48 protein-coding genes and 2 pseudogenes (1 of these 50 cut by a window edge) are annotated in these 57,671 nt (G+C 66.9%); 23 read left to right on the forward strand and 27 right to left on the reverse strand.

The features are described 5' to 3' along the window. Positions 1-70: 70 nt before the first annotated feature. Positions 71-835, reverse strand: coding sequence for a DedA family protein (locus ABD134_RS11445; protein ID WP_344229569.1), 765 nt, complete (start codon positions 833-835; stop codon positions 71-73). A gap of 72 nt (positions 836-907) precedes the next feature. On the opposite strand from ABD134_RS11445, the gene ABD134_RS11450 reads away from it, so the two are divergent. After that, a complete protein-coding gene (locus ABD134_RS11450) occupies positions 908-2,569 on the forward strand; it encodes an alpha/beta-hydrolase family protein (RefSeq protein WP_344229571.1) in 1,662 nt (553 codons plus the stop codon). A 116-nt stretch (positions 2,570-2,685) separates the two neighbouring features. Next, positions 2,686-3,240 carry a VOC family protein gene (locus ABD134_RS11455; protein ID WP_344229573.1) on the forward strand — a complete coding sequence of 185 codons (555 nt, stop codon included), beginning with the start codon at positions 2,686-2,688 and terminating at the stop codon, positions 3,238-3,240. 23 nt (positions 3,241-3,263) lie between these two features. Here the strand turns inward: ABD134_RS11455 and ABD134_RS11460 are convergent, their stop codons facing one another. After that, positions 3,264-3,884: a class I SAM-dependent methyltransferase gene (locus ABD134_RS11460; protein ID WP_344229575.1), complete on the reverse strand. Its 621-nt coding sequence runs from the start codon at positions 3,882-3,884 to the stop codon at positions 3,264-3,266. A 154-nt stretch (positions 3,885-4,038) separates the two neighbouring features. Between ABD134_RS11460 and ABD134_RS11465 the strand changes: the two genes are divergently transcribed. Then, positions 4,039-4,665, forward strand: a complete 627-nt coding sequence (locus tag ABD134_RS11465; RefSeq protein WP_344229577.1) for a hypothetical protein — start codon at positions 4,039-4,041, stop codon at positions 4,663-4,665. A 164-nt stretch (positions 4,666-4,829) separates the two neighbouring features. Here the strand turns inward: ABD134_RS11465 and ABD134_RS11470 are convergent, their stop codons facing one another. After that, positions 4,830-6,800: a glycoside hydrolase family 15 protein gene (locus ABD134_RS11470; protein ID WP_344229579.1), complete on the reverse strand. Its 1,971-nt coding sequence runs from the start codon at positions 6,798-6,800 to the stop codon at positions 4,830-4,832. A 60-nt stretch (positions 6,801-6,860) separates the two neighbouring features. Here ABD134_RS11470 and ABD134_RS11475 point away from each other — a divergent pair, with 60 nt between their 5' ends. Then, positions 6,861-8,351 (forward strand): glucose-6-phosphate dehydrogenase, encoded by a 1,491-nt coding sequence (locus ABD134_RS11475; RefSeq protein WP_344229580.1) that lies wholly within the window; start codon positions 6,861-6,863, stop codon positions 8,349-8,351. A 70-nt stretch (positions 8,352-8,421) separates the two neighbouring features. Here the strand turns inward: ABD134_RS11475 and ABD134_RS11480 are convergent, their stop codons facing one another. Next, positions 8,422-9,081, reverse strand: a complete 660-nt coding sequence (locus ABD134_RS11480) for a sugar O-acetyltransferase (RefSeq protein WP_344229581.1) — start codon at positions 9,079-9,081, stop codon at positions 8,422-8,424. A gap of 34 nt (positions 9,082-9,115) precedes the next feature. Here ABD134_RS11480 and ABD134_RS11485 point away from each other — a divergent pair, with 34 nt between their 5' ends. Further along, complete coding sequence (locus tag ABD134_RS11485; protein ID WP_344229583.1) at positions 9,116-9,646, forward strand: SRPBCC domain-containing protein; 531 nt, start codon at positions 9,116-9,118, stop codon at positions 9,644-9,646. Between the two features lie 82 nt (positions 9,647-9,728). Here ABD134_RS11485 and ABD134_RS11490 read toward each other — a convergent pair whose 3' ends face one another. From ABD134_RS11490 to ABD134_RS11510, 5 genes are all read right to left on the reverse strand, one after another. Then, entirely contained in the window at positions 9,729-10,514 is a 786-nt protein-coding gene (locus tag ABD134_RS11490; RefSeq protein ID WP_344229585.1) for an amino acid ABC transporter ATP-binding protein, read from the reverse strand. 9 nt (positions 10,515-10,523) lie between these two features. Beyond that, on the reverse strand, positions 10,524-11,309 hold the full coding sequence (locus ABD134_RS11495) for an amino acid ABC transporter permease (RefSeq protein WP_344230868.1): 786 nt from the start codon (positions 11,307-11,309) through the stop codon (positions 10,524-10,526). Between the two features lie 74 nt (positions 11,310-11,383). Beyond that, entirely contained in the window at positions 11,384-12,208 is an 825-nt protein-coding gene (locus ABD134_RS11500) for an ABC transporter substrate-binding protein (RefSeq protein WP_344229586.1), read from the reverse strand. Positions 12,209-12,386: 178 nt separating this feature from the next. Continuing rightward, the gene (locus tag ABD134_RS11505) at positions 12,387-12,749 is read right to left on the reverse strand and encodes a cupin domain-containing protein (protein WP_344229587.1); all 363 of its coding nucleotides are present in this window, start codon (positions 12,747-12,749) and stop codon (positions 12,387-12,389) included. A gap of 24 nt (positions 12,750-12,773) precedes the next feature. Next, positions 12,774-13,268, reverse strand: coding sequence for a small multi-drug export protein (locus ABD134_RS11510; protein WP_344229589.1), 495 nt, complete (start codon positions 13,266-13,268; stop codon positions 12,774-12,776). A gap of 181 nt (positions 13,269-13,449) precedes the next feature. Here ABD134_RS11510 and ABD134_RS11515 point away from each other — a divergent pair, with 181 nt between their 5' ends. Next, positions 13,450-14,808, forward strand: coding sequence for an ATP-binding protein (locus tag ABD134_RS11515; RefSeq protein WP_344229591.1), 1,359 nt, complete (start codon positions 13,450-13,452; stop codon positions 14,806-14,808). Continuing rightward, complete coding sequence (locus ABD134_RS11520) at positions 14,805-15,407, forward strand: response regulator transcription factor (RefSeq protein WP_344229593.1); 603 nt, start codon at positions 14,805-14,807, stop codon at positions 15,405-15,407. Before ABD134_RS11515 ends, ABD134_RS11520 begins: the two co-directional genes overlap by 4 nt. On the opposite strand, the gene ABD134_RS11525 is transcribed toward ABD134_RS11520, so the two are convergent. Then, complete coding sequence (locus ABD134_RS11525; protein ID WP_344229595.1) at positions 15,404-16,552, reverse strand: YihY/virulence factor BrkB family protein; 1,149 nt, start codon at positions 16,550-16,552, stop codon at positions 15,404-15,406. The genes ABD134_RS11520 and ABD134_RS11525 overlap by 4 nt on opposite strands. Positions 16,553-16,805: 253 nt before the next feature. Between ABD134_RS11525 and clpB the strand changes: the two genes are divergently transcribed. Continuing rightward, entirely contained in the window at positions 16,806-19,442 is a 2,637-nt protein-coding gene (clpB, locus tag ABD134_RS11530) for an ATP-dependent chaperone ClpB (RefSeq protein ID WP_344229597.1), read from the forward strand. Here the strand turns inward: clpB and ABD134_RS11535 are convergent. Further along, positions 19,439-20,167 carry a hypothetical protein gene (locus ABD134_RS11535; RefSeq protein WP_344229599.1) on the reverse strand — a complete coding sequence of 243 codons (729 nt, stop codon included), beginning with the start codon at positions 20,165-20,167 and terminating at the stop codon, positions 19,439-19,441. The genes clpB and ABD134_RS11535 overlap by 4 nt on opposite strands. 160 nt (positions 20,168-20,327) lie before the next feature. Here ABD134_RS11535 and ABD134_RS11540 point away from each other — a divergent pair, with 160 nt between their 5' ends. Both ABD134_RS11540 and ABD134_RS11545 read left to right on the forward strand, forming a co-directional pair. Then, complete coding sequence (locus tag ABD134_RS11540) at positions 20,328-20,540, forward strand: DUF3073 domain-containing protein (RefSeq protein WP_344229601.1); 213 nt, start codon at positions 20,328-20,330, stop codon at positions 20,538-20,540. A gap of 77 nt (positions 20,541-20,617) precedes the next feature. Further along, positions 20,618-21,574 (forward strand): Sir2 family NAD-dependent protein deacetylase, encoded by a 957-nt coding sequence (locus ABD134_RS11545; protein WP_344229603.1) that lies wholly within the window; start codon positions 20,618-20,620, stop codon positions 21,572-21,574. Positions 21,575-21,597: 23 nt separating this feature from the next. Here the strand turns inward: ABD134_RS11545 and purM are convergent, their stop codons facing one another. The 3 genes from purM to ABD134_RS11560 are packed head-to-tail and all read right to left on the reverse strand — an operon-like array spanning position 21,598 to position 24,936. Beyond that, complete coding sequence (purM, locus tag ABD134_RS11550; RefSeq protein WP_344230870.1) at positions 21,598-22,764, reverse strand: phosphoribosylformylglycinamidine cyclo-ligase; 1,167 nt, start codon at positions 22,762-22,764, stop codon at positions 21,598-21,600. 53 nt (positions 22,765-22,817) lie between these two features. After that, entirely contained in the window at positions 22,818-24,425 is a 1,608-nt protein-coding gene (gene purF / locus ABD134_RS11555) for an amidophosphoribosyltransferase (RefSeq protein ID WP_344230871.1), read from the reverse strand. Continuing rightward, positions 24,415-24,936: a hypothetical protein gene (locus ABD134_RS11560; RefSeq protein ID WP_344229605.1), complete on the reverse strand. Its 522-nt coding sequence runs from the start codon at positions 24,934-24,936 to the stop codon at positions 24,415-24,417. The genes purF and ABD134_RS11560 overlap by 11 nt, the downstream gene beginning before the upstream one ends. A gap of 214 nt (positions 24,937-25,150) precedes the next feature. Between ABD134_RS11560 and ABD134_RS11565 the strand changes: the two genes are divergently transcribed. The 7 genes from ABD134_RS11565 to ABD134_RS11595 all read left to right on the forward strand — a co-directional run bounded on the left by ABD134_RS11565 (position 25,151) and on the right by ABD134_RS11595 (position 36,566). Then, a complete protein-coding gene (locus tag ABD134_RS11565; protein ID WP_344229607.1) occupies positions 25,151-25,732 on the forward strand; it encodes a potassium channel family protein in 582 nt (193 codons plus the stop codon). Between the two features lie 1,556 nt (positions 25,733-27,288). Then, positions 27,289-28,827 carry an MFS transporter gene (locus tag ABD134_RS11570; RefSeq protein ID WP_344229609.1) on the forward strand — a complete coding sequence of 513 codons (1,539 nt, stop codon included), beginning with the start codon at positions 27,289-27,291 and terminating at the stop codon, positions 28,825-28,827. Further along, complete coding sequence (locus ABD134_RS11575; RefSeq protein ID WP_344229611.1) at positions 28,814-29,428, forward strand: TetR/AcrR family transcriptional regulator; 615 nt, start codon at positions 28,814-28,816, stop codon at positions 29,426-29,428. Before ABD134_RS11570 ends, ABD134_RS11575 begins: the two co-directional genes overlap by 14 nt. 43 nt (positions 29,429-29,471) lie before the next feature. Next, positions 29,472-30,011, forward strand: a complete 540-nt coding sequence (locus ABD134_RS11580; RefSeq protein WP_344229613.1) for a hypothetical protein — start codon at positions 29,472-29,474, stop codon at positions 30,009-30,011. 308 nt (positions 30,012-30,319) lie between these two features. Next, positions 30,320-32,632: an ATP-binding cassette domain-containing protein gene (locus ABD134_RS11585; protein WP_344229615.1), complete on the forward strand. Its 2,313-nt coding sequence runs from the start codon at positions 30,320-30,322 to the stop codon at positions 32,630-32,632. A 1,057-nt stretch (positions 32,633-33,689) separates the two neighbouring features. Then, complete coding sequence (locus ABD134_RS11590; protein ID WP_344229617.1) at positions 33,690-35,207, forward strand: MFS transporter; 1,518 nt, start codon at positions 33,690-33,692, stop codon at positions 35,205-35,207. A gap of 504 nt (positions 35,208-35,711) precedes the next feature. After that, positions 35,712-36,566 (forward strand): LuxR C-terminal-related transcriptional regulator, encoded by an 855-nt coding sequence (locus ABD134_RS11595; protein ID WP_344229619.1) that lies wholly within the window; start codon positions 35,712-35,714, stop codon positions 36,564-36,566. Positions 36,567-36,628: 62 nt separating this feature from the next. On the opposite strand, the gene ABD134_RS11600 is transcribed toward ABD134_RS11595, so the two are convergent. Beyond that, positions 36,629-36,961, reverse strand: coding sequence for an ATP-binding cassette domain-containing protein (locus ABD134_RS11600; protein WP_344230873.1), 333 nt, complete (start codon positions 36,959-36,961; stop codon positions 36,629-36,631). A gap of 67 nt (positions 36,962-37,028) precedes the next feature. Between ABD134_RS11600 and ABD134_RS11605 the strand changes: the two genes are divergently transcribed. The 3 genes from ABD134_RS11605 to ABD134_RS11615 all read left to right on the forward strand — a co-directional run bounded on the left by ABD134_RS11605 (position 37,029) and on the right by ABD134_RS11615 (position 41,597). After that, positions 37,029-38,639, forward strand: coding sequence for an AMP-binding protein (locus ABD134_RS11605; RefSeq protein ID WP_344229621.1), 1,611 nt, complete (start codon positions 37,029-37,031; stop codon positions 38,637-38,639). An 87-nt stretch (positions 38,640-38,726) separates the two neighbouring features. After that, a complete protein-coding gene (locus ABD134_RS11610) occupies positions 38,727-39,770 on the forward strand; it encodes a phosphotriesterase family protein (protein ID WP_344229622.1) in 1,044 nt (347 codons plus the stop codon). A 15-nt stretch (positions 39,771-39,785) separates the two neighbouring features. Then, on the forward strand, positions 39,786-41,597 hold the full coding sequence (locus ABD134_RS11615) for a CocE/NonD family hydrolase (RefSeq protein ID WP_344229623.1): 1,812 nt from the start codon (positions 39,786-39,788) through the stop codon (positions 41,595-41,597). Positions 41,598-41,677: 80 nt separating this feature from the next. Here the strand turns inward: ABD134_RS11615 and ABD134_RS11620 are convergent. Further along, positions 41,678-41,947, reverse strand: a pseudogene (locus ABD134_RS11620) (helix-turn-helix domain-containing protein); the annotation flags it as partial. Between the two features lie 277 nt (positions 41,948-42,224). Between ABD134_RS11620 and ABD134_RS11625 the strand changes: the two are divergent. Further along, a pseudogene (locus ABD134_RS11625) lies at positions 42,225-42,647 on the forward strand (transposase domain-containing protein); the annotation flags it as partial. A 477-nt stretch (positions 42,648-43,124) separates the two neighbouring features. On the opposite strand, the gene ABD134_RS11630 reads toward ABD134_RS11625, so the two are convergent. The 6 genes from ABD134_RS11630 to ABD134_RS11655 form a co-directional block, all read right to left on the reverse strand. After that, positions 43,125-43,388: a phosphoribosyl-ATP diphosphatase gene (locus ABD134_RS11630; RefSeq protein ID WP_344229624.1), complete on the reverse strand. Its 264-nt coding sequence runs from the start codon at positions 43,386-43,388 to the stop codon at positions 43,125-43,127. Next, a complete protein-coding gene (locus tag ABD134_RS11635) occupies positions 43,385-44,197 on the reverse strand; it encodes an ABC transporter ATP-binding protein (RefSeq protein WP_344229626.1) in 813 nt (270 codons plus the stop codon). Before ABD134_RS11635 ends, ABD134_RS11630 begins: the two co-directional genes overlap by 4 nt. Then, positions 44,194-44,862 (reverse strand): FadR/GntR family transcriptional regulator, encoded by a 669-nt coding sequence (locus tag ABD134_RS11640; protein WP_344229628.1) that lies wholly within the window; start codon positions 44,860-44,862, stop codon positions 44,194-44,196. The genes ABD134_RS11635 and ABD134_RS11640 overlap by 4 nt, the downstream gene beginning before the upstream one ends. Before the next feature lie 774 nt (positions 44,863-45,636). Then, a complete protein-coding gene (locus tag ABD134_RS11645; protein WP_344229630.1) occupies positions 45,637-46,041 on the reverse strand; it encodes a sterol carrier family protein in 405 nt (134 codons plus the stop codon). A gap of 17 nt (positions 46,042-46,058) precedes the next feature. Further along, positions 46,059-47,138, reverse strand: a complete 1,080-nt coding sequence (locus ABD134_RS11650) for an asparaginase (RefSeq protein ID WP_344229632.1) — start codon at positions 47,136-47,138, stop codon at positions 46,059-46,061. A 153-nt stretch (positions 47,139-47,291) separates the two neighbouring features. Then, a complete protein-coding gene (locus tag ABD134_RS11655) occupies positions 47,292-47,648 on the reverse strand; it encodes a hypothetical protein (RefSeq protein ID WP_344229634.1) in 357 nt (118 codons plus the stop codon). An 84-nt stretch (positions 47,649-47,732) separates the two neighbouring features. On the opposite strand from ABD134_RS11655, the gene purD reads away from it, so the two are divergent. Continuing rightward, the gene (gene purD, locus ABD134_RS11660) at positions 47,733-49,022 is read left to right on the forward strand and encodes a phosphoribosylamine--glycine ligase (RefSeq protein WP_344229636.1); all 1,290 of its coding nucleotides are present in this window, start codon (positions 47,733-47,735) and stop codon (positions 49,020-49,022) included. Then, positions 49,022-49,933: a phosphoribosylaminoimidazolesuccinocarboxamide synthase gene (locus tag ABD134_RS11665; protein ID WP_344229638.1), complete on the forward strand. Its 912-nt coding sequence runs from the start codon at positions 49,022-49,024 to the stop codon at positions 49,931-49,933. The genes purD and ABD134_RS11665 overlap by 1 nt, the downstream gene beginning before the upstream one ends. Positions 49,934-49,985: 52 nt before the next feature. Here ABD134_RS11665 and ABD134_RS11670 read toward each other — a convergent pair whose 3' ends face one another. The 5 genes from ABD134_RS11670 to ABD134_RS11690 all read right to left on the reverse strand — a co-directional run. Beyond that, the gene (locus ABD134_RS11670) at positions 49,986-50,360 is read right to left on the reverse strand and encodes a nuclear transport factor 2 family protein (RefSeq protein ID WP_344229640.1); all 375 of its coding nucleotides are present in this window, start codon (positions 50,358-50,360) and stop codon (positions 49,986-49,988) included. Positions 50,361-50,447: 87 nt separating this feature from the next. Then, on the reverse strand, positions 50,448-52,355 hold the full coding sequence (locus ABD134_RS11675; protein ID WP_344229642.1) for an ABC transporter ATP-binding protein: 1,908 nt from the start codon (positions 52,353-52,355) through the stop codon (positions 50,448-50,450). Further along, on the reverse strand, positions 52,352-54,268 hold the full coding sequence (locus ABD134_RS11680; RefSeq protein WP_344229644.1) for an ABC transporter ATP-binding protein: 1,917 nt from the start codon (positions 54,266-54,268) through the stop codon (positions 52,352-52,354). Before ABD134_RS11680 ends, ABD134_RS11675 begins: the two co-directional genes overlap by 4 nt. Positions 54,269-54,490: 222 nt before the next feature. After that, the gene (locus tag ABD134_RS11685) at positions 54,491-55,378 is read right to left on the reverse strand and encodes a metallophosphoesterase (protein WP_344230875.1); all 888 of its coding nucleotides are present in this window, start codon (positions 55,376-55,378) and stop codon (positions 54,491-54,493) included. An 89-nt stretch (positions 55,379-55,467) separates the two neighbouring features. Beyond that, positions 55,468-57,671 carry the 3' portion of a transglycosylase domain-containing protein gene (locus ABD134_RS11690; protein ID WP_344229646.1) on the reverse strand. Its footprint extends 4 nt past the window's final position, so 2,204 of the gene's 2,208 nt are visible here — the last part of the coding sequence; its start codon lies off the right edge, out of view; the stop codon is at positions 55,468-55,470.

Here is a 57,671-nt window from a genome sequence, read left to right on the forward strand (position 1 = left end):
GGCAGATATCAGTACTGATTTCTGCCCGCAAAGTGGTCCCGCAGCGTGGTCGGGGAGTGGGCGCGGTTGGTTACCTGCGGCCGCGCTCGGAGTCGGTGAGGAGGGCCTCCATGCGAGCCGCCGCCTCGTCTGCCGAGGGCGGCACGTAGTTCGGGTCCTGGGCGCGCCGGCGGTTGCGCAGGATGCGGGCGGTCACCCACCAGGCGATGAACACGAGCACGGCGATCAGCACGAGGTTGGAGAAGACGTCCGCGTAGTCGGACACCAGATGCCAGTTGTCCCCGAGCTGGAAGCCCGCCCAGACGAAGATGGTGTTCCAGATGCCGGAGCCGATCAGCGTGAAGAGGGTGAACAGCCACAGATTCATGCGCTCGATGCCGGCGGGGATGGAGATCAGCGAACGGAAGATCGGAACCATGCGGCCCAGCAGCACGGTCCAGTAACCGTAACGATTGAACCAGCGCTCGGTCTTCTCGACGTCCTCGATGTCCACGAGCGGCAGCCAGTCGGCGATCCTGTACAACCGCCGGCGCCCCAGCCAGGCGCCGAGCCCGTAGAGCATCAGGGCACCCAGCACAGAACCCGCGGTGGCCCAGATCAGGGCCTCCCACGGACTGAAGGAACCGCCTGCCGCTGTGAAGCCGGCGAGCGGCAGGATCAGTTCGGAGGGGATCGGCGGGAAGAGGTTCTCGGCGAAGACGGCCAGTGCCACACCGATCGGTCCGATGGCCTCCATGATCGAGACGACGATGTCACCGAGCCAGCCATAGGAGGCTTCGCCCGTGGACCCGGTTGCGGGCCCCGTGGCTGATGCGGTGGCGATCGAAAGCGTCATGCGCGTTATTCTCCCGGACCACAGGGCCGAACACCGAACCGACGGACCGGGAGGGCAGGCATAATGGGAGGCATGCGGTTTAAACCCGACGCGGCCGGGCTGGTCGGAGCCCACGTCATGGGTTGGGTGTCACTGTCCCCCAGCTTCATTCCGCGCACATGGTGGATGACCGCCCTGAACACCGGAATATCCCAGACCTTCGGCTATGTGGTCGGCGCCGCCGGGACGGCAGCGGCCCGGGCCGTCGGCCGGCAGCTCGGGATCGAGATCAGGATCGACGAGGAGAGGGCCCGGCCCGCCATCGAGGCCCTGCCGTGGCTCATGTTCGGCATCAGCGGGCTGTCCTGGCTGCGCAACCTCCGGGCGCAGACGGAGATCGCCGGGCTGATGGAGACCCGCCCCACCCGCAGCCGGGAACACATGGTCGGCGTGATCGGCGGCCTGGCCCTGACCGCCGGGCTCGTCTCGGCCGGTCGGGGCATCAACGCGATCGCCACCCACCTCTCCTCGGCGCTCAAGCCCGTGATGCCCGCCCCGGTTGCCGCCGCCGTCGGTGCGGGGGCCACCGCCACGGGGACGGCCTTCGTGCTGGACAAGGTGGTCTACCGCCGGCTCTTGGAATGGCTGTCCAAGACCGCCCAGGAGACCAACGCCAAACTGCTGCCGGGACGCGTCCCCCCGGTGGAGCCCGAACGCTCCGGCTCCGCCGCGTCTTTCGAGGCCTGGAGCACTCTGGGTGCCAAGGGGCAGGCAGTGGTCTCGGACGGACCCCGTGCCGTGGACATCGAGGAGGCCACCGGCAGGCCGGCCCTGACACCCATCCGCGCGTATGCCGGGTGGCGCGAGGGGCGGGACCTGGAGGAGACCGCGGCCGCCGTCGTCGCCGAACTGCACCGCACCGGGGGTTTCGATCGCGAGGTTCTCCTGGTGCTGACCACCACGGGGACCGGCTGGCTGCAGGAATGGTCCGCCTCCTCTGTGGAGTTCCTCACCGGTGGCAACTGCGCGCTGGCCTCCATGCAGTACACCTACCTGCCCTCCGGCGTGGCCTTCATCGCCGACCGGATCTCACCCGTGCTGGCCGCCAGTACCCTGCTCGCCGCGATCGAGGAGGAGTTGGCGAAGCGCCCCCCGGAGCGGCGGCCGAAGCTGCTGGTCGGCGGAGAGTCGCTGGGCGCCTTGGGCGGTACGAAGGCGTTCGAGGGCCTCGAGGACATGATTGGCCGCGTGGACGGTGCCGTCTGGTCTGGCATGCCGCGGTTCGCCGAGTTCTGGGAGTCCCTCGTGCCGTTCCGCCGGCGGGGCACCCCGGAGATCGCACCCGTGATCGACGACGGCCGGCACGTCCGTTTCGCCACCAGACCCGAGGACCTGGTCACCGACTTCACCGGCGTCCCCTTCGGTGCGTGGGACAGCCCCCGGATCGTGGTGGCCCAGCACGCCTCCGACCCTGTGGTGTGGTGGAGCCCGGACCTGATGTGGCGCAAGCCCGACTGGGCCAAGGAGAAGGCCGGCTCGGACATCTCCCGCAGCCTGCAGTGGCAGCCCTGGGTGACGTTCTGGCAGGTGGCCTCGGACATGCCGCAGTCCGTCTCCGTGCCAGGCGGCCACGGTCACCGCTATGTCGAGGACATGCTGCAGTACTGGGCCGCCGTCCTGGGTCAGGATCCGTTGACGGACTACTCGACCATCGCCCAGGCGATCCGCCGGACGATCGTCCCGAACTTCGCCTGAGCACGGCTGAATCTGCCTGAATCTGCCTGCCTCCGGTTGCATCCGCTGGAGCCAGCCAGGCCCTGGCTGTCAGCGAATGGTGGACCCACCCCGGCTGCCAGGCGGACACTGGACGCATGAGCGCGCAACGGCCCACCGCCTCCGCCCACCAGCTCGTCACCTGCCTGTGGTTCACCGGGCAGGCGGAGGAGGCCGCCCGGTTCTACGTGGAGGCCTTCTCCGGCTACCGCCCGGACACCCAGGTGGGCGCCGTCCACCGCAGCAGCATCGATGTGGCACCGCAGGGAGAGGTCGTGCTGGAGCGCGGCGAGGTGCTGACTGTCGACTTCACGTTGGACGGCCAGCCTTTCGTGGCGCTCAACGGCTCGACCGAACCGGTGCCCTACACGGATGCCGTCTCCTTCCAGGTCCTGTGTGCGAACCAGCAGGAGATCGACCACTTCTGGACCGCCCTCACGGCAGGGGGCGGGCAGGAGGTCGCGTGCGGGTGGGTCACGGACCGCTACGGGGTGCGGTGGCAGGTGGTCCCGCAGGTCCTGTTCGAGTTGCTGGCCGGCGAGGACCAGGATGCGGCGGCCCGGGTGCAGAGCGCCATGATGCGCATGGGGAAGTTCAGCATCGAGGGCCTGATGGACGCGGCGAAGGACGCCTACGGGGCCGAGGAGGAGTAGCAGGCGCCGAGGCGCCGTGAGGATCAGCGGGAGAGGACCGCGACCAAGAAGTCGGCGTCGTCGGTGAAGGGGTCGAGCTGCCACGAGGAGTACTGGCCTTGGCAGCGGAATCCAGCCTGGCCGGCGTCGTCCATGAAATCGGCGAAGTCATAGCCGCGCCCGGCCCCGAAACCGATCACCGCACGGCCGCCGTCCCGCAGCAGGCCGCGCAGATGGCGCAGCACGTCCCCGCGGGAAGCCGGGGAGAGGAAGCCGAAGACGTTGCCGGCGGAGAAGACGAGGTCGAACGGCTCGGCCTCACCCAGGGTGGCCAGGGTCTCAGCGTCCAGTGACTCGAGATCCGCCACGTACCAGTCGGCCTCGGGATGGTCCTCGTTCGCGACCTCGATGAGGTGCTCGTCCAGGTCCACGCCCGTCACCTGGTGGCCGCACCGCGCCAGGTAGCCGCCCACGCGGCCGGTGCCGCAGCCGGCGTCGAGGATCCGGGACCCGCGGGAGGCCATCGCGTCGATCAGCCGGGCCTCCCCGTCCAGGTCCATGCCCTCGGAGGCGAGGCGGCGCCAGCGCTCGGCATAGCGGCGGGAGTGCTCGGGATCGTTGGCCACCATGGTGGCCCAGAGGTTCTGGTTCGCGTTCTCTTCCATCACCCCAGTATCGCCCCTGGCCATTCGGGTCTGCCCGGATCAGTCTGGATCTGTCTGGCCGCCATGGCCCGGTGTTGCCGATCGGTCTCCCCGTGAGCCGCGTGTGCCTATAGGCTGACCTTGGAACCAGAGAAGATCTTCGGAAGGAAAATCCATGAGCATCGCGCAGCTCCCCCTTCGGCTGACCGCCGGAGCCTTCATCCTGAACTCAGGCATCAACAAGACCAAGCTCACGGACGAACAGGCTGAACAGATGAGGGACCTGGGAGCCAACGGGCTTCCCTTCCTCAAGGACCTGACCCCGAAGCAGTTCAGGCAGTTCATCAGCGCCTCCGAGATCGGCATCGGCGCCGCCTGCCTGCTGCCGTTCGTGCCGGGCTGGATGGCCGGTGCCGCCCTGACCGCCTTCTCCGGCGGGCTGCTGGCGATGTACAAGAACACCGACTCCATGACCGAGTCGGACGGCATCCGCCCCTCCGAGCAGGGCACCGCCGTGGCCAAGGACGTGTTCCTCTTCGGCATCGGCACCGCCCTGATGGTGGACGGCGTCGTGAACCGCACCGGCCGCAAGAACGCCTCAGCGTCCAAGCGGGCCCACAAGCTGGAGGTCGCCAAGGAGGCCAAGGTCGCCGCGATCGAGGCCGCCAAGGAGGAACAGGCCGAGGCCATCCGTGCCGCCGCCGCGGAGAAGGCCGAAGCCATCAACAAGGCCCGCGTCGAGCAGACCGAGGCGCTGCGCACCGCCCGCAAGGAAATGCAGCAGGCCCGTAAGAAGATCTGATCTCACTGTGCCGCCCACAGCGGGCGCAGCACTCCGGGGGCAGACTGTCTGACGCCGATGTTCCGGCCTCAGAGTGACAGTCTGCCCCCGGAGTTTTTGCCTCCGGAGTTTTCTCCGGAGCTTCACCTCCAGCCGAGAGGCCCGAACTCCCGGCCACGGAACCCTCAGCGCGGGTGGCGGGCCTTCTGGATGGCGTCGGCGGCCCGGATGAGCGAGAGGTGGGAGAACGCCTGCGGGAAGTTGCCCGCAAGGCGTCCGGAGCCGGCGTCGTACTCCTCGGCCAGCAGACCCAGGTCGGTGGCGCAGGAGCACAACAGCGCCATGGTCTCCTCGGCGTCGCCCAACCGGCCTGACGCGGCGTACTGTTCCACCAGCCAGAACGAGCAGATCAGAAACGCGTACTCGTGCCCTTCCAGGCCGTCGAGGTTGGAACCGGTGCGGTAGCGGTGGACCAGCCCGCGAGTGCCCATCAGGTCCCGTTCGATCGCGGAAACGGTGCCGAGCATCATCGGATCGTCGGCGGCCAGGAAGCCGGTGTGCGGCAACTGCAGCAGGGAGGCGTCGACCTCGCGGCTGCCGTAGGTCTGCGTGAACGAGTCCAGCTCGGCGCTGAAGCCGCACTCCAGGATCTCCGCACGCAGGGCATCCCGGTGCCGGGTCCAGGACGCGACGTCTCCGTCCAGACCATGTTGGGTGACGGCCCGGATGCCCTCATTGAACGCTGCCCACATCATCACCCGGCCATGGGTGAAGAAGTGCGGTTCGCCGCGCATCTCCCAGATCCCGTGGTCTTTGCGGTCGATGTTCCGGATGCAGAAGGACAGCAGGGACTTCTGCAGCCGCCACGAGTACTCGTCCTCGGTGACGCCGGCGTCCCGGAGCTCGGCGAGGGCGATCATCACCTCGCCGACCACGTCGGCCTGGTACTGGTCCGCGGCGCCGTTGCCGATCCGGACGGGACGGGACTCGGCGTAACCGGCCAGGTGGTCCAGCTCCTTCTCGTCCAGTTCCCGTTCGCCGGCGAGGCCGTACATGATCCGCAGCTTCTCCGGGTCCCCGGCCACGGCCCGCAGTAGCCAGTCCCGCCAGTGCAGGGCACCCTCGGTGAATCCGTGGGAGACGAGGACCTCGATCGTCAGGGCCGCATCCCGCAGCCACGTGTAGCGGTAGTCCCAGTTCCGTGAGCCGCCGAACTCCTCCGGCAGCGAGGTGGTGGGCGCCGCGACGATCCCGCCCGTCTTCAGGTTGGTGAGCGCCCGCAATACCAACAGGGACCGGGCCACGAGGTGTTCCTCCGGCGAATCGACCTCCAACCGGGATGCCCAGTCGGTCCAGAACTCCTGGGTCCGGTGCTGAGCGGCCTCCGGCTCCACCGGAACCGGAGGCCGTTTCCAGGACGGGAACCAGGTCAACACCCAGTCCAGCCGCTCGCCGGCGTGTAGCCGGAATCGGCCAGCCAGCCGGGGCGCGGTGAGACCGCCGGAGTCCGGGGAACCTGCCGGTTGGCCGTCGCCGCCGGCCGCCTCGCCGGAGCGCTCGTCGTCCGCGGTGGGCCTGGTGGTGGTGTCGAGCAGGGGACCGGACACCAGCACGCCGTCCGGTCCGGCCGTGCACAGCAGTGCCGGATCGGTGCCCTCAGTGTCCTTGGTGCGGCGGAACCAGGGCAGGGCGCGGGCATAGTCGAAGCGGATCCGCAGGTCATGCTCCACCACCACCTCTCCGGTCAGGCACTCCACCCGGCGGTACAGGTCATCCTGCGCCTCGGCCGGCGGCAGGAAGTCGGTGACGCGCACGGTGCCGGTCGGGGTGCGCCAGTCGGTCTCGAGGACGAAGGTGTACGGCACGTAGCGGCGTTCCACGACCTCCCCGTCCAGAGCCCAGAGCTTCCACCGGCCGTCGTCGGCCCCTCCGAGCAAGGCGGCGAACAGGGCAGGGGAGTCGAAACGCGGCAGGCACAGCCAGTCGATGGATCCGCGGCGGGACACCAGCGGTCCGGTGCTCAGATCGGACAGCAGGGCGTAGTCCTCGAGCGGGGTGGCCCAGGCGGGATGGAGGGACTGCGGACGAGAGGACCCGGGCCAATCCGTCGAGTCGTGAGTCGAGTGCGGGCCGGCGGAAGGTGTCTGGTCCGTCATGTCTCCTTGTATATCGAATGACCCGTTCCCGGCATAGGCCCGGGCCGTTACGGTGGGGCCATGAGCGGACTGCGCACGCTGGTCATCGTCGGTGCCGGGGGAGACCTGACCCGGCGGCTGCTTCTGCCCGGCCTGGCCACCTGCCTGGCGGCCGGAGTGCCGGAACGGGGCATCCTGCTGATCGGCTCCGGGCAGGACGAGCGGGAGGACTTCGCGGCAGTGGTGCGGGAGGCGTTCGCCGCTGAGCTCGACGAGGAGCAGTTGGCTCTGCCTGCGGTGCGCCACACGCTTGATTCAGCGCACTGGATCACCGCGGACGCCACCGATCCCGAGCAACTCGCCGCACTCATGGACCAGGTGGAGGGGCCCCTCGGACTGTACTTCGCGCTTCCGCCGTCCGTGACCATGGCCTCTTGTGAGGCCCTCTCGAGGGTGCATGGTTCGGGGCGACTGCCACAGGACACCGTGCTCGTGCTGGAGAAGCCCTTCGGCACCGACCTGGACTCCGCGCGAGAACTCAACGCCCTCCTGGCCGGGTTCGTCCCCGAGGAGCGGATCTTCCGTGTGGACCACTTCCTCGGTCTGCCCGGCGTGCTCGGCTTCGTGGGTCTGCGCTTCGCAAACCGCATCCTGGAACCGCTGTGGAACCGGGACCACATCGAGCGGATCGAGATCGTGTTCGACGAGGTGCTCGGACTGGAGGGGCGTGCCGGGTTCTACGAGGCCACCGGAGCCGCGAGGGACATGATCCAGTCCCACCTGCTCCAGGTCATGGCGCTGGTGATGATGGACCCGCCGACCCGGATCGACGGCGTGGAGATCCCCGCCAACACCGCTCACGTCCTGAGGGCGGCCCGGTTGTGGTCCCGGGGAGCGTCGGGGGAAGGGAGCGAGGACGAGGGGACCTTGGGCACGAGCGTTGACGGCGACGCGCGAACTCTGGCCGGACTGCCGGACGGGACGCCGGCCGTGGTGCGTGGCCGGTACATCGCCGGCGCCGTGGACGGCAGGACCATGCCGTCCTATGTGGACGAGGAAGGTGTGGACCCGGCGCGAGAGACCGAGACCTTCGCCCAGGTGGTCGTCGAGGTGGACTCGTGGCGCTGGAACGGCGTGCCGGTGGTGCTGCGGACGGGCAAGGCCATCGGTTCGCCCCGGCAGGAGATCGCCGTGGTCTTCCGCCGCCCGCCACACGACTACGAGCAGTTCCCCTCGTCAGGACCCCAGCCCCCGGACGTGCTGCGGGTCGGCTTCGAAGACGAACGGATCGACCTGGAGCTCAACGCCGGTGGCCCGTTCGACTCCCGTGGCATGACCCGCACGGTGCTGTCCACGGAGTTGCCCGAGCCAGGACTCACCGCCTACGGTTCGGTGCTGCGCTGGGTGCTCGAGGACAAGACGGCCTTCACCGTCCGCGGTGACGGGGCCGAGGAGGGCTGGCGCATCCTGGCCCAGATCGCCGCGGCCTACGCCTCCGGGCAGGTGCCGTTGCAGGACTATGAGGCCGGATCGGCCGGCCCGGCTTCCGCGGGCCTGACCGGCCGGCCCTGAGCACCGCCGGTTCGCGGCGGGCCAGCCCTGACCCGGCCAGCCCTGGCCCCTCGCCTGTCCTGTCCCCTGACTAGCCCTCGACCGCCATCCGAGACCACCCGCCGTCGGGATCGGCCGGGAGGTCCTTGACGGGCCGGGCGGGCACGCCCAGTGCGACCACGTTCGCCGGCAGGTCGCGGGTGACCACGGCACCGGCGCCCACCACCGTGTTCTCGCCGATCGTCACGCCTGGGCCCACGATCACACCGCCGCCGAGCCACACGTTGTCCTCGATGGTAATGGGCTCGGCACCCTCCCACTTGTCCCGGCGCGGACCTGGCTCCAGCGGGTGGGTCGGGGTGAGCAGCTGGACGTTCGTGCCGATCTGCACGTCCGCACCGATCCGCACCGGGGCGACGTCCAGCACCATCAGGCCGAAGTTCGCGAAGGTGCGGTCACCTATGCTGATGAACCGCCCGTAATCCACCTGGAACGGCGGACGGATCACCACCTCGTCGCCGAGGGATCCCAGCAACTGGGACAACAGCCGCCGGCGGAGGGCCGGCTCGGTGACGGAGGTGGCGTTGTACTGTTCCGTCAGCAGGGCGGCCGCCGTGGAGAGCTCCTCGAGCCGGGGGTCGTCGGCGATGTAGGGATCACCGGCGAGCATCCTCTCGTACATGGACCGGCCGTCCGGGAAGAACGGCGACGGGGCGGGAGTGGCGGGGAACTGGTCCGGGACAGGCAGCATGGACCCAGCCTGCCAGAGGGGCCACAATGGGCGCATGTCACGCCACGAAGAGCTCCGCGAACCCACGGGATCCGTCGTCGAAGGTCCGGAGGGTCCCACGATCCAGATCCAGCGCACCCTCGGGCACCCTCCGGAGGACGTCTGGAGCTACCTGGCAGACCCGGAACTGTTGCGCTGGTATGGCACCTACACGGGGGACCCGGCCAGTGGCAGTGTCCAGCTGGCCATGGTGGAGGCACCGGAGCATCCAGGCGAATGTGTGATCGAGGTCTGCGCACGGCCCTCTCGTCTGCACGTGACGCTGGCCGATCCGAACGGCAACCCGTGGCGGCTCCGGGTGTCCCTGGACCGGGCCGCGGCGGGGTCGGGGTCGGACACCGACCTGGTCTTCCGCCAGCCGCTGGCAGGGTCGAAGGACGAGGCCGGTGACATCGGCCCCGGTTGGGAGTACTACCTCGACCGGCTCACCGCGGCTCTGGATGGCGGAGACGTGGACGCGGTGGACTTCGCCGACTACTACCCCGCCCAGAAGGCGCACTACAGCACGGAAGTCGGGACGACCTGACCTGGAGCCACAGTCATCGTGCCAGACCACAGAGTTGATCCGTGTGGTCCGGCAGGATGAGTGTGGCGGCCGAGGTGGCGGCTCAGAGTTCGACGTCGGTCGGGTTCAGGACCCGCCGCAGGAAGTCCTGGGTGCGCGGCTGGGTGGGGGAGCCGATGACCTGCTCGGCGGGGCCCTCCTCGACGACCACGCCGCCGTCCATGAACACCACACGGTCCGCGACCTCGCGCGCGAATCCCATCTCGTGGGTGACCACGAGCATGGTCATCCCGGCGCCGGCCAGGCCGCGCATCACGGAGAGCACCTCGCCCACGGTCTCCGGGTCCAGGGCGGAGGTCGGCTCGTCGAAGAGCATCAGCTGTGGGTCCATGGACAGTGCGCGTGCAATGGCGACGCGCTGTTGCTGACCGCCGGAGAGTTGATCCGGATACCGGTCCTCGAAGCCGTCCAGCCCCACGCGGCGCAGATTCTCACGCGCGACGCCGGCCGCCTCCGCCTTGCCGCGGCGCAGCACCTTGACCTGGGCCACCGTGCAGTTCTCCAGCACGGACAGGTGCGGGAACAGGTTGAACTGCTGGAACACCATGCCGACGTGGCGGCGCATGGCGTTGAGGTCCACCTCTGGATCGGTGGCGTCGAAACCGGAGACGGCAACCGTGCCCCGGTTGGGGGTCTCCAGCAGGTTCACGCAGCGCAGCAGGGTGGACTTGCCCGAGCCGGAAGGGCCGATCAGGCACACCACCTCGCCGGGAGCCACGGTCAGGTCGATGCCCTTGAGCACGTCATTGGAGCCGTAGGACTTGTGCAGGCCGGTGATGGCGACGCCGCCGGCGCGGATGGCGCTGGCATGGCTGGTGGTCTCGGTCATCGTGGCCTCTCAGACGCGCGTGCGGTTGGTGCGCGATTCGAACTTCCGCGCCAGCAGGGACAGGGGGACGGTGATGATCAGGTACATGACACCAGCCACGAGCACCGGGGTGAGGCCGGCGTCGAGAGCGGTAATGCCGTCCCGGCCGAACTTGGTCAGTTCGTACTCGTGAGCGGCCAGTCCCAGGACGTAGACGAGGGACGAGTCCTTGGTCAGCAGGATGACCTCATTGGTCAGGGGCGGCAGCACCAGGCGGAAGGCCTGGGGGATCACGATCGTGACCATGGCGCGCCAGGCCGGCATCCCCAGGGATCGGGCAGCCTCCGCCTGTCCCTTCGGCACGGCCTGCAGGCCGGCACGCAGGGTCTCGGCGATGTAGGCCGAGGAGACCATGCCCAGGGAGACCATCACCACGAGGGGGATGGGCCACTGGATGCCGAAGGCGAAGGGCACGCCGTAGCCGAAGGCGATGAAGACGAGCAGGGCGGGCAGGCCGCGGAACAGCTCGATGTAGGCGGTGGCCAGCCAGCGGTACGGCGGGAATGAGGAGAGCCGCATCAGGGCCAGCAGTGTGCCGCCCAGCAGGCCGACCACGAACGAGGACGCCGTGTACAGCAGGGTGTTGCCCAGACCCACCAGGATGATGTCCGGGAAGAGGGGACCGATCTCCGCGAAGTTGAAGACGGACTGGCCCAGGGTCGGCCAGTCCATGACAGCTACGAGGACCACAATGGCGAGGACGAAGACACCGGCCTGCAGACCGAGTGAGAGCTGCCGGCGTCGCCGGTTGCTCATCGTGCGGCCCCTCTCCGGGCTGCTCTCCGGAGAGGGGTTGGGGCCCGAAGCCGGGCCGGTGGTGTTGACGGTGCTCACTGATCGCCCTCCGTTGCTGCCTCGCCGAACCAGCGCGCGCGGGACTCGTCGAGGGTTCCGTCCTCTTCCATACCCTGCAGCGACGCGTTCACGGCGGACAGCAGTTTCGCCTTGTCCGGGGCCACGGCCACGCCGAGCTGCTCACCGGTGGGCAGTTCCGCGACCACCTCGTACCGGGGATCGTCCTTGACGTTGTAGAGCACCACGGACTGGTTGCCGAGCACGGCCTGCACAGTGCCGGCCCGTAGGGCCTCCATCTGCATGCCACCGTCCTCGAACTGGATCGGGGCCAATCCGTTCTCCTCGGCGAAGGTCTCGCCGGTGGTGGCGGCCTGGACACCCACGCGCTTGCCCTGGGCTGATTCCAGGTCGGTGATGCCGGACCCTTCCTCGGCCACGAGCACCAGATCGTCGTCCAGATAGGGCACGGAGAACGCCATGATCCGCTGCCGGGCCTCGGTGATGGAGATCGAGGAGGCATTGATGTCGCAGCCGGTCAGCGAGGACCCGGACTCGATGGCCTCGAAGGAGGAGTCCACCACGGAGAGGGGGATACCGAGGTCATCGGCGATCCGCTGGACGATATCGATGTCATACCCGACCAGGTCGCTGCCCTGCATGAATTCGAAGGGCGGGTACGGGATGTCGGCACAGACGGTGAGCTGGCCGGGGTTGACCAGGTCGAGGCTGTCGACCAGGGGCGAGGATTCGCCGGCTTCGGAACCGCCGAGCTGGGGGCCGAGCACGGCACATCCGCTCAGGGCCAGCGAGCCGGCTCCCAGGACGGCCACCAGGGCGAGTCGGGTGCGGGACAGGGTCATGAAGGTCTTCCGGTGCGGGGGGCCCCGCTGCGGTGCAGGGGCGTCGAGACGGACAGTCTACCGGGAAGTCGTGGGGCCACCGGGTGGGCGGGCGCGCGGCCTGCCGGGGTTCTGCTGCCAGGCGTCCGGACCGCAGTGGCCGGGACCTCGGGCTGGCGGGGACCACGCACTACGGGGATCAGTTCCCGTGGCTTTCCTCCTCGACCCCGGTCACGGTGGTCAGCAGGAACACGCTGTCCTCCCGGGCCGTCACTCCGTGGCGTTCCTTCGTGAGCTGAACGAGTTCGCCCTGCTCCAGGTGCTGGTCCGCTCCGGACCCGGCGGTGATGTCCACCGCACCGAGCAGCACCTGCAGCGTGGCGGCGGGCGGGGCGTTGTGGTCAGCCAGTTGCGCCCCGGACTTCAGGGCGATGATCGACTGGCGCAGATGGCCGTCCCGCAACAGCAGGTCGCCGTGGCGGCCGTGCGGGCTGTCCAGGGCGGCTTCGAGCGTGCTGCGGGTCAGCGCTGACAGATCGTGGGGTCCCGGCGAGTAGGTCATGGTGTCACCGTAGCCCGCGCCGGCTCAGGCCACCACGGAGAGCACGCCGTAGAAGAGCAGCCCGAACACGGTGGAGTAGAGAATGATGGCCACGGCCTGCCAGGTGATGACCCGGCCCTTGGTGATGCCGAAGGAGGTCAACGCGGCAGCGGTGAAGTGGGTCGGCAGCAGGAACGGTCCGAGCAGGGAGGCACCGGGGACGCCATACTTGTCCAGCGCGCGGCGGACCTTCTGCTGCTTCTCCGAGGTGGGCTTCGGAGTCTTGCCTGCGGCGATGCGGCGATTGATGATCGCGGCGCGGATCTTCTCGAAGGACAGGACGATCACCACCACGATGGCGATGTTGGCGAGGATCGCCACCGGAATGGCGATCCAGGGGTCCATGCCGGCGATGATCCCGACGATGGCGGCGCCCTCACCCTCGATGTAGGGGATGAACGCGGCGAGTACGACTCCGACGAATCGCAGGGCGGCCGGCAGGGACTCGGTGAAGGACTGGATGTTGGCGACGATGTCCATGGTGTTTCCTCTCGGTGGCGGGGCCGGTTCCGGGCCCCGATGCGGGTGGTCCGCTCTTGTGGTGGGTGTGCTTCCAGCCTCGCCGGGCCGGTGTATTCGCGGCAGTGCCCCGCTGTCATCCTCGCCTCCGAAAGCGTCACCACCACCCCGTGACAGTTGTCATCGGCCTACCCTGAGAACCGTGAGCAAGCCAGAACCGTCCGTGAGCCGACCCTCTGGGCAATTGCCCTCGACGGCGCCCGGCCAGTCCGTCCGCGGCGTACGGGCCACCTGGTGGTACACCTACCTCTCGATGGTCTTCTTCTCCGTATTCATGGCCTTCATCGCGGTCGCCATGCTGCTGTTCTTCCACCTCGAGGCCGGCGGCCGGCACGGTTGGCTGGTGGTGGTCTCCGCCCTGCTGATCGCGATCAGCGGGCTGACCCAGTCCATCTGCAGCTGGCTGATCAGGAACGGCATGGGAGCCGGATGGCCGCGCCCGTGGGCCACCGCACTCCTCCTGGGGCCGGCCGGCCTCGCCTGGGTGCTGACCCTGTGGTTGCCGGGAGGGGCTGTCCCCGGGGGGATCTCCCTGTGGATCGCCGCGAACATCCTGGCCATCCTGGTCCGCGGCGTGACCCGGCGGGTGGTCATCGGGGCGGGCCTGGCCCTGATCGCGGCGCACTGGTGGGCCGGACAACTCATCACGGGAGTGGCCGTCCCCAGCGAGGAAGCCGCGCAGCAGATGCCCTCGCTGGTCTTCTTCACCGTCTTCGTCCCGGTGGTCTTCCTCTTCTCCGCATGGTGGTGGAACATCGTGGTCCAGCTGGACGTAGCCCGCCGGGATGCCGCTCAACTGGCGGTGGCCCGCGAACGGCTGCGATTCGCCTCGGATCTGCATGACATCCAGGGCCACCACCTGCAGGTCATCGCCCTCAAGGCCGAACTGGCCGAGCGACTGATGGGTGCGGGACAACCCGACGCCGCCGCGGAGAACATCCACGAGGTCCGGACGATCGCGCGCACCGCCCTCGAGGACACGCGGTCTCTGGTGCGCAACCTGCGCGAGGTTTCCCTGGAGGAGGAGATCGCCAACGCCAAGGACGTGCTGGAGGCTTCCGGCGCCACCGTCAGCATTCGGGGGGTCCACGTCGAGGACCCTGCCGTGCGCACCCTGCTCGGCCTGGCCGTCCGTGAGGGCGCCACCAACATCCTGCGTCATGCCGCCACAGCCACGAAGGTGTCCATCATCCTGGAGGATGCGGACGGGGTGCTCCGGCTGGCGATGGTGAACGACGGTGTGGAGAGGCTCACCGGCGAGGTGGGCGGCGACAGCCACGAGGGTGCCGGGCTGCCCGGTGTCCCTGGGACGCACGGGGCGGGCGGGCCGGCGTCGGGCACGGGTTTGTCCGGTCTGAACCGGCGGTTCGCCTCCTCCGGGGGATCGGTGACCGGCCGGTATGGCGACGGCTCGTTCATCCTCGAGGCCCGGTTGCCGGCCGTGCCGGGCCGGGAACACCCTGAATCCCCCGCCGTCCATCCGAAGGAGCCCACCCCATGATCCGGTTGCTGATTGCTGACGACGAGGTGCTGATCCGCGGCGCGCTCGAGAGCCTGTTGGGCCTGGAGGAGGACTTCCAGGTGGTGGCCGGAGTGGACAATGGACTCCAGGCGGTGGCCGCCGCCCGCGAACTGACGCCGGACGTCTGCCTCTTGGACCTGGAGATGCCGGAGATGGACGGCGTGGAGGCCGCCGGGCAGATCCTGCGGCAGGTGGCCACGAAGGTCATCATCGTGACCCGCCACGCCCGGCCCGGGGTGCTGCGGCGGGCGCTGAGCGAGAAGGTGTCCGGCTTCGTGCCGAAGTCCACACCGGCCGAGGAGCTGGCCAAGGTGATCCGGGACGTGGCCGCCGGCAAGCGCTATGTGGACCCGGACATCGCCGCCACGGCCCTCGGTGGGGAGCGGAGCCCCCTGACGGACCGGGAGCTGGACGTGCTGCGGGCCGGCCGGGACGCGGCCACCGTGCAGCAGATCGCCGAGCGGCTGCATCTGGCGCCGGGCACGGTGCGCAACTATCTGTCCTCGGCCATGGGCAAGCTGGGCGTGGGGACCCGGAGGGAGGCCTCCCAGGTGGCCTGGGAGCAGGGCTGGATCTAGCCCGCCTCGGTGTCCTGAGGGCGCGTCTGGAAGGGCTTCCCGGTGGAGACGGGTCGGTCGGTGGTGTCGATGGACCAGAGCGTGTCCGCCTCGGCGATCCAGGGGCTCCTGGGCACGGTGACGGGCTCGCCTGTGCGGACCGACTCGACCACCGCCTGGGCGGTGGTGCGGGCCTGGGAGGCGTCCTCGTCCAGGAATTCCAGGGTGCCGGTGTGGCGGGTCCGCAGCTGCAGGACATCCCAGGCGGGCAGGCCGGCGGCCAGCTGACGGCCGCGGAGGAGCTCAGCGTCGAACGCGGCTCCGGCCATCAGCACGATGAAGCTGACCCAGGAGACCATCATGACCACTCCGAGGCCGCTCAGGGTGCCGAGCACCCAGTCCAGGGCGCCTGCGTAGCGAGCCAGCCATCCGAGGAGCAGGGTCATGGCGAACAAGGCGAGCACTGCGGTCAGCCCGCCCCAGGACAGCCAGCGGAAACGGGGCTGCACCACGTTGGGGCCGCGGTGGTAGGCCACGGAGACGACGAAGACGAGCACAGCCAGGATGGCCGGCCACTTGAGGATGTTCCACAGGTTCACAGTGGCCGTGGTGAGACCGAGCAGGTCGCCGAGCCGAGCGGAGAGGTCCCCGCCGATCAACACGAGCAGCAGGACGGCGATCAGGGCGACCATCAGGATGAGGGTCTCGATGAAGATGACCGTGCGGAACCAGAGGAACTGGCGGCCCTCGCGGGTGTCATAGATGCGGTGCATGGCCCGGTGGAAGGAGGCCAGGGCGTTGGAGGCGGAGATGATCGAGCCGATCAGGCCGAGAACCAGGCCCAGCACCCCGGTCGGGCTGTTGGCCAGGGACAACAGGGTTGAGGCCAGCAGGTCCGGATCGGTCTCCGGCAACAGGTCGTGGACCAGCCCCGCGGCGGTCACAACCGTCTCGTCCTCCAGGCCCAGCATGGAGACGATGGACAGGATGGCGATGGCTCCCGGCACCACGGACAGCAGCGTGTAGAAGGTCATTCCGCCCGCCACGTCCCACACCTGGATCCCCACGAGTTTCATCACGGTCCGGCGGATCACATGGAACAGGGTCAACCGTGGCCGCGCGTAGGTATGGGCCGGTGCCGGACGGCGGAGCAGGCGGCGGGGCATGCTTCAGAGCGTACCGCCCCGTAGGCGATCCTCCTGGAGTTCCAGACCCACATCCTCCTGGCTGGGCGGCTCTGACGTTGAGAGTTCTTTCATCCCCCAACATCGACGTGATGGTCTGCGCGAGCGGGGAATAGCGGGTGTCCGATCCAGGTTGAGTTAAGTACACTCAACTTTGAGTGCAGGCCTGATGCTCAGACCCACTCCACCCTGAGGTGCTCCACACCCGCGGGACCGGCGACAAGGAAGGACCAGCATGGACGCAAAATTCACCACCAAGAGCCAAGAGGTGCTGTCCGGGGCGGCCATGAATGCCTCCACCCTCGGCAACCCGCAGATCGAGCCGGCCCACCTGCTCAAGGCGCTGATGGACCAGCGCGGGTCCGTGGCCGTCGCCGTCCTCAAAGCGGCCGGCGTGGACCCGGACGTCGTGTCCACCGCTGCCTCCACCGCCATCAAGGAGCTGCCCGCCACCTCCGGATCCTCCGTGGCGCAGGCCCAGTTGTCCCGGCAGGGGCTGCTCGTCGTCCAGGCCGCTCAGCAACAGGCCGAGGCACTCGGGGATGACTACGTCTCCACCGAACACCTCCTGCTCGGCCTCGCCGCCGACGCCGGCAAGGCCGGAACCGCCCTGCGCGATGCCGGTGCCAGCGTGGAGGCGCTCTCCGCCGCTGTCAAGGAGGTCCGCGGGGACAGCCGCGTGACCACACCGGACCCGGAGAACACCTTCCAAGCACTGGAGAAGTACGGCACCGACCTCACGGAGATCGCCCGCGCGGGCAAACTCGATCCGGTCATCGGCCGTGACTCCGAGATCCGTCGCGTGGTGCAGGTGCTCTCCCGCCGCACCAAGAACAACCCGGTGCTCATCGGCGAGCCCGGCGTCGGCAAGACCGCCGTGGTGGAGGGCCTCGCCCAGCGCATGGTGGCCGGTGACGTCCCCGAATCGCTGCGCGGCAAGACCCTGATCTCCCTGGACCTGGGGTCCATGATCGCCGGCGCCAAGTACCGCGGCGAGTTCGAGGAGCGGCTGAAGTCCGTGCTGGAGGAGATCAAGCAGTCAGACGGCCAGATCGTCACGTTCATCGACGAGATCCACACGGTTGTCGGCGCCGGGGCCTCCGAGGGGGCCATGGACGCCGGCAACATGCTCAAGCCCATGCTGGCCCGCGGCGAGCTACGCCTGATCGGTGCCACCACCCTGGACGAGTACCGGGAGAACATCGAGAAGGACCCGGCCCTGGAGCGCCGGTTCCAGCAGGTCTACGTGGGGGAGCCGACCGTGGATGACACGATCGCCATCCTGCGCGGGCTCAAGGAGCGCTACGAGGCCCACCACAAGGTGGCCATCGCCGACTCCGCCCTGGTGGCGGCCGCCAACCTCTCGGACCGGTACATCTCCGGCCGCCAGCTGCCGGACAAGGCCATTGACCTGGTGGACGAGTCCGCGTCCCGGCTGCGCATGGAGATCGACTCCGCCCCGGAGGAGATCGACCAGCTGCGCCGCTCGGTGGACCGACTGACCATGGAGGAACTGGCGCTCGCGGATGAATCGGATCCGGCCTCCGTGGAGCGGCTGGCCGCCCTGCGCGAGGAGATGGCGAATCAGAAGGAGGAGCTCGCTGCACTCAACGCCCAGTGGGAATCCGAGAAGGCGAACCTCAACCAGGCCGGTGACCTGCGCGTGAGGCTGGACGAGCTGCGCTCCGCGGCGGACAAGGCCCAGCGGGACGGTGACTTGGCGGAGGCTTCCCGGATCCTCTACGGGGAGATCCCCGCGCTGGAGAAGCAGCTCCAGGCTGCCGTGGAAGCCGAGTCCGGCTCCGGCGGCGGACCGGGAGGCCAGCAGCACACCGGGCAGTCGATGGTGTCCGAGGAGGTCACCGCGGACGACATCGCCGAGGTCATCTCGGCCTGGACCGGGATCCCGGCCGGGCGCATGCTGCAGTCCGAGCAGGACAAGCTGCTGTCCATGGAGGACCACCTCGGGGAGCGGCTGATCGGCCAGCGGAAAGCGGTGTCATCGGTGTCCGACGCCGTCCGGCGTTCCCGTGCCGGGATCGCCGACCCGGACCGCCCCACCGGCTCGTTCCTATTCCTCGGCCCCACGGGAGTGGGCAAGACTGAGCTGGCGAAGTCACTCGCGGCGTTCCTGTTCGATGACGATCACGCGATGGTCCGCATCGACATGTCCGAGTACTCCGAGAAGCACACGGTGTCCCGGCTCGTCGGTGCCCCTCCGGGATACGTGGGCCACGAGGAGGGTGGCCAGCTGACCGAACTCGTGCGGCGCCGCCCCTACTCGGTGATCCTGCTGGACGAGGTGGAGAAGGCCCACCCCGAGGTCTTCGACATCCTGCTGCAGGTGCTCGACGACGGCCGCCTCACCGACGGCCAGGGCCGCACGGTGGACTTCCGCAACGTCATCCTGATCATGACGTCCAATCTGGGCTCGCAGTTCCTGGTGGACCAGGGCCTGGGTGACGCGGAGAAGAGCGACGCGGTCATGAGGGTGGTCAACTCATCCTTCAAGCCGGAGTTCCTCAACCGGCTGGATGACATCATCATGTTCGATCCGCTGTCCATCGAGGACCTCACGAGGATCGTCGACCTGCAGGTGGACGCGCTCGCAGGCCGCCTGGCCTCCCGCCGGCTGTCCCTGGAGGTCACCGACGCCGCCCGGGAGTGGCTGGCCCTGACCGGATTCGACCCGGCCTACGGTGCCCGGCCGCTGCGCCGCCTGGTGCAACGTGAGATCGGTGATCAACTCGCCCGGGCCCTGCTCTCCGGCGCGATCGCCGATGGAGACACGGTCCTGGTGGACCGCGCCGTGGATGAGGGGTCCGCATCGGACGAGCAGGACCGCCTCTCCGTCACCCGAAAGGCCGACTAACCGTCCACGTGGTCGGTCCAGTCCTCGAGGACGGGCTCCGCCACGAGGGAGTCGTTCAGGGTGCCGTCGTGGGCCACGGCGAGGCAGTCCACGCGGCGGTCGCCCTCGTCCCACGTGCCCTGGGTGGGGTGGGAGATCTCGACGACGACCTGGGCGTTCGCAGCGCTGCCCAGCTCGATCATGGCGCAGAACCGCTCGGCAGCCGCCTGCATGTCCTCGGGGAAGGCGCGGCCGGTGGGCCAGAGCTTGCGGCCGACCAGCTGGGCCTCGTGGTCGCGGTCGCACTCCACCACGGTGGAGGGCTCACCCACGGACTGGAAGTCCGTCAGGCAGTCGCCGGGCACGATCTGGGCGGGGGGCACCTCGCGTGCCACGATCCCGTCCAACCCGGGTTCGGCATTGCGGGACACGGTCGGCCCGGGCTCGACGGTCTCACCGGACGGGCCATTCCCCGCCGAGTTCAGCAGCGGCCAGAGGACGAACACGGCCAAGGCCGCCACCACCAAGGCGCTGACGGCGATCCACCAACCGCGCAGCCGCCGTGGCCGGGGAGCCGGGGCGGTCTCCGGCTGGCGGGGCGGCAGGTAGGGAACGTAGCGATCCCCGGAGCCGGCAGCACCGGCGGTGTCCGGGGACTCCGGAGATTCCGGGGTCTCCGGCGGGTCTGTGGGTTCAGGGGCGTCAGGGCTTGACTCGTCGCCTGACCCGTCCGGGCGTGTGTCCATGGTCATGGTCCTTTCGGTGCCGTCACGCTGGCAGGCGGCTCCAAGGGGTGCTGAAACATGTTAACCTAGTGTCCACGAACCATCATGATCAGTGCATACTCCGGACCAGCCCTGCCTAGGGCTGACAGCACGGGGACGGACAACAAAGGGGGTCACGCTCATGGGGCGCGGCCGTCAAAAGGCAAAAGCAACCAAGCAGGCCCGGGACATGAAGTATTTCTCCCCGGCCACTGATTTGTCGGCACTGGAGCGTGAGCTGGCCGGCAACAGCGGTTCCAGCCATGACGATGACCAGTACATCGACTACGCGGACAAGTACGCGGACTATGTGAAGGATGCCGAGGAGGACGACGATTCCCGCATGCAGGGTTGATCGTCGCCATGTCGACTGAGTCACCATCCGCCGAGCCTCCTCGGGGCACGTCAGCGGCGGCAGACACTGCCGCGTCGGTGGAGACGACAGATGGTTCTCCGGGCACCACCCTGCGCCCGGGCCATCCGGCAGCCGACGGTCACCGGGCCGCCCTGCGCTCCATCGCGCGCGTCGTGGAGGACGCGGCGCCGCCGCAAGATCCTCTCCTCGCGCGAGCGGGCATCCTGGACCTGTTGCGGGAACACCGCCCGCTGGTGATCACGGGCGCCGGCATCTCCACGGACTCCGGCATCCCCGACTATCGCGGGCCGCAGGGATCACTGCGGCGGCACCGGCCGATGACCTACCAGGAGTTCCGGCACGACGACGGCGCCCGGCACCGCTATTGGGCGCGGTCCTTCGTGGGCTGGCGGCAGATGGACGCTGCCTCCCCGAACCCGGCCCACCACATCCTGGCGGGCTGGCAACGCGCCGGGATCCTGGCCGGCGTCGTGACCCAGAACGTGGACGGACTGCATGCTGCGGCGGGCACCCCGGGCCTGGTGGCGCTGCACGGGGACCTGGACCGGGTCAGCTGCCTCAACTGCGGCGCCCTGGAGGACCGCCGGTCCTTCGACGGCCGGCTGGTAGAGGCGAACCCCGGCTACCTCGAGGCGGTCCAGGTGGACCCGCTGATGGTGAACCCGGACGGGGACGTGACGCTGGGCCAGGAGTGGGTGGACCGGTTCCACCTGGTCGGCTGCCTGGTGTGCGGTTCGGTGGAGCTGAAGCCGGACGTGGTCTACTTCGGCGAGAGTGTGCCGGCCGAGCGGAAGGCCGCCGCCCGCCAGGCCTTCGAGCGTGCCGGCTCCGTCCTGGCGATCGGCACGTCACTGGCCGTCATGAGCGGATTCAAGTTCGTCCTGGACGCAGAGAAGCACGGCAGACCCGTGGCCGTCCTCAATGGCGGCCCCACGCGGGCTGACACCAAGGCGGCCTTCCGCTGGCGTACGCGCCTGGCCCCGGCCCTGGAGTGGCTGGACGCCCGGCTCTGAGCCCTGTCGCGCCACGGCGTGCGTCAGGCGGCGGCGTAGTTGCCGGTCAGCAATACCGCTCCGCCGTCCACGCCCTTGGCGCCCTGCATGAAGTCGCTGCCGGCGTTCCGGGCCTCGTCCGTCACGCGGCCCACGGTGCCGGCAACCCAGGAGGTCAGGCCGCGGGCGTTGAGCCGGTTCAGGGCCTCATCGGCCGCGGCGGGATCCACCACGGCGACCATGCCGACGCCGAGGTTCAGGGTGCGCTCCAGGTCCTCGAGCGGGACGCGGCCGAGCTGGCCAACGAGGGAGAACACGGCGGGCAGCGACCACGTCTCGCGGTCCACGGTGGCCATCAGGCCCTGGGGGAGCACCCGGGCCAGATTGGCGGCGAGTCCGCCACCGGTGACGTGGGAGAAGCCGTGCAGGGCGGGCTCGCCCGAGGCAGTGGTCACCGCGCCAGCGGTCCCGGAGACAGGGTCGCCGTTGAGGTGACGCATCACGTCCAGGCAGTCAGCGGTGTAGATCCGCGTGGGTTCGAGCAGCTCCTCGCCGAGCGTACGGCCCAGGTCCGTGACCTCGCGGTCGAGGGACCAGCCGGCGTCGTTGATGACGCGGCGGACCAGGGAGTAGCCGTTGGAGTGGATGCCGGAGGAAGCCATGGCGATGACCACGTCCCCCTCGCGGACGCGCTCGGGACCGAGCAGGGCGGAGGCCTCGACCACGCCGGTGGCGGCGCCTGCGACGTCATACTCGTCCACGCCCAGCAGGCCGGGGTGCTCGGCGGTCTCACCGCCCACCAGAGCGGTGCCGGCAGCCTGGCAGCCCAGGGCGATGCCGCGGACGATGTCCGCGATGCGTTCGGGAACGACCTTGCCGCAGGCGATGTAGTCGGTCATGAACAGCGGCTCGGCGCCGACCACCACGATGTCGTCCACGACCATGCCGACGAGGTCGAAGCCGATCGTGTCGTGCTTGTCCAGCGCCTGCGCGATCGCGACCTTGGTGCCGACGCCATCCGTGGAGGTCGCCAGCAGGGGCTGTGAGTACTTCAGCAGCGCCGAGACGTCATACAGCCCGGCGAAACCACCCACACCGCCGATGACGGAGCCGTTGTGGGTGGCCTTCAGCGCGTCCTTCATCATCTCTACGGCCAGGTCACCGGCCTCCACGTCCACGCCGGCGGAGGCGTAGGTGGTCCCCGGACCGATCTTGGCGGTGCCGGGCGTTGCGCCGGCCGGATCGTGGGAGTATTCGGAAGCGGTCACAGCGGGGTCCTGTCGGTTGCGGTCAGCAGGTCTTCGTAGGGCGCGTCGGGTCCCGGGTCGCAGCCGACGGCGCCGGGGCGCTCGTCCGGGTCCACCGTTGACTCCGGATCCGCGAGGGTATCGGTCGCGGACGCCGTGGCGGCGACCGGCTGCTCCAGCAGGTGCTTGCCGCGCTCGTCCTCGCTGGGCAGCGGGATCGGGTAGTCGCCGGTGAAGCAGGCGGTGCACAGCGAGCGGCGGGGCTGCTCGGTGGCCTCGATCATGCCCTCGGCGGAGATGTACTCCAGGGAGTCAGCCCCGATCGACGCGGCGATCTCCGCGACCCCGGCGCCGTTGGCGATCAGTTCGGCGCGCGAGGCGAAGTCGATGCCGTAGAAGCAGGGCCACTTGATGGGCGGCGAGGAGATCCGCACGTGCACCTCGGCCGCACCGGCCTCCTTGAGCATCCGGACCACCGCGCGCTGGGTGTTGCCGCGCACGATCGAATCGTCCACCACCACCACGCGCTTGCCGGACACCACGGCGGGCTGGACGTTGAGCTTGAGCCGGATGCCGAGCTGGCGCAGGGTCTGCGAGGGCTGGATGAAAGTGCGGCCCACATAGGAGTTCTTGACGAACCCCTGGCCGAAGGGGATGCCGGACTCCTCGGCGTAGCCCACCGCGGCGGGCGTGCCGGACTCCGGGACCGGGATGACGACGTCGGCCTCCACCGGGTTCTCCCGGGCCAGCGCGCGTCCCATGGCCCCGCGCGACTCATACACGGAGCGGCCGCTGATGGTGGCATCCGGCCGGGCGAGGTAGACGTACTCGAAGACGCAGTGCGCCGGCTTGGACTCGGCGAACCGGGTGGAGCGGATGCCCTCCTCGTCGATGGCGATGAGTTCGCCGGGAGCGACCTCGCGAATGAAGGAGGCGCCCACCGTGGCCAGGGCTGATTGCTCGGAGGCCACCACCCAGCCGCGCTCGAGCCGGCCGAGCACCAGCGGACGCACGCCCTGCGGATCCCGAGCGGCGTAGAGGGTGTGCTCGTTCATGAACACGAAGGAGAAGGCGCCGCGGATCATCGGGAGCAGCTCGGTGGCCGTCTGCTCGAGCGTGGAGCCCTCCTCACCCTGCAGCAGGGCCGTGACGAGGGCGGTGTCCGTGGTGTTGCCCTGGGCCATCTCACCCCGGGTCTGCTTGCCGTAGCGGGCCTGCACCATCCGGTAGAGCTCGGCTGAGTTCACCAGGTTGCCGTTGTGGCCCAGGGCCACGGTGCCGTCCGCGGTGGCGCCGAGGGTCGGCTGGGCGTTCTCCCAGTTGTTGCCGCCGGTGGTCGAGTACCGGCAGTGCCCGACGGCGATGTGCCCCGTCAGAGTGTTCAGGGTCGCCTCGTCGAAGACCTGGGAGACGAGACCCAGATCCTTGTACACGGAGATCCGCTTGCCGTCCGAGGTGGCGATGCCCGCCGACTCCTGCCCGCGGTGCTGCAGGGCGTACAGGCCGTAGTAGGCGAGCTTGGAGACCTCCTCGCCGGGGGCCCAGACGCCGAACACCCCGCATTCGTCCTGGGGACCCTTCTCATGAGGGTCGAGGTCGTGTGTCAGCAGGCCGTCACCGCGCATCTTGGTCACGCTCCCCATTCTCCCACTTGTCCGTCCACTGCTGCAGATCGTGGTCCTGAACGGCGTAATCGGCGTCCTCGTAGCGGTCCACGGACTGGGCTGTCACGGTATAGGTGTGCTTCTTCGACCGGCGGTCCAGCACCAGCCAGACGAGCGCTCCGGCCCCCACCCCGAGGATGCCGAAGATCACCAGGAAATACCCGAAGGTGGACCCGAAGGTGAACTCCGGGTTGGCCTCGCCGACGGCGGTCACCAGCAGCGCGACGATGATGCCGAGCAGGGCGCCCCCGATCAGGAACACCTGCACCTTCGGGGCCCGGCGAACCACCAGGGTGCGACGGTCCAGGGCATCCGGCTCCGGAGAGTCCGGCGAGTTCGCGGCGTGCCGTCCCGCCTCCGGCTGGACCGGCGTCGGCCGGACCGCCTCAGGCCGGTTCGGCCCCGGTGTGGTGGGTTCGTCTGCCGGGGTGCTCGCGGGGGTGTCCGCGGAACCGTCGGGGGGAAAAGTCATGCCTTCCATGGTACGGGGCGGGAAGGCCTCTCTCCGCCCCGGGTCGGGCACGCTCTACCCGCGGGGGTGTGGCTACACGTAGGGGTTGCGGACGGAGTTGACGCCAGCGTCGGTGGTCTCTGTGAATAACGGCCCCGTCGGCCTGGGCAGCCGCAGGGTGGGCCGGGACGAATGTACGGCGACCAGTCCGGACCCCGGTGCCACAAGCAGCAGGATGGCCATTGCTATCGCACTGACCAGGGCCGCTCCGGCGCACTGGAACGGGCTGGGCTGTCTCGGTGCGGTCGAGCCGAGTTCAACGCTGGTCAGCATCCGTAGTTGTCACGTCTTTGAACGGAGCATTCACTGTTCCGTGACCGTTTTTGCTGTACTGGCAGGGCACCCGCGGTGTTTGGCTGCAATGTGCCGTTTGCTGAGGGATAAGGACTTCATGGGAACGCCAAGACCTTTAGTGGCGAGATTTGCTAGATCTCCGCGGGGGCGCAGCGTGCGTTTGGCTGTGTTGATGTTGCTGGTCGTTGTGCTCATTGTGGTGGTGTACAGCGCACTCTTTCAGTATCTGATGAGCGTGGAGGGGCGTGAGTATTCATGGTCCACCAGCGTGTACTGGACTCTCGTGACGATGTCGACTTTGGGATATGGCGACATTGTCTTCGACTCTGAGATGGGTCCTGTCTTCACCTCGGTCGTCCTCCAGATTCCCGACCAGAACGAGTTGTTTCCGTCGAACGCAGAGTTGCTGCTCATCGGTGAAGACGCTGTCGAGCAACGGTTCGTGGACCGCTACGTGGGTTGAAAAGCATGCCCGGGTAATCAGACGCGATCCGTCGTGGGAGCCTGCTCTCTGAGTGGAACGTTCAAGGCTATTTGGGTTGTCGCTGTCACTGCTTCGAATTTCGTTTGACCATTTGGTGCAGGCAACGGGGGTATTTTCGTGGTTCGTCATCCACGACTGTCAGGAGGCCGTGCCGCATTTAGGCGCTGCTGATTGGTTCCCGGGGCCGGGTAACTGACTGGTGTTCGGTGCTTCCATGCTGTCTCCTTCTCGTGTGCACCAGCCGACTGGACGGTCAACGAGTTCGACGTCCGCGAGGCCCACTGCGCACTGGCTCAGCCAGCATATTGATGAGAGTCCAAAAGGTTGGCCGAAGCAGCAACAGGCATTTGACCGCGACGCGATTAGTGATCCGGGTCGAATTGCGGCCGGGATTTCCCACGCCGTTCCGGGCTTTGATGAACCAAATTCCCACGGCCGACGGCAACGGCGTGGAGATGGCTCCACGGCGTCCCTAGGCTGCCGTCATTGTTCAAAGGGCACGATGACTACGAGTTTTTGCATGCAATGGCTTTCTCAGCGTCCTCGGCAGTGATCGAGCGTTGGGTTGCGGCCACAAGCCAGTGGCTGACATCAGCGGCGTCAACGCGCAATAGCCACTCGGGAACAGAAAGTCGAACTGAACCAGTTCACCCAGCGGTTTCGATTCCTCCAGGCAGCGTCACATTCACGTGACGATGACCCGAACACGAGGGGGCAAATACTCAAGCCTTGCTTCGGGCTGTTCGACGAATTCTGCGAATCATACGGTCTGTTAGGGTAATTTGCGTTGGGCTAACCCATAGTTTCCGCCAGCATGCACATCAAGGCGTTTCTCGCTTTGTCGCTGCGATCGACAAAAGGGCGTCTGTGCGACCGCGAAGGATGGCAAGAATGAGTGAATCCGTAGCTGTCTTCGGCGCCGGCCCGGGGCTGCTGGATAACATCACTTCCGACCTGGATGCCAGAAATGAGTTTCCCCTCAGATTTCGGTTTCCAGACGTCAATCGCACGTTCAGTCGCATCGTAGTTGGAGCGACGTATCGGTGGCATCACGGTTGGCTATTGAGTAGATCGTCTTGTTGGTCGCTGAGGAGGGCTCTCAACAGTGCCAACCATGCCATTGCCAACAACGGTGTGGTTCTGGGCTTGGTGCAGCTTATCGGCGTTCCGAGTGCGCAGCTCGATACCGTCTTGAGCTCCCTATCCGAGGAGGCCGGAACCGCCGCATCGCGCGTTCGAAGAGACCAAAGGCGGAAAGCCACTGTCAACTACCTCGCTTTCGATCAGACTTCTCACCGACGGTTGATTCGAGCGAACGCTCTCGACTACTTGAACACAGACATGGCAAGTGGGTTGGTCAGCGGTAAGTGCGTCCATGCGCACGAACTGCTACATCAGGGTCTGCCGGACGTCTTGAAGCCCTTCGACTCGTAAGTCGAAGGCCAGTTGGTTCGAGACCCCAAGGTTGAGGTGCAGCGGCCTCTAGGAATCGGCCGAACTTGCTTACAAACCGAACGGTTCGTTATGATGAACGAGTGAAACTCGTGAGCCCCGCCCCGCCGTCGAAGGCGACCCCTGCAGGAACCAAGGAATGGCTCGCCCTGAGTGTCCTTGTTCTCGCGGTGACGCTGCTGGCCATTGACGGCACAGTCCTCTACTTGGCAGTGCCTGCTCTGACTGCTGACCTTGCCCCAACGGCAACGCAGATCCTTTGGATCGGGGATATTTACTCCTTCGTGCTCGCGGGTCTCCTGGTCACCATGGGAAACCTCGCTGATCGCATCGGGCGGAAGCGCCTGCTGTTGATCGGTAGCGTGGCTTTCGGACTGGCTTCGGTCACTGCTGCCTTTGCGCCCTCCGCGGAGGTGCTGATTCTCGGCCGCGCGCTACTGGGTGTCGCTGGGGCAACTATCATGCCTTCGACTCTGTCGATCATCAGGAACCTGTTCCATGAACCGATCCAACGAACTCGGGCTATCGCTCTATGGTCTGCCGGTGCCATGGCCGGAGGCGCCGTTGGACCGCTCGTCGGAGGAATCCTGCTGGAGTCGTTCTGGTGGGGTGCCGTCTTCCTCATCAACGTACCGGTCATTATTTTGATTGTCGTTCTCGGGCTTTGGCTGTTGCCTGAATCCCGCAATCCGCGGGCCGGCCACATCGATGTGACGTCCGCGGTCCTCTCGGTGCTTGCGATTGTTCCAGTGGTCTATGCCATCAAGCAGGCCGTGGGCATGGAGATCGATTGGTCGGTGCCTGTTGCAGCATTGGTCGGGATTCTCGCCGGATGGTCGTTCGTGCACCGGCAGAGGCATCTGGAGACTCCCATGGTGGATACCAGTCTCTTCCGCATCCCAGCCTTCCGCGGAGCCGTGGCCGCAAATACGCTTTCTATCTTCGCCTTCTTTGGATTGTTGTTCTTCTTCTCCCAGTACCTGCAGTTGGTCCGAGGCTATTCGCCCTTCTGGGCCGGCCTGGCTGAAATACCGGCGACCGTAGCCTCAATGGCCGTGGTAGCGGTGGTCGGCCTCTTTCTTTCCAAGTTGGGATTGGGCCGCGCTATAGCCGCGGGACTGCTGCTCGGCTCAGTGGGGCTGGTGGCGCTGGGTGTCTCTGAGGGGTTGCCCTCCTACTGGGGCATCGGGATCTCGTTGGCGGTCATCGGGCTCGGGATCGGTTTGGCGATGACGCTGTCTACCGACGCAGTGGTCTCTGCTGCGCCTCCCGAAAGAGCTGGCGCGGCCTCCTCGATCTCGGAAACAGCCTATGAACTCGGCATTGCCTTGGGCATTGCCGTCCTCGGCTCAATCCAGACAGCGCTGTACAGGGCCAACCTGCATATCCCCGCGGAGACACCGCCGGAAGTCGCAGCTTCGGTCCAGGATTCTCTGGCCAGCGGCTCGAGTGCATTACAGGGCCGAAACAGTGAGCTTCTGTCCATGGCGCAGCTGGCGTTCACCCATGGTATGCAAGTTACCTCTTACATCGCGGCCGCCTTACTGGTTGTGGCTGCTGTAGTGGCCTGGCGGCTCATCCCCTCCATCCCCGGGCAGAAAGTCGAACGTGACACCCACTGAATCCACAGCCACTCGGGACAAAGTACGCACCCGCAAGGCTATCCTCGAGGCCGCTGTTCTTTTGATGACCGAACAGGGGGCCGGAGTCAGCCTCGCTGACATCGCCTCGCAGGCCGGCGTATCCAAAGGCGCGTTGACACACCACTTCACGAGCCGCAGCGCATTGGAAGAGGGAATACTCTCTGATACTGCCCAACGGTTCTGGAGTGACGTGCATGCGCACGTCGACTTATCGGAGAACCGGCCAGGCAAACTCCTGCGCGCCTACATTCGGGCCTTGACCACCGATAGCGACACCACGCGCGAGGTGTTCTCACCGTCGTCTATTCTCACGGTCATTGGCAACAACGCAACCGTTCAGCAGTTTCTTGTGCACGATGCAGAGACATGGCGTGGCGCGTTCGGCGCCGACGGGATTGAACCGGGCCTTTCATTGGTGCTACGGCACGCGGCCGAAGGGCTCGCCTCGTGCATCGATACCCCCTACCTCTCTGCGGAGGAACTCGACGTCGCACGCGCGAGACTGCTCCTGATGGCCGAAGCTGATGAAGGCGACCAGGGTACGTCGTCGCGGCTTCCTCCGCACGAGGCGTCACGGTGATGAAGAGGAGAGCCTCACCCACCAAACTTGAGAGGACGGTTCCATGACGCGCGACGCAGTAGCCATTCTCGGAACCGGCCTGGGCATCCTCGACGGTCTCGCTGCGGATCTGCAGGCCCACGGAATGACGGTCCGGCGATCACGTCACCCGCACCAGGGTCGGACCTTCGGCCGCATCGTGTTGGGCGTGGCCTACCAGTGGCGACGAAATTGGCTATCGAACAGTATCTCCCGCTGGAAGCTGAACAACGCCCTAGTCAACGTCGAGGACAGCATCGCCCAGAACGGGATCGTCCTGGTGATGGTCCAACTTATCGGCGTGCCTCCGACCCGGATAGTGGCGGTGATGGATCGGTTATCCGCCATCGCTGAAAACGCCACAGCACGGGCGGTTAACTTCCGTGGCCACGACGCAACGATCAACTTCTTGGCGTTTGACGAGACCACTCAGCGGTCTTTGATTCACCGTCGGGTCTTCAACTACGTCCGTTCCGCCGGCAGAATCACTACCGGAGAGTGTGTCCATTCCTGTGAACTGGAAACCTGTAGTCTCCAAGACGCCTTGAACGGCCACGTTCTATGACAGCGAGACAAATGGACCCTCCTACCGGCCCCGGCCCCCGCCCACCGGGGAGGCCGGTAGACCGGAGTCCAGTGATAGATGCGGCGTTCCGTGTCATCGAGCGCGAGGGCATGATAGTGGCAGTGGTGCGGACGCCATGGACGTCGCTGGTTGCCGCGAGCAACGGCTACTCCCCGGGACTGTGCGGGGCCGCGGCACGCGGTCGCGCGGGCGGTTGCTGAAGAGGTGTGCATCCGGGAGGCACTTGGCGATGAGAAATCTTCGGAAGCTCGAGGAGCCGCGATGGCGGCACGGATTCAGGAGCTCCTGTGAGCGCCCGGCGCGAGGATGATCCTCCTGAGCGGATCATGTCCATCCGTGGAGCGCGAGAGCACAACCTGTGTGATATCGATCTGGACATCCCGCAGGAGCAGGTGGTCGTCTTCGTCGGTCGTTCCGGATCCGGCAAGTCGTCGCTGGTGATGGACACCATCGCGAGGGAAGCCACGCGCCAGCTCTACGACCGCTTCCCGTTGCACGTCCGGCACCGGCTTCCGCGCTCAGAACGTCCTGACGTCGACTCCATGGCGGGCCTCTCGCCAGCGTTCGTCGTGGACCAGTCGAGATATCCCGCGAGCTCCAGGTCGAGCGTGGGCACGCTCCTCGGCGTCGGGCCACTCCTCCGCCTGCTGTACTCGCGAGAGGCTGAGCCCAGTGCAGGCGTCGCCACCACGTACTCGTTCAACTCGCCGAAGGGCATGTGCCCGGCCTGCAGCGGACTCGGGCGCGCGGTCCGGCTCGATCTTGACAAGCTGCTGGACTGCGATCGCTCACTCGAGGACGGTGCTATCCGATTCGCGCCCTGGGCGCCGCACACTTGGCAGTGGCGGCTCTACGGCCATTCCGGGTTCTATGACCCGGCCAAGCCGCTGCGCGACTTCAGCGACCGCGAGTGGCACGATCTGCTGCACGGTTCGGGCCGGAAGGTCATCATCGAGAACGACCCTTCAGGCGTCTGGTACGAGGGCGTAGTCGATCGGTTCGAGCGGCTCTACTTGCGGCGCGACCCTGGCAAGGTAGGGTCCAAAACCACGCAGGCTGTCGCGAACGTCGTCTCGTCGCAGCCCTGCCCGGAATGCCGGGGCGAGAGGTTGAACGAAGCTGCGCGCGCCTCAACCATCGACGGGTTGAACATCGCCGAGATGTCGGCGCTGGAACTCGACGAGCTTCGCATGAGGCTCCAGTCTCGCTCCACGAGGGTCGGGGCATCGCTGGCGAAGCAGATCACATCGGTGCTCGATCGCGCGGTCCAGCTCGGGTTGGGTCACCTGAGCCTCGGACGCACCGCGGCATCGCTCTCGGGTGGCGAGATGCAGCGGATCAAGCTCGCTGGTCTGCTGGGGTCGACGCTCTCCGGTCTCATGTATGTGCTCGACGAGCCTAGCGCGGGATTGCATCCGACTGACTTGCGCGCGGTCCTCTCAACGTTGCGCGCGCTTCGAGACATGGGGAACTCCGTGCTCGTGGTCGAGCACGACGCCGACGTCATTGATGCGGCCGACTACGTCGTGGAGATCGGGCCAGGCGCCGGTGAGGAGGGAGGGCAGGTCATCTTCGCGGGGTCTGCAGTCGACTTCCGCCAGTCCGGGACCACGACAAGTTCGGCTCTGCGAGAGCCGTTGGAGCTGCCAGACCGCCAGCTCGACGGCCAAGACTGGATCTGGGTGAGAAAGGCGTCCGTGAACAACCTGCAAGGTTTCGACGTCGCGATCCCTCGCGCGCGGCTGACGGTGGTCACGGGCGCATCCGGCGCAGGAAAGAGCTCGTTGGTGTTCGATGAGCTCACGGCACAGCACCCTGCCGCGGTCGTGTTCGACCAACGCCCGATGGGGGTAAACGCCCGCTCGACAGTGGCGAGCTACGTCGGTGCCATGGACGAGGTGCGAGCGATAATGGCGCGAGCGACGGGAGAGCGGGCCTCTCTGTTCACCGCCAACGGCGCGGGTGCTTGCCCCGACTGTCGCGGGCGCGGCGAGGTCGAGGCGGATATGGTGTTCGCGGATCCCGTCGTCGAGACCTGCGAAGCGTGCCGAGGGCTTCGCTTCAACGATGAGGCGATGGCGGCCACGGTCGACGGGCTGTCCATCGTCGACGTGCTGCGGCTGAGCGCCGCGCAGGCATCAGTCCGATTCGCCGGAAGTCGGCTCGCGAAGCGCCTCGAGCCACTGCATGACGTCGACCTCGCGCACCTTGCGCTGGGACAGATGACGGACTCGCTCTCGGGTGGCGAACGGCAGCGTTTGCGACTCGCGAGCCGATTGCAGTCGAACGGAGGCGACCTCATGTTGTTCGACGAGCCGACGACGGGATTGCACATCGTGGACGTGCGTCGTCTCATATCGCTATTCCGTCGACTTGCCGGTCGAGGTCACACAGTCGTTGTCGTCGAGCACGATCAGGCCTTGATCGCGGCTGCCGATTGGGTCATCGATGTTGGCCCTGGGGGAGGACGCCACGGTGGGCGCCTACTCTTCGCGGGAACCCCGGTCGATCTCGTCAACGCGGACGGCAGCGCGACCGCCGAAGCGCTGCGCCGGAGGATGCAGCGAGAGGCAGGGCCGGCGGTCGGTCGGCGTTCGTGAATCAGTGCCACGGTCACGTCGAGCATTGTGTCGCGTGATTCGCGATCGGCCGAGTGTGAGGTCGCGGCACTCGTCGCGTCGTACAGCCAGAGGCCGTCCGCGGCGGGCAGCGCGGGCTGCTGTCCCACCGTGAGCGGTCCCCCAGCCCACTTGACCTGGAAGTCGCGGGCTCGGTTGCCGAAATCGGGCCGGTTAGTGCCGTCGAGGTGCATCAATAGCTCGCCGGTGTGAGGCGTGTCGTCGATGATCGATGAAAACATGACGTCCGCCACCCGATCATCGAGGGCGTCTCGCGCGAGTGCAAGCAAAAGAACGCGCGACTGGGGAAGTTATACAGCAGCCCTGCCTGGGAAACTCGTGCCAGTTCGGAAATCGCCTCGAGAGCGGCGTTCGTACCGCGCTCTTGGATCACCTGGCGACTTGCAGGACCGCCCCTCTCGTCCGTTCCGTATTTCGTGGCACTGATTCGTCCGACATGACGTCTCCCACGAACAACATACCGTTCGGTTTGCTAATCCGAACAAACGGTATGTAACTTGGGAGCGACGAAAGGAACGACGTGGACGTGCAGTTGGCGGACTCGACAGTGCTGCTACTGGGGCCGGGAAACAAGCCGGACCGCGTGATCTTGCGTACTCTGACGACCGAAGGTGCGTGGACGTGTGCAACGCAGTCGGAAGCATCAACGACAGACCTCGTCCAGGAGTGCTCGACCGTGACCCGCTGGGTCACTACAGAAGACGAGCTGGATGCCAGGACAGTCGCGCGGCTCACACAGTTCCTCACGGATTGGGGTCGTCCAGCAACGGCGATTGCCAACCAGCGACTCCGTGGCTCGAACGAGTGATCGCCGCGGTCGTCAGACGCAGCGACCCGGGCGCCCGCGTCAATGCCTGACTCGTCGCCCCTGGCGAGATCGACACCGGCACAGCAAACGTCGTCGCATTGCTGCGTTCCGTCTCCACTTCCACATGCCACATGTGGCGGACGTTCATCCCGATGGGCGGCAGCGCCAGCGCCCGTGACTACGCAGAAACCACTCCCTAAGGAACAAGTAATGGCTACTCAGATCGACACTCGCGCGGGCGCACGCGAATGGATCGCGCTCGGCGTCCTCACCCTCGCCGTCACTCTCCTGGCGGTCGATGGAACAGTGCTGGCCCTCGCTGTCCCGGCACTCACCGACAGCCTGGGCGCCACTTCTACCGAAGTGCTGTGGATTGGCGACATCTACTCCTTCGCCCTCGCCGGGCTGCTGGTGACGATGGGAAACCTGGCAGACCGCATCGGGCGAAAGAAGCTACTGCTCATAGGCTCCGTCGGGTTCGGCATCTCCTCTGCCCTCGCCGCGGTCTCGCCCACTCCTGAGCTCCTCATCGCTGCTCGCGCGCTCCTGGGTATCAGCGGAGCAACGATCATGCCGTCAACGCTCGCGCTCATCCGGTCGACTTTCCTCGACGCGAAGCAACGTACCCGCGCGATCGCCGTCTGGGCAGCAGGAGCGACTGCGGGAGCCGCCCTGGGACCCCTTGTAGGCGGGGCGTTGCTGGAGCATTTCTGGTGGGGGTCCGTGTTCCTCATCAACATCCCGGTGATGGTCCTCGTCCTGGCTCTCGGCATCCCCCTGCTCATCGAGTCACGAAACCCCGAGCGCGCGCCGATCGACCTGCTCTCTGCGTTCCTCTCAGTTGCAGCGATCGTGCCGATCGTCTACGCGATCAAGACCGTCGTAAAGGAAGGAGCCACTCTCGGGTTCTTCGCCGGAGCCGTCGTCGGCCTCGCCGCCGGCGTGACCTTCGTCATCCGACAGCGTCGCCTGGCCCACCCTCTCGTCGACATAACACTGTTCGCACGACCCGCCTTCACCGGCGCCGTCATCGCCAACGGCGTGTCCATCTTCGCGCTCAGCGGTCTGCTGTTCTTCTTCTCGCAGTATCTGCAGCTCGTGCGAGGGTTCAGTCCACTCATCGCCGGGCTCGCCGAACTGCCCGCCACAGTCGCAGCAATCCTTGCCGTACTCGTCGTCGGCTGGTTCGTCACACGGCTCGGACGAGGCCGCGCGATCGCAGTCGCCCTGTTCACCACCGCTGCCGGTATGGTCGGGCTCGCGCTTGCAGAGAGCCTTCCCAATTACCTCTGGCTCGGCATTGCGCTCGCCGTAATCGCAGGGGGCATCGCTATCGCCGAAACCATCTCGATCGATACCGTCGTCTCTGTGGTCCCCCGCGAGCGCGCCGGCGCCGCGTCATCCATCGCTGAAACCGCGTACGAACTCGGCATCGCCCTGGGCATCGCCGTACTCGGATCGGTACTCAACGCCGTATACCGGGCCAGCGTCCCTGTCCCTGCAGACCTCTCGACCAGCGACCGTACGGCTCTGACCGAATCCCTCGCTACCGCACGAGGTGCGCTGGCCGATCGGCTCCCGGACGTCTTCGCCGCCGCACAGCACGCGTTCACGGGCGCTATGCAAATCACCGCGATCGTTGCCGCTGCCGTCCTCGCCGTTGCCGGCGTTGTGGCACTCTTGGTCATCCCCTCCACAAAGGGCGACATGGAGAACGTGGAACACTGACATGCCACCGAATAGACGCCCTGGCCTGCTCCACGAACGCGGACGAGGCGCCCGTTTCCTCAGGTACGCAGCTATTCAATCACCGCCTAGCTGAACACATCAGCTACAGAGGCGCGCCGTTAGCGAACGGCATGGTTGTCAGCGTTGAAGAGCTTCAGGACCAGAGGATTTCCGGAGCGGCCACGGCCAGCCTGATCTAGCCCGCGAGTCCATCGGGTCTGTGCCGGAATCGATCGATTCGGGACTGCACGAGAAACGGTGTGTGAGGGTCCGGCCTGCACTGGTATCGTGACCGCCGCCTGCACTCCAGCCTCGGCAACCTCCCAACTCACAAGTTCGAGGCCGGCCACGACGATTAGATCGCTGCGCCCCAGTCCGAGACACACCCCGTAGGCAGACGGCAGAGAAATCGTGACGGTTCTCTCGCACTTTGCCGGTGGTCGGAATAGACTCCGATGGCGTCGGCGAGTCGCAGTGTCGCCGTTGCGACAAAGGAGTGTGCAAATGGCCGCTAGTAACGCTCTCCCTCTTGAGTTGCGTAGTAAAGTCCGGGCGACGTTGCGCACATTGCAGAAGGAACGGGCTTTCGATGTTCTCTTCAGTGGTGGTGTGAGCGAGACTGGCGTGCTTCTGTCGGAGTTCGCTGGGACCCGCAGTGACGTCCTTCAGGGGTTGACCATTGAGCCGGGTTTGGGGGCGGGAGGCCTGGCTGTCGTGACCAGTCGACCTGTCCGGGTCAATCGGTACCGCACTAATCGGGGTATCACACACCATTACTTAAGTGCGATTGTGCGGGAGGGTATTCAGTCTCTGGCGGTGTCCCCGATCGTCGTTCACGGGCGGGCGAGAGGGGTGCTCTACGGCGCGTTGCGCACCTCGACGAATCTCGGGGACCGCTCCTTCACCCTGTTGGAGAGATTTACGGGCCGGCTCAGCCGGGAGCTGGAAGTTCACGAGGGGGCGGACTTCAGGCTTCGCACACTCGACAGCGAGATCGATAGGTTGCCGGGCCAGAGGAGCCTTCGGGAGTCGGAGGCTCTCGCCGAGACATATCTGCAACTCCGCATTATCGCGGCGCAGATCTCCGATCCTGGCCTGCGGCAGCGAATCCACGACGTCGAACACCTCCTGAAGAGTGCCGAGGGGCCGGTGAGGGGTCCCGCTGTTCAGCTGACATCCCGAGAGATCGATGTCCTGTTGTGCGCCAGCGCCGGCTACAGCAATGCCGAGGCCGCTCGGCATCTTGGTCTCAGTCCGGACACGGTCAAGACCTATATGCGCAACCTCATGGCCAAGCTAGCGGTCAAGACCAGGCACGCCGCCGCCGTTCAGGCCCGCCGCCACGGGTTGATCCCGTAGCAAGATCATCGGCTACGAAACGCGCCCCGACGGCGTCCAGAATCACGAATATGAGCGAGAGCTCAGCATCCTATCGAGCGCCGCAACAAGTTCGATGACCCCCGCTTGCCCGAACTATCAAGCGCTGAGGTGATCCCGTCACCGATCAGCATCTTCGGTTGAGTTAACAGTGCACGGGCGATTGACACACGCTGCCGTTCGCCGGCGGAGAGATGCTGAGGATACTGCTCTGCGACGATCGGCGGCAGTGAAACACTCCCCTGTGCCGCAGACACTCGGTGCGTCGCTTCGCGGCCGACGATCATCCTCCGGCCCACAGCTGCTCCTGCGGATTCCTGACCAGGGCAGGGCGTGCGTGTAGAGCTGGCGGGCGTCGGACATCTACTTTGGTGGATCGTGTGTCGTGCGCCACTCTGGTTGGCTGTTTACTACTGCACTCCGAATGATCCGGAAGGGTGAACAATGTCAGACTTGAACGTCCCCCTGACACCGCTACGTTTTTTGGGGCGCGCCGCCGAAGTGCACCCGGGCAAACGCGCTGTGATCGATGGGGATCGCACATGGACTTATGCGCAGTTCGCCGACCACACACAGCAGATGGCCCGGGCACTGCGCGCCAGCGGTGTCCGGGCTGGTGACGCTGTCGCCTTCCTTGGGGCCAACTCAGCTGAGCTGCTCACCGCGCACTACGCGGTTCCGCTGCTCGGAGCGGCCCTGGTTGCGGTCAATTCCCGCCTGTCACCGGAAGAGGTCAGTTACATCTGCAAGCACTCCTCTGCGGTGCTGGTCCTAGGCGATGGCCATCTGCTGGAGCAACTATCTGGGACAGATCTGGCTGGCGTGCGGGAGAGGATAGAAATCCCAGCGCAGGATGGCTCCTCGCGCCAAGCAGGTGGCACCGTCCCGTTTACCGATTTCCTAGCGAGGGCAGCCGGCGACGATACCCAGTATCAGTGGGAGGTTGACGATGAGGACCGTGTTATCGCGATCAACTACACCTCAGGTACCACTGGTCGACCCAAGGGGGTGATGTACTCCCACCGTGGCGCTTACCTCAACGCTCTCGGAGAGGTCTACCACCAAGGATTCGCCGCGGACTCACGTTACCTATGGACGTTGCCTATGTTTCACTGCAACGGGTGGTGCACCACGTGGGCGGTCACTGCCGCGAGCGCCCTGCACGTGTGTCTGCGCGCCGTGCGAGGAGAGACTATGTGGAAGATCCTCGACGAGGAGGAGATCACACACATGTGTGGCGCGCCGACCGTGCTGACGACGCTCGCCTCCGCGCCTCAAGCGCATCGTCTTGAGCATCCGTTGACGATCGTCACCGCCGGCGCCCCGCCCACGCCCACGGTGATCTCCCGGATCCGCGAGTTGGGCGCGCATTTACTCCACGTCTACGGGCTTACGGAGACGTACGGCCCCTACGCCGTGTGCGAACCGCAGCCTTCATGGGCGACTGATCTCGACTCCGAGCAACAGGCCTCACTCCTGGCCCGTCAAGGAGTAGGGATGCTCACTTCCGAGCGTTTGAGGGTGGTCCGTGGCGAACCGAGTCCCGACGGGACACTGATAGACGTGTCCCCAAACGGATCCGAAATGGGCGAACTGGTGATGCGGGGCAACAGCGTGATGAAAGGTTATCTGGGCGACCCGGACGGCACCGCTGATGCCTTCCGCGGCGGATGGTTCCATTCCGGCGACCTAGGAGTAATGCACCCGGACGGGTACGTACAAATCCTGGACCGGGCCAAGGATGTGATCATCTCCGGCGGCGAGAACATCTCAACAATCGAGGTGGAGCAGGCGCTGGCCAGCCATCCCGCCGTGTTCGGGGTCGCGGTGGTGGGAACACCCGATCCCAAATGGGGTGAACGGCCAATGGCTTTCATCGTGACCGACGGTACGGAGATCAGCGAAGCCGAGCTCCTCGCCCATGTCCGGTCCAAGATCGCCTCGTACAAGGTACCCGATCGAATCGAGTTCAGGACTCAACTACCTACGACCTCGACCGGCAAAATCCGAAAAAGCGTTCTCCGAGATAACGCGGGTGACCGGGTAGGTCCCTGAAGCTGTCGAACAACGCCTAGCAAAGCCACAAATCCACCCCACCAATAGCACGAAGACGGATCCCCGCGATCAGGAAAGAGAGATGACATGGCTCTAGTGCCAACTGCCCGAGGCGACGAGATTGACGCCGCTGACATGGGCTTCACGAGTGCTTCGGAGGAAGTTGTCGGTGTTTACCAAATGGAGGTCGATTTCAACTGGCCACATCTGAGCCTGACGGGTTCAGCCGACCCCGCGGAGCAAGAGCAGATTAAGGCGGCTCGCATCAGGAAGGCGGTCGACGCGCTCAACGCGGCAAAGACAGTCGGCGTCGACACGATCGTCGACCGAGTCATCCCGGGCATCGGCAGGAATGTTCCTTGGGTCAAGGAAATCGCCGCGCAGACCGAGGTCAACATCATCGTGGCTACCGGGTGGTACACGTGGAGGGACCTGCCGCCCATCTTCGAGCTGGGACTGATGTTCCCGGACGCTTTCAAGACCGCGCCGCCAAGGCTGGCGGACGTCCTAGTGCAAGACATCGAGGAGGGCGTTCCCGGTACGGGTGTGAAGGCCGGGATCATCAAATTCGCATCCGATCACCTCGGCATTAACGAAGGCGTGCAGGCGATCATCGCGGCATCCGCCGAAGCGCACCGTCGCACCGGGGCACCAATCACGACTCATTCTGCGTCTAAGGGCGATAGGCCGGGCATCCTCAGTATCCAGGACCAGCAAGCTGCGCTCGAGCAAGAAGGCGTCGATCTTCGCCGGATCCAGTTCGGTCACGCTGATTACACGCCGCCAGAGGTTCCGATCGAAGAGTTCGTCAAGGTGCTCGAGAAGGGTTCCTTCATCGGTTTCGACACCGTCGCCTTGGGGCACATCTTCCCCTTCGCCTGGGAGCAGCGGATCAGCCGCATCATTCAGCTCTGCGAGATGGGATATTCAGCCCAATTACTTCTGGGGAACGACGACTATCCCTATACCGACTGCGTACCTGAGATCCCGGAAAGGCAGCTCTACACCGAAGTGAAGCTGAAGGTCGTGCCAGCGCTGTTGGAGCGCGGGCTTTCCGAGGAGCACACGACCGAAATTACGGTCGACAACCCCCGCAGGCTCTTCGAGATGCGCGATCTCGGTACTTACTAGAACCTAGGAGCAGACATGAAAATCATTGTGGAAACCGATGTGACAATGACAACCCGAGACGGCATCCTCCTGAGCAGTGATGTGTACCGGCCGGACGACGGCGGGCGCTACCCTGTCCTTCTCTACCGCACGCCGTACGACAAGTCCACCACGCTCGTGTCGGCGCCTGTCGCAGATCCGACGTGGTTGGCGAGGCAGGGCTACGTGGTGGTCGTCCAGGACTCTCGCGGAACGGGGGCTTCGGAAGGCATGCTCGAGCTCTTCCTCCAGGAGTATGACGACGGCTACGATGCCGTCGAGTGGGCCGCGGTTCAAGACTGGTCTACCGGAAATGTAGGGATCTTCGGTCCTTCCGCGTTCGGCTTCGCGGCGTTGGGGGCAGTTGCGGCAAGGCCCCCAAGCCTCAAGGCGGCCATGGCCTTCGTCGCCGGACCAGACATCTCGCGGTCGCTCTTCACCGGAGGCGCGGGGAGTTTGTTTTGGATCTCGTTCCTTTACGGGTCGGTGATGCCGCAGATCATCCCCCGCCTGGAGATGCCTGAGGACAAGCGTTCCAAGCTGATGGCAACGTGGCTCGAGGGCGTCTCCAACTTGCCTGAGACCCTCGCCCAATTGCCACTCAGCGGCGACGAGCTGTTGGCCGACGAACGGATAGGTGGAACCATCGCGGCAGCGCTCCTCCGAACTTCCGGAAAGGATCGCCTCCCCGAGCTAGAACATCAGCGGTGCCTCGCCGCTAACCCGGAGTGGGCGGAGGTTCCACTGGCAATGATCACCGGCTGGTACGACATGTTCTGTCAGGGAATGGTTGACCTCTATCATGACATCCAAAGTCGACCCGGACACACACTCATGGTCGGTCCCTGGACTCACTACGGCACTTACACCACCTACACCGGCGGGCAGGGCGGGGCGCGGGCATACGTCAAGGCGCCGGGTGGCGCACCGATCTTCGGGCCGAAGATCGTCGAGTGGTTCGATCGCTGGCTCAAAGCCAATACAGCAGAGCGGCAGTCGCCAGATAGCCGTGTTGACTTCTACGTCGTCGGCGAGGACGAGTGGGCGACGACAGCAACGTGGCCACCGGCTGGCGAGACGATCGAATTTGCTCTTGCGAGCTCGGGAAGCTCAGGAACTCTCGCAGACGATGGTCGCCTCACCCTCGCCGAGCCGTCCGGTACAGCCGATTCCTACACCTACGATCCGCTCAATCCCGTCGAAACCCGAGGTGGGGTCAACATGGTTGCGGAGGTTGGGTTCTCCCTGCACCACTCACCTGACGGGATTCAGGACCAGCGGCCGGTCGAGGCGCGCGACGACGTTCTCGTGTACACGTCTGAGGTTCTCGAGGAACCGCTCCGGGTTGTCGGTCCGGTTCGACTAACGATTTGGGCGTCGAGCTCGGCGGACGACACCGACTTCGTCGCCCGCCTGGTCGATGTTGAACCGGATGGTTTCGCGGCCAACGTCACCGAGGGCGTCGTTCGTGCCCGCTACCGCGAGGGCCGAGATGATGCATGGTTGACTCCGGGTGAGCCGACTGAATTCGAGATCTCGCTCGGGGACGTTGCCCACTGCTTCAAACCGGGGCATCGAGTGCGGTTGGACATCACCAGCAGCTCGTTCCCGATGTACTCGCGTAACCTCAACACGCGCGCGATTCCCGAGCAAGCCTCCGCGGACGAAGCGGTGATCGCAGAGCAGTCGGTACATCACGACGGCGACCACCCGTCACGGCTTGCGCTTCACGTCGTGTCAGATATCCAGCCTCTCGGCGTTGGCTTTGTGGACCCGGCCAACCAAGGATACGAGGAATTTTCGAGCTGACCACTCGGTCCGGCGGAAGCGATGTCGATAGCTCGGCGGCGCCCCACTGACGGAAGGATGACTTCTTGACGACGAGCGTCCCACCCGGCCCAGGCGCTGCCGCCACCGGATCCGCACGATTTCGCTACGACCCAGGCGCTGGTCTTGTTCGGGCTCGTCTTCGGCCGCGAGCTTGGGTCAATCAAGCCTGCGGCACCCGCAATCCGGTAGCGGCAGGCCCACTTCCTGACGGTTCGCGGGGCGACCATGAACATCTTGGCCGCCGTGGCGTAAACCCGGCCGTGGGCTACGACGAGTCGAGCGATCCGCAATCGGGCTCTCGGGGTCAGTGCAGCGTTGGCGTGGGACACGAGGGCCTCCGGTCAGTGAAGCGGTGAACTAGACAGCTCCACTTCACTATCGGGGGCCTTCCCCACGTCGCGCTGACACCGCGGATCTGTACCTAATTTCCCGGGCCAGTACACCTGATATGAAGTGATGTGCTGTCAAGGGGTTCGCGGTCCCAGGCTGGGACGCTTGGACCGCTCTTTTCGTACCTGCTGGTCGATGGTCGGGGCTGGCGCGTCGTGAGCGACGGCGTCGTCAGACTGAAATGCGCGGGTTGGGTATCGCAGGACGAGGAGTTCGAAGGTCGCCTCGCAGATGCGGACCTCGATGGTGCTAGATGCGGTCGAAATGGCCTGATGGTCCCGCGGCACCAGGTTGACCGGTTTGCGCTGCCATAGCGACGCAGGCTCGCAATTCACATCGATGCGCTATGGGGAGCGGCTGGCTGAGATCAGTGCGGTGCCCTCGATCGGCACCGTGGGCGACAACTATGACAACGCACTCACTTCAGACCGTGAACGGCTACTACAAGGCCGAGCTAATCCCAGTGAGGACCGCCCGTGGAAGACCGTCGAGGGCGTCGAGCTCGCCACCCTCAGCTGGGTCCACTGGCACAACCAGACCCGCCTGCACGGCTATCTGAATGACGTGCCGGCCGCAGAGTTCGAGGAAACGCTCTACGCTCCGAAACGGACCGACCAAACCTTGGTCGGAATCCAATAGAACGAGTCTCCAACGAGCCCAGGGCGATTTCAGTCCGTGGACCACCTTTCTGCTCGGTGCTCCGGCCTGCCTGTGGGGAGCCGTTGTCATCGGCGTACTCAATGCCCGATTCTGGGCCGGCGAGAAGAAGGCCTGGGTCGGCGCAGAATCCGCGCGAACTGTGCCACAGCGAATCCATATCCGGACGCTTCCCTCGAGTGATTAGGACCGGGCGCACCCGGCTTGCCGGTTGCCTCAGCTTCGAAGATTGCCAGCTTCGGTGCGAATCGACTGCAGTGTTTCCTCGGTCACCATTACGAACTGCATGTTCATGGCAGCTTTTGCTTGATCCCGCGACAAGCCGAATTGGTCCTCCAGTGCCGGTGAGGCGACTCCCGTGGATCGTTTCCGTTCGGGGAGGCCTTACCATCTTCTCTTCGCTGCGAGCACGGGTCAGCTACCGGCCACTTGACTGTCCAACCCCTCTTGACACCCCGTCTAGAGCCGTCGCCAGACTTCCTCGAGGCGGAGTCCTCTCGCTAGCAGCATCACCTGGACGTGATACAGAAGTTGCGACACTTCCTCGGCGAGTCGCTCATCGGATTCAAACTCGGCTGCCGTCCACACCTCTGCGGCTTCCTCGATGATCTTCTTGCCGATGGCGTGCACGCCCGCGTGGAACTCCGCGACGGTGCGGGATCCGTCCGCGTCCGTCGCGATCTTCCGTTCCAGTTCGGCGAATAGCCCCTCGAAGGTCTTCACGACGCAACCGTTGCGAGTGCCCTACGGGTGCGGGCAAGCCATCTACCGTCTTGGCGCTCGACGGTGATGGGGTGTTCGAACGCCGCGGTGACGTGCTCGGTGGTGAGCACCTCCTCGACGAGACCGGCGGCGACCACGCGCCCATGGGAGATGAGCAGCGCGTGGGTGGTCGTCTCCGGCACCTCCTCGAGATGATGTGTGACGAGTACCGAGGCGAGGTCGGCGTGGGATCGGGCGAGTCCGTCGATCGTGTCGATCAGTTGTTCCCGCGCGGCGACGTCAAGCCCCGTGGACGGCTCGTCGAGAAGCATCAATGCAGGCTCTGCGACGAGGCTGCGGGCGATGAGTGCACGCCCGCGTTCTCCTTGGGAGAGGTCCCCCCAGCGCGCCGATGCCATGCCGCCAAGGCCGAGCAACTCGATGAGCTTGGCGACCCGCTGCTGTTGCACTTCGGTGGGGTGCCACCGCATCGGCAGATCGGTGTTGCCCGTCAGCCCCGTGAAAACGACCTGGGCGATGGTCAACGCCGGGCGCAAGGGAAGGCGGGGGTCGACGTGTCCGATTCGGCGTCGCAGGGCCTGGAGTTCGACACGGCCCATCCTGTGACCGAGGAGGTCGATGGTGCCGGAGGTGGGGAACGTCCGCGCGCCGCACATGCCAAGGACCGTGCTCTTGCCTGCCCCGTTCGGACCGAGCACGACCCAGTGCTCACCACGGCCGACACGCACGGAGACGCCTCGTAGGATTTCCCGGTCCTGCCGGCGGAACGTGACCTCGTCTAGGACGATGGCGGCGGTGGCAGAGGTCATGCCAGTGTCTCCTTCACTCCGTTGATGTGAGTCCTGCTCGCGCGGGCGGCTTCCTCTGCGCGGCGGTGCGCGATCGCATCGATGACGACGGCATGGGCCGCGTGATCCTCCTCCGGCGAAGCCACCGGTTGGATCCGCATCATGTCAATCATGGCCTGCCGCACGCGGGGAACGAAGCCGTCGAAGAGTTCCAGGAGCACGTTGTTATGAGAAGCCGCGACGATGGCCCGGTGAACCGCCATGTCCGCCTCGACGTGCTCGATGATGCCCTGCCCTTCGGTGAGGCGTGAGGCATATGCCCGGCGAATCGTCCGAAGGTCTGAAGGGGTGCGCCGGGCCGCGGCCAGAGCGGCCGCTTCGGCCTCGATGGCGAGGCGTGCCTCCAACACCGAGGCGATATCCGCCCGGCGCAACACCAGATCCCAGTCCTCCGGAGCGTCGAGCGCCGTGACGAACACCCCCGCACCCTGTTGCGATTCGAGCACCCCTCGTCCGGCAAGCTGACGCAGCGCCTCGCGGATCGTGGACCGGCCGACGCCAAGCTGCGGCGCCAGAGTGGTTTCTCCGGGCAGCCGGGTACCTACAGGCCACTCGCCTGAGCGGATGCGCGCGAGCAAAAGATCCGCGGCCTGGTCCGTCAGCGTGGTCCGCTTCACCTGCGCCATGCTCCGACACCTCAGCTTTCAATATGTCTGCTTGTCTGAGGAGTTAGAATAGTACACCCGGCTCGTGGTTTCGCATTTTCGTGACTCTCAGCGGATCTCCCCCCGAGTGCGCGGCATTTGCCGCTGTTGCTTTGAGAAGAATGCAGCTACACCACCGGTCACGTACGAGACCTCAGCGGCGGGCGCTACTCCCGCATCAGCCGCTGGACTAGCTGCCCTGGTACTACTTCTGCGGGGCGGTCACGTCCGCCCCGTATGACCGGATGCCGTAATGCTGGGGCTGCGCCAGGGAGTACGACGGATCACGTCCTGGCCTCCAGGAGTCAGGACAAGAACACCCGGAACGCGCTGTCGGGGAGTCCGGATCCGACCCATCGACTGTTCGCGGCACTCCGGGTTTGGCCATCCAGCGACAGCCGCCATACCGCATCGCGGAACAGGTCCAGTCCTGGATCCTTTGGCAAGTCCGGTCCGCCCAAGCCAAACCACTTATCGAGCCATCCCATCGTCTAGTTCCACCCGCTGCAGTGAGCAGAGAAGCACCCCCACCCCATGCCCATAAGAGGAACCCCGCCGGACATACCCTCCGCTCACCTGGAGTAACAGCAACGAGCCATGCGAAGCGTGCAGTAGGACCCGTCCGGTGATCTGACCGGCTAGCGCGCGTTCTGTGACACATGCTTGGAGGGGTCTGTTAACCACAGGGTGCAACGTCGGCTGCTCCGATGACCATCGGCCACGGTGCATGGTGGTCAGCGGCCGAACCACAGACGGTTAGGGCCGCAGCGGCATCCAATCGGACAGGTTGGCGCGGGAGCCGGAGGCGATGACACTCCCGGAACCGACGGCGGTGTCCCAGTCTGTGAGCCCCGTGGCCAGTTCCAGCCAGGTCGCCGGATCCATCTCGATGACGTTCGGGGGAGTGCCGCGCGTGTGGCGCGGGCCCTCGACGCACTGGCAGACCCCGAACGGGGGGACCCGGACTTCGACAGAGTTCCCCGGGGCCCGGGTGGCCAGCTCCTCCAGGGTGTAGCGGACGGCGGTGGCCCGGGTACTGCGGGGCAGGGCGGCGGCGGCCTCCGCCCCGTCCTTCCCGTCCGCTCCGGCCGAGCGGGCGCGGGACCAGGACTCGAGGGCGGTGCGGCCGTCGTCGTCAGAGATGCGGCGCTTGACGGTCATGACTGCTGGCGTGCCGTTCAGTCCAGCAGGGCCAGGACGGGGCGGGCCAGCTGGACCCGGCCGACGGGCTTGCCGCGGCCGAGGATCTTCGGGGCCACGGTGTCCAGAACGCCCGGCAGGGCCTCGAGGTCGATCTGTCCGGGGGCGAACTGGGCCAGCAGGACCAGGGCGACGAGGTTGCCGGCGCGCGTGCCGCCGTCGAGCGCCTTGACGGCCACTGTCGTGCCGTCCTGAGCGGCCATGACCATGACACCGTCCGCGCCGAGCTTGGCCAGCACCCCGAGTTCACGGATCACCACGGTGTTCGTGTTGGTCTCGCCGTGCACGGCCCACGGGTGCTCCAGCATGGCCGTGGCCACGGAGGCGGCATGCACCTCGGAGTCGAGGCGGTGCGGGGCCGCGGCGACCCTGCCGATGCTGCGGGCCAGACCGGTCAGGGACAGCACGGGGGCGGGGGCACCGCAGCCGTCCACGCCCCAGTGGGCCACCGGTTCGCCGCAGTACTCCTCGAGGACGGCGGCCACCTCGCGCTGGACGGGGTGGTCGAGGTCCAGATAGGTGCCCACGTCGTGCCCGCCGTGCTTGGCGGCGGAGAGGAAACCGGCGTGCTTGCCGGAGCAGTTGTAGGCCAGCGGGGTCTGGAGGGGACCGCCGGGGCCGGCGTCCCCGGCCATCTCGATGATCCCGGCAGGATCCGCGGGCCAGGCCGGCGGGCACTGCAGGAAGGACTCGTCCATGCCGGCGTAGGACAGGACGGTGGCGGCCGTCTGGCGGTGCCGGGCCGTCCCGCGGTGCGACCCGCACGCCAGGGCGATCTGTTCCTCGACCAGCCGGGCCCCGTGCCGCAGGGAGGCGATGGCCTGCAGCGGCTTGAGCGTGGAGCGCGGGTAGACCAGTGAGTCCGGGCTGCCGAGGGAGGCCAGCACCGAACCGTCCGGTGCCGTGACCACGGCCGAACCGATGGTGCGGGACTCGATGAACCCGTTGCGGACCACGTGGACCAGTTCCACGGCCTCGTCGACCGTGAAGGTGGCCGAGGGGCCTCGGGTGGGCTGGCGAATCTCGTGCTGGGCGGGATGCTGCTGCGGTGCGGGCATGCTCACTAGCTTGTCACTACTTCAGGCGTAGAGCACCCCGATTCAGGCGGAGAGCACTTCGAGCACCGGATCCGCGAGTTCGGCGCGGCCAACCGGCTTGCCGCGGCCTCATCCGTGCGCCAGCCCGGCCAGGGCCAACAGTGGGGCGCCGCCTCAGCGCCCGCGGCGGGTGGCCCACACGGTCACGGCGATGGCCCCGGCCAGGGAGACGACGAGGGAGACCACGGCAGCGCCCAGATCACCGCGTTCGAAGCCGAGCATCCGAGTGCCGAACCACATGATCACGGCGCAGGTCAGCCAGACGATCACGAAGGTGTAGACGGTGCGGAGAAGCGTGCCTGAATCCGCGGAGCCCCCGGAACCGGGGAGACGGGGAGCGCGGCCATACGGGTGGCCGTACTGCTGCTGCTCGTGCGCCTGCTGCTGCCGGTCCGGACTCTGTTCTTCGGGGCGGACACGGTGCTCCGGGAGGTGCCGGCCGTCGTCGGGCCCGGGGTTGTTGGACGTCATGGAGCCCATCGTACGGACCGGTGCGGCCGGACCGGGAACACCTGCGCGCACCCGGATGGCCCGGACGGTCTAGGCTTGGGCACCGTGAAGATCCTCGTCCTCGGCTCCGGCGGCCGCGAACACGCCATCATCCGCGCCCTGCAACTGGACCCTGAGGTCCAGGAGGTCAATGCGGCCCCTGGAAACGCAGGCATCGCCCTCGACGTCCCGGTGCACGCCGTGGATGCCACTGACACCACTGGGGTCACCGTCCTGGCCGGTGAGCTCAGCGCGGACCTGGTGGTCGTGGGTCCCGAGGCCCCGCTGGCTGCCGGGGTCTCCGACGCCCTGCGCCAGGCCGGGTTCACCGTCTTCGGTCCCTCCAAGGCCGCCGCCGAGCTCGAGGCCTCCAAATCCTTCGCGAAGGACGTCATGGCCCAGGCCGGCGTCCCCACCGCCGCCGCCCACACCTGCTCCACGGTCGCGGAGGCCGAGGCCGCCCTGGACGCGTTCGGCGCCCCCTACGTGGTCAAGGACGACGGGCTGGCCGCCGGCAAGGGCGTGGTGGTCACCCCGGACCGTGCCGAGGCCCTCGACCACGCCCGGTCCTGCTTCGACGTCAAGGGCACCGTGGTGATCGAGGAGTTCCTGGACGGCCCCGAGGTCTCCCTCTTCGTCATCTCCGACGGAACCAACGCCGTCCCCCTCGTCCCGGCGCAGGACTTCAAGCGCATCGGCGACGGCGACGCCGGCCCGAACACCGGGGGCATGGGCGCCTACACCCCGCTGGACTGGCTGCCGGAGGGCTTCGTGGACGAGGTCATGGAGGCCGTGGCCCGCCCCGTCATCGCCACCATGGCCGACCGCGGCACCCCCTTCGCCGGCGTGCTGTACTGCGGCCTGGCCCTGACGAGCCGCGGCCTGCGCGTCATCGAGTTCAACGTGCGCTTCGGCGACCCGGAGACCCAGGCCGTGCTGGCCCGGCTGCGGACCCCGTTCGGCCGGTTCCTGATGGACGCCGCCACCGGCTGCCTGGCCGGGCTGCAGGAGCTGGACTGGTCGGACGACTACGCCGTGGACGTGGTGGTCGCAGCCGCCGGCTACCCCGAGTCCCCCCTCAAGGGTGGGACGCTGCAGGGCGTCGCCGAGGCGGATGCACTGGAAAACGTCTCGGTCCTGCACGCGGGCACATCATTGGCGGACGACGGCGGACTGGTCGCCTCGGGCGGCCGGGTGCTGGCCGTCGTCGGGCTCGGGGAAGACCTGGCCGTGGCGCGGGCCCGCGCCTATGCGGGGGTGGACCTGATCTCCCTGGAGGGATCGCAGCACCGCACCGACATCGGGCTCAAGGCCGAGCGCGGCGAGATCTCACTCCCGGACGGAAAGGCACGCTGATGACCGGATTCTCTCAAGGGTTCGACGCCCAGGCCGTGGAGCTGCCGGGCTGGCGGCACGCCTATTCGGGCAAGGTCCGGGACCTCTATGAGCCGGCCGAGGCGGCACCGGGGGAGTCTGCGAACCTCCTGGTGGTCGCCTCGGACCGGATCAGCGCCTACGACTTCGTGCTGGACACCGAGATCCCGGACAAGGGCGCCGTGCTGACCCAGCTCTCCCTGTGGTGGTTCGAGCAGCTGCAGGTGCCGCACCACGTGGTGTCCCTGGACGTGCCGGAGGCCGTGGCGGGGCGGGCCATGGTGTGCCAGCGGCTGGACATGTACGAGGTCGAGTGCATCGCCCGCGGCTACCTGACCGGCTCCGGGCTGGCCGAGTACCGGGAGTCCGGCACGGTCACCGGGATCGAGCTGCCGGAGGGGCTGGTGGACGGTTCGAAGCTGGACCCGGCGATCTTCACCCCGTCCGCCAAGGCGGACGTGGGCGAGCACGACGAGAACATCACGTTCGAGCAGATGGCCCGGCTGATCGGTGACACCCCCGCCCAACGGCTGCGCGAGCTGACCCTGGACGTGTACCGCCGGGCCGAGTCACTCGCCCGGGAACGCGGGATCATCCTGGCGGACACCAAGGTGGAATTCGGGTTGGATGCCACCGGGCGGATCGTGTTGGGGGACGAGGTCCTGACCCCGGACTCCTCACGGTTCTGGGATGCCGCCCAGTATGAGCCGGGCCGCGCCCAGCCCTCCTTCGACAAGCAGTTCGTCCGCGACTGGCTGACCGGACCGGACTCCGGCTGGGACCGGCACTCGGGTGAGGCGCCGCCGGCCCTGCCGGCCGACGTCGTGGCCAAGACCCGCGCCCGCTACATCGAGGCCTACGAGACCCTGACGGGCCAGACCTTCACGCCCTGACCATCCCCCCACCTGGGCTTTCAGTCGACCGAGAGTACGGGACGCGAGACGTCTAGTGGGTGATGGTCGTCTGCTGGTACAGGGTCATCCGGATACCTCCGTCGAGCAGCCGGTAATGGCTGGACATCAGGGCGGTGAACGGTTCCGGATCTCCGGCCCGCGAAGCCGTGGCCGTGTACACGAGTGCTGCTGCGCCCGTGCCGGTGGTGACCAACCGGGGGCCATCCAGGTGGTACTCGGACCACGGTGGGGCGTGGTCCAGGGTTGACGCCACGGTGTCCCGGTCCAGGACCATGCCGTTGACGAGCACCATGAGGGCGTCGTCAGTCATCAACTCCCCGTAGAAGGTGCCGCCCCGGGCGGAACACAGCGCATCCCACCCCCGGTGTTCCAGGGCCAGCAGGTCGTTGAGCGTCATCGTGGCCATGCCTTCAGGTTAGTGGCTCGGCGTCCGGGTGTCCTCGGGCCGTCTGGCCTGTTGCCATCGCGCCTGACTGAAAGCGTGGGGGAGGGTTCAGCCGACCAGAGAGTTCTTCCAGGCTGCGTGGAGCTCGGCGAAGCGGCCCCCGGCGGCGATCAGATCGGCGGGCGATCCGTCCTCGACGACCCGACCATCGTGCACCACGAGCACGCGGTCGGCGATCTCCACAGTGGACAGCCGGTGGGCGATGATCAGTGCGGTGCGGTCGCCCAGCAACCGGGTCAGTCCCTGTTGAACGAGCCGCTCGCTGGGCAGGTCCAGCGAGGAGGTGGCCTCGTCCAGGATGAGCACGGCCGGGTCGGCGAGGAATGCCCTCGCGAAGGAGACCAGCTGGCGTTGGCCGGCGGAGAGTCGCCCGCCGCGCTTGGTCACGTCCGTCTCGTAGCCTTCGGGCAGGGACAGGATGAACTCGTGGGCGCCCACGGCCCTCGCCGCGGCCTGGATCTCGGCATCCGAGGCATTCGGCCGGCCCAGGGCGATGTTCTCGGCCACGGAGCCGGAGAACAGGAACGCCTCCTGCGTGACCATGACCACGTTGCGCCGCAGATCGCTCGCGGAGAGCTGGTCCAGATCCACCCCGTCCAGCGTCAGGGACCCGGAGGAGAGGTCGTAGAACCGGGCGATCAGCTTCACCAGCGTGGACTTGCCGGCGCCGGTCTGGCCGACCACGGCCACCGTCTGGCCCGCGGGGATCGTCAGGTCGAAGCGTGGCAGGATCACCTGGCCGTCCCCATAGCCGAACTCGGCATCCGTGAACTCGATCCGGCCGGCGGCCTTCGGCAGGGGCACCGGCCGCTCTGCCTCCCGCACGGTGGGCGCCTCCTCCAGCAGCCCGGACACCTTCTCCAACGCGGCGGTGGCGGACTGGAAGGAGGAGTAGAACATGGCGACCTGTTCCATCGGCTGGAAAACGCGCTTGCCGGCCAGCAGCAGCGCCACGAGCACGCCCACGGCCAAGGTGCCGTCCAGCACCCGGAACCCGCCGAAGAGCAGCATGGCCACCACGGTCAGGTTCCCGGTGATCACTAGGGTCGGCTGCAGGATGCCGAAGAGGTTCAGGGACTTCAGCATGTCATCGCGGTACTTGCCGGCCAGCGTCTCGTACGTGCGGTCGTTGGCGCGTTCCTTGCGGAAGGCCTGCACGGCGCGGATGCCGGTCATGGTCTCCACGAAGTTGACGATCATCCGGGCGGAGGACACCCGCGACTCCCGGTAGACCGCCTCCGACCGCACCTGGTACCAGCGCACCGCGATCGCCACCGGGATGAACGCCACCATCAGGATCAGCGCCGAACGCCAGTCGAGGACGACGATCGAGATGCCCGTGAACAGCATGAACATCAGGCCGGACACGAGCGAGGAGACGCCCTGGTCCAGCAGTTCACGCAACGAGTCCAGGTCCGAGGTCTGCCGGGAGATCACCCGCCCGGAGGTGTACTTCTCGTGGAACTCGAGGCTGAGCCGTTGCGTGTGCCGGAACACCCACACGCGCAGGTCCAGCAGCATGGCCTGGCTCACCCGGGCGGTCAACCACGTGTAGGTGCCCAGTAGCAGTCCCGCGGTCAACGCGGCTCCCACGTAGGTGCCCCCGACGGCGGCCACCACCGGTGCCGCTGAGCCCCCGGCCTCCAGCGTGGAGACGACCTGCGGCAACCCCCAGTCGATGCCCCACGCGATGATCAACGGGAACGACGCGCGGGCCGCATTCGAGATCACCACGAGCACAGCCGTCAGGATGAGCTTCCATATCACCGGCCGGGCCAGATCCCTGAGCAGGGCCCAGGATCGTGCCCTGACATACCTCCGTTCCTGGACGCTGAGGTCCAGACGCTCCTCGCCCTGGGTGCCCAACAGCGTCGGGTCGGGCCGCTGGACCTCCCCGGGGGCGGAGGGGTTGACCGTCGGGCGGCGGCGGCGCTGAGTTCGGTCCGCGCGGCTCATGGTCGGTCTCCTTCACTGCCATTGCGACTGTCAGTGCCGATGTCGGACGCTTCGTCCACGGTGATCACCGGCGTCATCCCGGTGATCACCCCGGAGTCCATGACGGATTCTATGGACTTGTCCTCCTCGAGGCTGGAGATGATGAAGCGGTATCCCGCCGACCGGCCCAGGAGCTCGGCGTGCGTGCCGACATCCTGGATCGCCCCGTCTCGGAGCACCGCCACGCGGTCGGCGAGGGCCACAGTGGAGGGCCGGTGGGCCACGATCAGAGTGGTGGTCCCGGTGAGGATGGTGCGCAACCGCTGGGTGACCACCTCCTCGGTGCGGACGTCCAGCGCGGACAACGGGTCGTCCAAAACGAGGATCTCCGGTTGCGCGGCGATGGCCCGGGCCAGGGCGATGCGCTGGCGCTGCCCACCGGACAGGCTCAGCCCCTCCTCCCCGATCTGGGTGTCCACGCCCTCGGGCATGGAATAGGCGAACTGGGCCTGGGCTGTGTCCAGGGCCAGCTCCAGCAGGTCCTCGGCGGCCTGCGGATCGGCAGCATCCCGGCCGGCGATCTCGGCCGGGGCCCCGAGTAGCACGTTGTTGCGGATCGAGTCGGAGAACAGGGTCGCGTCCTCGAAGGCGATGGCCACCGTGCGCCGCAGGTCCACCAGCGCGTAGTCCCTGACGTCCACTCCGTTCACCAGCACCCGCCCGGAGGTGGCGTCATAGAGCCGGGGGACCATCTGGACGAGGGTCGACTTGCCGGATCCGGTCAGCCCGACCAGGGCCATCGTCTCGCCGGGTTCCAGGTGCAAGGTCACGTCCCGCAGAATCGGCTCCGAATCCGCGGTGGCATCCGGGTAGCGGAAGCCGACCCCCTCGAAGGCGAGGCTTGAGCCGGATCCAGATCTCGCGCCTGACTCGGTACCGAATGTGGCAGCGGCACCGTCGGCCGGATCCGCGATGTCCACGGCGGTGTCCATGACCTCGAAGTGTCGGTCGATCGCGGTCTTCGCGGACAGGGACATGCCCATGAGCTGACCGACGGATTCAACGGGGCCGGCGAGCACCGCCGTCGTGGCGAAGAAGCCGGCGAGGGCACCCACAGTGAGCTCCCCGGTGGCGACGAGGTAGACGCCGGCAGCCAGTGAGATGCCGATGACGGTCTCCGGCAGGGCGACGATCAGGGCGATGAACTGGGAGAGCACCGTGGCCTTGCGGACCTCCGTGCCGCGCAGCGTGTCCGCCTGACCGCGGAATCCCTCCAGCGCCTCCCCGCCCCGTCCGAAGGCCTTGAGCACGCGGATGCCGTGGACGGATTCCTCCACGGTGGTGGCGAGGTCACCGGCCTGGTCCTGGGAGAGGCGGGACGCGCTCCGGAAGTCGTTGCGGAAGTGGAATGAGCGCCACATGATCGGCACGGCTCCGGCCAGGTAGATCAACCCGAGGATCCAGGATGAGTTGAGCAGCAGCACGATGCCGACCACGATCGTGACGATCGAGACCACGAACATCACCGTGCCGAAGGCGATCCAACGGCGCAGCAGGGACAGGTCTCCGACCGAGCGGGAGAGCAGCTGTCCCGAGGGCCAGGAGTCATGGAAGGAGACCGGCAGCCGCTGCAGCCGGGTGAACAGGGCGATGCGGGCGCGGTTCTCCACCCCGGCGGCGGGCGGCAGGATGAAGAAGCGGCGGCCGAAGATCAGCAGTCCCTCGGCGATGCCCAGTCCGGCCATGAGCCAGACGGCGCCCCACACGTCCGCGGTGGACCCTCCGGGACGCAACACGGAGTTCACCAGTTGCTGGATGACCTGCGGGATGGACAGGGCGACCAGTCCGGCCAGCATGGCCGAGACGAGCCCGGCGACCCAGCGCCAGCGGATCCCGTCCAGATAGGGGGAGAGGCGGCGGATGGCCTCGAGCATGGACTGCTCCCGGTTGCCAGGGCCACCTCCATCTGGCCGACCCCGCCGGGCCGGCGCGCCACGCGGTGAATCGGTGCGGGCAGGCGTGGACAAGGCGACCCCTCCAGATGTCGAACACGTGGCCGGCACCAAGGGATGCGGCGATCCACCATCCTACGGTCGCCGGCGGCGATCTGAAAGATCCCTTTGAAGGATCGGGACCGACTGAACCCGAAGGGTGGGTCAGGCGGGGGAGACCACGTCCAGCACGACGGCCTCGGGGCGGCAGGCGAAGCGGATGGGGGCCTTGGGTGAGGTGCCGATGCCGGCGGACACCTCGAGGGGTATGGCCCGCCCGCCGGAGGACCACTCGGTCAGGCCGGAGGCCTGCCAGGTGGGCAGGTCGCAATTGGTCACGAGCGCGCCGTACCCGGGCACGCAGATCTGACCCCCATGGGTGTGGCCGGCCAGGATCACGTCAGCGCCGCCCTCGGTCATGGCATCCAGCACCCGGCGGTAGGGCGCGTGCGTGACGCCGATCCGCAGGGAGCGGGCTGGCCCGGAGCCAGCCCCAGGAAAGCCGGGCCACACGTCCCGGCCCAGGTGCGGGTCGTCGGTGCCGGCGAAGTCCAGTCGGATCCTGTTGAGCACCCGGGAGATGTGCTGGTTGGACAGGTTGAGCCAGCCCCGGGCCTCGAAGGCATCGAACAACTCCTCCCACGGTAGCTCGGTTCGGTCAGGGTCCTGCCGGGACGGACCGGCCAGGTAGCGCAGCGGGTTGGCCGGCTTCGGCGCGTAGTAGTCGTTGGAGCCCGGGACGAAGACTCCGGGCACGTCCAGCAGTGGATCCAGGGCCCGGAGCAGTGGCGCCACGGACGCGGCCGCGCCGATGTTGTCACCGGTGTTGACCACCAGGTCCGGCTTCAGGTCGGCTAGGCCGGACAGCCAGTCGAGCTTGTCCTGCTGGGATGGGATGAGGTGGATGTCCGAGAGGTGGAGGATCCGGAACGGGCTCGCGCCCGGCGGCAGAATGCGCAGCCGCTCGGTGCGCACCGCGAAGTTGCGGGCCTCCACGAGCGCACCCCAGGCCACCATGCCGGCACCGGTGGCGGCTACGGCACCGGTGCCCATCACCGCCGTCTTCGCGGCCGAGACCCACCGTGCCCGACGCCGGCTGGCCGCCTGGCGAGCTGCCCTCACCTGTGCTTTTCCCACGGGGCTCAGTCCTCGGTCGAGACGACGGTGCTGCGGTCGTAGTACGGCTGGGGTCCAGGGCGCCTGTCGACCCGGATGGTTTCTCCGCCCTCGCGGGAGCCCATGGTCCGGGGATCGGAGGCCGGGCCGTCATAGGCCGTGAACTGGTCCGTGGGGTAGGCCTCGGCCACCGTCCCCATGTAGTCGGCCCACATCGGTCCGGCGATGATGGAGCCCCACACATCGTCGTAGGTCACGCCTCCGATGGTCTCGCCCTCCAGGGAGTCCAGGTCCCGGAAGTTGCCCACCCAGGAGGCGGTGGTCAGGCCGGTGGTGCTGCCGATGAACCAGGTGGAGGACGAGGAGTTGTTCGTTCCGGTCTTGCCGGCGATCGGGAAGGTGATGTCCTGGGCGATGCGCTCTGAGGCGATGGCCTTGAGCGTGTTGTTCAGTTCCGCGACGTGCTGGGTGTCCGCGACCTTCTCGCAGGACACCGGCGGTATCTGGTACGAGTTGCCGCGGGTGTCCGTCACCTCGCTGATGACGCGGGGCTCACAGTAGTTGCCGTCGTCCGCGAAGGTCGCGTAGGCGGCGGCCATCATCAGGGGGGAGACCTCTTCCGAGCCCAGGACGAAGGACGGGTTCAGCGGGTTGATGGTCTCACCGGTACCGGCATTCTGGATGCCCACGCGGCCCATCAGGTCCGTGATCCCGCAAAGGTCCTGGGCGTAGGCGGCGGCCACCGTGGCCGTGTTGATGGACCAGTACAGCCCATAGTCGGCACGCATGGGCTTGTTCATGTCCGCAATGGCGTTGCGGACAGTCCAGGCGGGGCGGTCCAGCAGCAGGGGAATGGTCCCGGACTGACCGCAGGACCCCTGGAACTGCGTGCGGTTCGGGTAGGTGTTGGTTCGGGCATCGAGTGTGTCCGTCATCGAGTTCCCGGCTTCGATCCAGGACAGGAAGGTGAAGGGCTTCATCGTGGAGCCGGCCTGGAAGCCCGCACCGCCGCCCATGGGGCGATCAACGCTGAAGTTGATGGTGGTGTTCTGGTCGCCCTCGGCGGCCGGATCATAGGTGGTGTTCTGGGCCATCGCCCGGACGTTGCCGGTGCCCGGCTCCACCGTGACGAGGGAGGCGCCCACGGCGTCGTTCTCGCCGAACTCGGTGTACGGGGCGTTCTCCCGCGCGGCTCGTTCAGCCTCCTGCTGGAGGCTGGTGTCCAGGGTGGTGGTGATCTGCAGACCGCCACGGTCCAGCAGGCGCTGACGCGACTCGGCGTCCGGACCGAAGGCCTCGGACGTCAGGATGGTGCGCTGGACGTAGTCGCAGAAGTAGTTGCCGTAGTCGGCGGACATGCAACCGGAGGCCAGGGGGGTGACATCCAGGCCAAGATCGGACGCCACGGCCTCGTCGTATTCCGCCTGGGTGATGGCCTCGTTGCCCAGCATGGCCCCGAGCACGGTGTTGCGGCGCTCGGTGGCGCCCTCCGGGTTGTTGACCGGGTTGTATCCGTTGGGGGACTGCACCATGCCAGCGAGCATGGCGGACTCCGGAACGGTCAGTTCCGCGGCGGTCTTGTTGAAGAAGTAGCGTGCGGCGGCCTCAACGCCGTACACGCGGCCGGAGAAGAGCACGATGTTGAGGTAGCCCTCGAGAATCTCGTCCTTGGACATCTCCTTCTCAACGGCCACGGCGAGCTTCATCTCGCGCAGCTTGTCCGCCACGGTCTTGGTGCCGGAGATCGTGGTGCGCTCGTTGTTCAGGTATTGCGCGTTGACCAGCACGTTGTTCACGTACTGCTGCGTGATGGTGGAGGCGCCCTGGGTCGAGTCAGAGGTGGCGTTGTTGATCAGGGCGCGGGTCAGGCCGCGGGGATCCACGCCGCCGTGCTCGTAGAATCGCTCGTCCTCGATCGAGATGATGGCGTCCTGCATGTTCTGGGAGATCTGGTCCAATTCGACCGGGACGCGGTTCTCGGCGTAGAAGGTGGCCAGAACGTTGCCGTCCTTGTCCAGCACGCGGGAGGGCACCGAGAGCGGTTCCTCCTTCAACTCGGCGGGCAGCTGGTCCAGCATCTCCCCGCCGGCCGTGGCCGTGGCTCCGCCCACGGCGGCCATCGGCAGCATGAGACCGGCCGCAAGCACGCCACACAGCGCACTGACACCGAGGAAGGCGACGATCTTGCCCAGCGTGGTGGCAGTGTCGAAGAAGGGGGACTTGCGATTGG

The sequence above is a fragment of the Citricoccus alkalitolerans genome (assembly GCF_039528175.1).
Taxonomy (GTDB): Bacteria; Actinomycetota; Actinomycetes; order Actinomycetales; family Micrococcaceae; genus Citricoccus; species Citricoccus alkalitolerans.

Excerpts from the sequence above, each read along its gene's own strand:
- ABD134_RS11445 (WP_344229569.1), bottom strand. The coding sequence starts at position 835 with ATGACGCTTTCGATCGCCACCGCATCAGCCACGGGGCCCGCAACCGGG.
- ABD134_RS11450 (WP_344229571.1), top strand. The coding sequence starts at position 908 with ATGCGGTTTAAACCCGACGCGGCCGGGCTGGTCGGAGCCCACGTCATG.
- ABD134_RS11455 (WP_344229573.1), top strand. The coding sequence starts at position 2,686 with ATGAGCGCGCAACGGCCCACCGCCTCCGCCCACCAGCTCGTCACCTGC.
- ABD134_RS11460 (WP_344229575.1), bottom strand. The coding sequence starts at position 3,884 with ATGGAAGAGAACGCGAACCAGAACCTCTGGGCCACCATGGTGGCCAAC.
- ABD134_RS11465 (WP_344229577.1), top strand. The coding sequence starts at position 4,039 with ATGAGCATCGCGCAGCTCCCCCTTCGGCTGACCGCCGGAGCCTTCATC.
- ABD134_RS11470 (WP_344229579.1), bottom strand. The coding sequence starts at position 6,800 with ATGACGGACCAGACACCTTCCGCCGGCCCGCACTCGACTCACGACTCG.
- ABD134_RS11475 (WP_344229580.1), top strand. The coding sequence starts at position 6,861 with ATGAGCGGACTGCGCACGCTGGTCATCGTCGGTGCCGGGGGAGACCTG.
- ABD134_RS11480 (WP_344229581.1), bottom strand. The coding sequence starts at position 9,081 with ATGCTGCCTGTCCCGGACCAGTTCCCCGCCACTCCCGCCCCGTCGCCG.
- ABD134_RS11485 (WP_344229583.1), top strand. The coding sequence starts at position 9,116 with ATGTCACGCCACGAAGAGCTCCGCGAACCCACGGGATCCGTCGTCGAA.
- ABD134_RS11490 (WP_344229585.1), bottom strand. The coding sequence starts at position 10,514 with ATGACCGAGACCACCAGCCATGCCAGCGCCATCCGCGCCGGCGGCGTC.
- ABD134_RS11495 (WP_344230868.1), bottom strand. The coding sequence starts at position 11,309 with ATGAGCAACCGGCGACGCCGGCAGCTCTCACTCGGTCTGCAGGCCGGT.
- ABD134_RS11500 (WP_344229586.1), bottom strand. The coding sequence starts at position 12,208 with ATGACCCTGTCCCGCACCCGACTCGCCCTGGTGGCCGTCCTGGGAGCC.
- ABD134_RS11505 (WP_344229587.1), bottom strand. The coding sequence starts at position 12,749 with ATGACCTACTCGCCGGGACCCCACGATCTGTCAGCGCTGACCCGCAGC.
- ABD134_RS11510 (WP_344229589.1), bottom strand. The coding sequence starts at position 13,268 with ATGGACATCGTCGCCAACATCCAGTCCTTCACCGAGTCCCTGCCGGCC.
- ABD134_RS11520 (WP_344229593.1), top strand. The coding sequence starts at position 14,805 with ATGATCCGGTTGCTGATTGCTGACGACGAGGTGCTGATCCGCGGCGCG.
- ABD134_RS11525 (WP_344229595.1), bottom strand. The coding sequence starts at position 16,552 with ATGCCCCGCCGCCTGCTCCGCCGTCCGGCACCGGCCCATACCTACGCG.
- clpB (WP_344229597.1), top strand. The coding sequence starts at position 16,806 with ATGGACGCAAAATTCACCACCAAGAGCCAAGAGGTGCTGTCCGGGGCG.
- ABD134_RS11535 (WP_344229599.1), bottom strand. The coding sequence starts at position 20,167 with ATGGACACACGCCCGGACGGGTCAGGCGACGAGTCAAGCCCTGACGCC.
- ABD134_RS11540 (WP_344229601.1), top strand. The coding sequence starts at position 20,328 with ATGGGGCGCGGCCGTCAAAAGGCAAAAGCAACCAAGCAGGCCCGGGAC.
- purF (WP_344230871.1), bottom strand. The coding sequence starts at position 24,425 with ATGCGCGGTGACGGCCTGCTGACACACGACCTCGACCCTCATGAGAAG.
- ABD134_RS11560 (WP_344229605.1), bottom strand. The coding sequence starts at position 24,936 with ATGACTTTTCCCCCCGACGGTTCCGCGGACACCCCCGCGAGCACCCCG.
- ABD134_RS11565 (WP_344229607.1), top strand. The coding sequence starts at position 25,151 with ATGGCCATTGCTATCGCACTGACCAGGGCCGCTCCGGCGCACTGGAAC.
- ABD134_RS11580 (WP_344229613.1), top strand. The coding sequence starts at position 29,472 with ATGACGCGCGACGCAGTAGCCATTCTCGGAACCGGCCTGGGCATCCTC.
- ABD134_RS11590 (WP_344229617.1), top strand. The coding sequence starts at position 33,690 with ATGGCTACTCAGATCGACACTCGCGCGGGCGCACGCGAATGGATCGCG.
- ABD134_RS11595 (WP_344229619.1), top strand. The coding sequence starts at position 35,712 with ATGGCCGCTAGTAACGCTCTCCCTCTTGAGTTGCGTAGTAAAGTCCGG.
- ABD134_RS11605 (WP_344229621.1), top strand. The coding sequence starts at position 37,029 with ATGTCAGACTTGAACGTCCCCCTGACACCGCTACGTTTTTTGGGGCGC.
- ABD134_RS11610 (WP_344229622.1), top strand. The coding sequence starts at position 38,727 with ATGGCTCTAGTGCCAACTGCCCGAGGCGACGAGATTGACGCCGCTGAC.
- ABD134_RS11615 (WP_344229623.1), top strand. The coding sequence starts at position 39,786 with ATGAAAATCATTGTGGAAACCGATGTGACAATGACAACCCGAGACGGC.
- ABD134_RS11635 (WP_344229626.1), bottom strand. The coding sequence starts at position 44,197 with ATGACCTCTGCCACCGCCGCCATCGTCCTAGACGAGGTCACGTTCCGC.
- ABD134_RS11640 (WP_344229628.1), bottom strand. The coding sequence starts at position 44,862 with ATGGCGCAGGTGAAGCGGACCACGCTGACGGACCAGGCCGCGGATCTT.
- ABD134_RS11645 (WP_344229630.1), bottom strand. The coding sequence starts at position 46,041 with ATGACCGTCAAGCGCCGCATCTCTGACGACGACGGCCGCACCGCCCTC.
- ABD134_RS11650 (WP_344229632.1), bottom strand. The coding sequence starts at position 47,138 with ATGCCCGCACCGCAGCAGCATCCCGCCCAGCACGAGATTCGCCAGCCC.
- ABD134_RS11655 (WP_344229634.1), bottom strand. The coding sequence starts at position 47,648 with ATGACGTCCAACAACCCCGGGCCCGACGACGGCCGGCACCTCCCGGAG.
- ABD134_RS11665 (WP_344229638.1), top strand. The coding sequence starts at position 49,022 with ATGACCGGATTCTCTCAAGGGTTCGACGCCCAGGCCGTGGAGCTGCCG.
- ABD134_RS11670 (WP_344229640.1), bottom strand. The coding sequence starts at position 50,360 with ATGGCCACGATGACGCTCAACGACCTGCTGGCCCTGGAACACCGGGGG.
- ABD134_RS11675 (WP_344229642.1), bottom strand. The coding sequence starts at position 52,355 with ATGAGCCGCGCGGACCGAACTCAGCGCCGCCGCCGCCCGACGGTCAAC.
- ABD134_RS11680 (WP_344229644.1), bottom strand. The coding sequence starts at position 54,268 with ATGCTCGAGGCCATCCGCCGCCTCTCCCCCTATCTGGACGGGATCCGC.
- ABD134_RS11685 (WP_344230875.1), bottom strand. The coding sequence starts at position 55,378 with ATGGGCACCGGTGCCGTAGCCGCCACCGGTGCCGGCATGGTGGCCTGG.